The organism is Streptococcus sp. HMSC061E03, assembly GCF_001813505.1.
Taxonomy (GTDB): domain Bacteria; phylum Bacillota; class Bacilli; order Lactobacillales; family Streptococcaceae; genus Streptococcus.
Map to the genome: position 1 here is coordinate 1 of NZ_KV812785.1, position 43,942 is coordinate 43,942.

Annotated in this window: 33 protein-coding genes and 1 pseudogene; 31 read left to right on the forward strand and 3 right to left on the reverse strand. The window is 43.5% G+C overall.

From position 1 onward, the window contains the following. Positions 1 to 133 precede the first annotated feature (133 nt). The 5 genes from HMPREF2917_RS06515 (at position 134) to HMPREF2917_RS06535 (ending at position 4,277) form a co-directional block, all read left to right on the forward strand. Positions 134 to 571: a zinc-dependent MarR family transcriptional regulator gene (locus tag HMPREF2917_RS06515; protein ID WP_070589744.1), complete on the forward strand. Its 438-nt coding sequence runs from the start codon at positions 134 to 136 to the stop codon at positions 569 to 571. Position 572: 1 nt separating this feature from the next. Next, complete coding sequence (locus HMPREF2917_RS06520) at positions 573 to 1,277, forward strand: metal ABC transporter ATP-binding protein (RefSeq protein ID WP_003013743.1); 705 nt, start codon at positions 573 to 575, stop codon at positions 1,275 to 1,277. Next, positions 1,270 to 2,073 carry a metal ABC transporter permease gene (locus HMPREF2917_RS06525; RefSeq protein ID WP_049506201.1) on the forward strand — a complete coding sequence of 268 codons (804 nt, stop codon included), beginning with the start codon at positions 1,270 to 1,272 and terminating at the stop codon, positions 2,071 to 2,073. The genes HMPREF2917_RS06520 and HMPREF2917_RS06525 overlap by 8 nt, the downstream gene beginning before the upstream one ends. Positions 2,074 to 2,075: 2 nt before the next feature. Next, on the forward strand, positions 2,076 to 3,581 hold the full coding sequence (locus HMPREF2917_RS06530) for a zinc ABC transporter substrate-binding protein AdcA (RefSeq protein WP_049472598.1): 1,506 nt from the start codon (positions 2,076 to 2,078) through the stop codon (positions 3,579 to 3,581). A gap of 138 nt (positions 3,582 to 3,719) precedes the next feature. Next, positions 3,720 to 4,277 (forward strand): DUF6287 domain-containing protein, encoded by a 558-nt coding sequence (locus HMPREF2917_RS06535; protein WP_049472597.1) that lies wholly within the window; start codon positions 3,720 to 3,722, stop codon positions 4,275 to 4,277. 190 nt (positions 4,278 to 4,467) lie between these two features. On the opposite strand, the gene HMPREF2917_RS06540 is transcribed toward HMPREF2917_RS06535, so the two are convergent. Continuing rightward, positions 4,468 to 6,543, reverse strand: coding sequence for a GH92 family glycosyl hydrolase (locus HMPREF2917_RS06540; protein WP_070589746.1), 2,076 nt, complete (start codon positions 6,541 to 6,543; stop codon positions 4,468 to 4,470). A 215-nt stretch (positions 6,544 to 6,758) separates the two neighbouring features. Between HMPREF2917_RS06540 and HMPREF2917_RS06545 the strand changes: the two genes are divergently transcribed. From HMPREF2917_RS06545 to HMPREF2917_RS06590, 10 genes are all read left to right on the forward strand, one after another. After that, complete coding sequence (locus HMPREF2917_RS06545; protein ID WP_070589748.1) at positions 6,759 to 8,039, forward strand: glycoside hydrolase family 125 protein; 1,281 nt, start codon at positions 6,759 to 6,761, stop codon at positions 8,037 to 8,039. A 76-nt stretch (positions 8,040 to 8,115) separates the two neighbouring features. Next, a complete protein-coding gene (locus tag HMPREF2917_RS06550) occupies positions 8,116 to 10,761 on the forward strand; it encodes an alpha-mannosidase (protein ID WP_031572543.1) in 2,646 nt (881 codons plus the stop codon). 90 nt (positions 10,762 to 10,851) lie between these two features. Then, on the forward strand, positions 10,852 to 11,721 hold the full coding sequence (locus HMPREF2917_RS06555) for an ROK family protein (RefSeq protein WP_070589750.1): 870 nt from the start codon (positions 10,852 to 10,854) through the stop codon (positions 11,719 to 11,721). Next, positions 11,715 to 13,595, forward strand: a complete 1,881-nt coding sequence (locus HMPREF2917_RS06560) for a beta-N-acetylhexosaminidase (RefSeq protein WP_070589752.1) — start codon at positions 11,715 to 11,717, stop codon at positions 13,593 to 13,595. Before HMPREF2917_RS06555 ends, HMPREF2917_RS06560 begins: the two co-directional genes overlap by 7 nt. A 228-nt stretch (positions 13,596 to 13,823) precedes the next feature. Beyond that, entirely contained in the window at positions 13,824 to 14,753 is a 930-nt protein-coding gene (locus HMPREF2917_RS06565; protein WP_003009701.1) for an ABC transporter permease, read from the forward strand. A 13-nt stretch (positions 14,754 to 14,766) separates the two neighbouring features. After that, positions 14,767 to 15,699, forward strand: coding sequence for a carbohydrate ABC transporter permease (locus HMPREF2917_RS06570; RefSeq protein WP_003004100.1), 933 nt, complete (start codon positions 14,767 to 14,769; stop codon positions 15,697 to 15,699). 79 nt (positions 15,700 to 15,778) lie between these two features. Beyond that, complete coding sequence (locus HMPREF2917_RS06575; RefSeq protein ID WP_070589754.1) at positions 15,779 to 17,260, forward strand: ABC transporter substrate-binding protein; 1,482 nt, start codon at positions 15,779 to 15,781, stop codon at positions 17,258 to 17,260. A 169-nt stretch (positions 17,261 to 17,429) separates the two neighbouring features. Continuing rightward, positions 17,430 to 18,041 carry a YesL family protein gene (locus HMPREF2917_RS06580; RefSeq protein ID WP_045758983.1) on the forward strand — a complete coding sequence of 204 codons (612 nt, stop codon included), beginning with the start codon at positions 17,430 to 17,432 and terminating at the stop codon, positions 18,039 to 18,041. A gap of 2 nt (positions 18,042 to 18,043) precedes the next feature. Then, positions 18,044 to 19,690 (forward strand): sensor histidine kinase, encoded by a 1,647-nt coding sequence (locus tag HMPREF2917_RS06585; RefSeq protein ID WP_070589756.1) that lies wholly within the window; start codon positions 18,044 to 18,046, stop codon positions 19,688 to 19,690. Positions 19,691 to 19,700: 10 nt separating this feature from the next. Then, positions 19,701 to 21,005 carry a response regulator transcription factor gene (locus HMPREF2917_RS06590; RefSeq protein ID WP_045758985.1) on the forward strand — a complete coding sequence of 435 codons (1,305 nt, stop codon included), beginning with the start codon at positions 19,701 to 19,703 and terminating at the stop codon, positions 21,003 to 21,005. Positions 21,006 to 21,039: 34 nt separating this feature from the next. Here HMPREF2917_RS06590 and HMPREF2917_RS06595 read toward each other — a convergent pair whose 3' ends face one another. Then, positions 21,040 to 21,894, reverse strand: a complete 855-nt coding sequence (locus HMPREF2917_RS06595; RefSeq protein ID WP_070589758.1) for a putative RNA methyltransferase — start codon at positions 21,892 to 21,894, stop codon at positions 21,040 to 21,042. 58 nt (positions 21,895 to 21,952) lie between these two features. On the opposite strand from HMPREF2917_RS06595, the pseudogene HMPREF2917_RS10930 reads away from it, so the two are divergent. The 5 genes and pseudogenes from HMPREF2917_RS10930 to HMPREF2917_RS06615 form a co-directional block, all read left to right on the forward strand. After that, positions 21,953 to 22,039 (forward strand): annotated as a pseudogene (locus HMPREF2917_RS10930) (winged helix-turn-helix transcriptional regulator); the annotation flags it as partial. A gap of 124 nt (positions 22,040 to 22,163) precedes the next feature. Then, positions 22,164 to 23,030, forward strand: coding sequence for an ABC transporter ATP-binding protein (locus tag HMPREF2917_RS06600; protein ID WP_045758988.1), 867 nt, complete (start codon positions 22,164 to 22,166; stop codon positions 23,028 to 23,030). Continuing rightward, positions 23,030 to 23,872, forward strand: a complete 843-nt coding sequence (locus tag HMPREF2917_RS06605; protein WP_070589760.1) for an ABC transporter permease — start codon at positions 23,030 to 23,032, stop codon at positions 23,870 to 23,872. The genes HMPREF2917_RS06600 and HMPREF2917_RS06605 overlap by 1 nt, the downstream gene beginning before the upstream one ends. A gap of 18 nt (positions 23,873 to 23,890) precedes the next feature. Continuing rightward, positions 23,891 to 24,346, forward strand: coding sequence for a LytTR family DNA-binding domain-containing protein (locus HMPREF2917_RS06610; RefSeq protein WP_070589762.1), 456 nt, complete (start codon positions 23,891 to 23,893; stop codon positions 24,344 to 24,346). A gap of 9 nt (positions 24,347 to 24,355) precedes the next feature. After that, a complete protein-coding gene (locus tag HMPREF2917_RS06615) occupies positions 24,356 to 24,769 on the forward strand; it encodes a DUF3021 domain-containing protein (RefSeq protein WP_070448823.1) in 414 nt (137 codons plus the stop codon). A 62-nt stretch (positions 24,770 to 24,831) separates the two neighbouring features. Here the strand turns inward: HMPREF2917_RS06615 and tyrS are convergent, their stop codons facing one another. Next, the gene (tyrS, locus tag HMPREF2917_RS06620; RefSeq protein WP_003004779.1) at positions 24,832 to 26,088 is read right to left on the reverse strand and encodes a tyrosine--tRNA ligase; all 1,257 of its coding nucleotides are present in this window, start codon (positions 26,086 to 26,088) and stop codon (positions 24,832 to 24,834) included. 182 nt (positions 26,089 to 26,270) lie between these two features. Between tyrS and pbp1b the strand changes: the two genes are divergently transcribed. From pbp1b to comGB, 11 genes are all read left to right on the forward strand, one after another. Beyond that, the gene (pbp1b, locus tag HMPREF2917_RS06625) at positions 26,271 to 28,727 is read left to right on the forward strand and encodes a penicillin-binding protein PBP1B (protein WP_070589764.1); all 2,457 of its coding nucleotides are present in this window, start codon (positions 26,271 to 26,273) and stop codon (positions 28,725 to 28,727) included. A gap of 351 nt (positions 28,728 to 29,078) precedes the next feature. Beyond that, entirely contained in the window at positions 29,079 to 32,648 is a 3,570-nt protein-coding gene (gene rpoB / locus HMPREF2917_RS06630; RefSeq protein WP_070589765.1) for a DNA-directed RNA polymerase subunit beta, read from the forward strand. Between the two features lie 158 nt (positions 32,649 to 32,806). Beyond that, complete coding sequence (gene rpoC, locus HMPREF2917_RS06635; protein ID WP_049513843.1) at positions 32,807 to 36,460, forward strand: DNA-directed RNA polymerase subunit beta'; 3,654 nt, start codon at positions 32,807 to 32,809, stop codon at positions 36,458 to 36,460. 322 nt (positions 36,461 to 36,782) lie between these two features. Then, complete coding sequence (gene wecB / locus HMPREF2917_RS06640) at positions 36,783 to 37,937, forward strand: non-hydrolyzing UDP-N-acetylglucosamine 2-epimerase (protein ID WP_070589767.1); 1,155 nt, start codon at positions 36,783 to 36,785, stop codon at positions 37,935 to 37,937. Further along, the gene (locus tag HMPREF2917_RS06645) at positions 37,938 to 38,726 is read left to right on the forward strand and encodes an MMPL family transporter (protein ID WP_003009746.1); all 789 of its coding nucleotides are present in this window, start codon (positions 37,938 to 37,940) and stop codon (positions 38,724 to 38,726) included. A 9-nt stretch (positions 38,727 to 38,735) separates the two neighbouring features. Next, positions 38,736 to 38,876: a hypothetical protein gene (locus tag HMPREF2917_RS11525; protein ID WP_003004308.1), complete on the forward strand. Its 141-nt coding sequence runs from the start codon at positions 38,736 to 38,738 to the stop codon at positions 38,874 to 38,876. Next, on the forward strand, positions 38,869 to 40,179 hold the full coding sequence (locus HMPREF2917_RS06650; RefSeq protein ID WP_070589769.1) for a glycosyltransferase family 2 protein: 1,311 nt from the start codon (positions 38,869 to 38,871) through the stop codon (positions 40,177 to 40,179). The genes HMPREF2917_RS11525 and HMPREF2917_RS06650 overlap by 8 nt, the downstream gene beginning before the upstream one ends. A gap of 8 nt (positions 40,180 to 40,187) precedes the next feature. After that, positions 40,188 to 41,291: a family 8 glycosyl hydrolase gene (locus HMPREF2917_RS06655; RefSeq protein WP_070589771.1), complete on the forward strand. Its 1,104-nt coding sequence runs from the start codon at positions 40,188 to 40,190 to the stop codon at positions 41,289 to 41,291. A 223-nt stretch (positions 41,292 to 41,514) separates the two neighbouring features. After that, positions 41,515 to 41,904, forward strand: a complete 390-nt coding sequence (locus HMPREF2917_RS06660) for a DUF1033 family protein (RefSeq protein WP_031572596.1) — start codon at positions 41,515 to 41,517, stop codon at positions 41,902 to 41,904. A gap of 87 nt (positions 41,905 to 41,991) precedes the next feature. Then, complete coding sequence (gene comGA / locus HMPREF2917_RS06665) at positions 41,992 to 42,933, forward strand: competence type IV pilus ATPase ComGA (RefSeq protein WP_070589773.1); 942 nt, start codon at positions 41,992 to 41,994, stop codon at positions 42,931 to 42,933. Beyond that, a complete protein-coding gene (gene comGB / locus HMPREF2917_RS06670) occupies positions 42,866 to 43,897 on the forward strand; it encodes a competence type IV pilus assembly protein ComGB (protein ID WP_176745955.1) in 1,032 nt (343 codons plus the stop codon). The genes comGA and comGB overlap by 68 nt, the downstream gene beginning before the upstream one ends. Positions 43,898 to 43,942 lie beyond the last annotated feature (45 nt).

The window sequence follows — 43,942 nt, forward strand, 5'->3', positions numbered from 1 at the left end:
ACGTGCCGGTTCGACCCCGGCCGCCGGTATAGATTATAAAAGGAGTTTTACTCCTTTTTTTGTTTATTTTTTTTCTTTTTTGTGATATAATTAACCGGTAAAGTTTCTGTTAGTGAATTAGAAGGAGTTTATTTTGTCTGAAGTTGCAAATAAAATCGATCGTTTTTTAAATTCTATTTTATTATTATCTGAGAATCAACATGAGATTTTAGTTGGTTCTTGTACATGTGGTGTTTCATTAACCAACACTCAGGAACATATTTTGATGCTGGTTGCTGATGAATCTCTAACCAATTCTGTCTTAGCTAAGAAATTGAATGTCAGTCAGGCGGCTATCACAAAGGCCGTGAAGCCCTTATTAAGTCAGGGGATGTTAGAGACTTATCGTGATGAGAATGATGCTCGAGTTCTCTATTATCGCTTAACTGAGATTGGTAAGCCAATTGCATTAGAGCATCAGCACCACCATCAGCATACTCTTCACACTTATGAGGATGTTTTGTCGAAGTTTACTAAGAATGAGCAAGGGGTTATTTCGAGGTTTTTAGATTTATTGGAAGAGGAGTTATAGTTTGAGGTATATTACGGTTTCAAATTTATCGTTTTATTATGATCGGGAACCGGTTTTAGAAGGGATCAATTACTACTTAGATAGTGGGGAGTTTGTGACCTTGACCGGGGAAAATGGTGCTGCTAAGTCAACCTTGATTAAGGCTAGCCTTGGGATTTTACAGCCCAAGGTCGGGACAGTTGAGATTTCAAAGACAAATGTAAAGGGAAAGAAGTTAAGGATTGCTTATCTTCCACAACAGATTGCTAGTTTTAATGCAGGGTTTCCAAGTACGGTCTATGAATTTGTGAAATCAGGTCGGTACCCTCGTAAAGGATGGTTTCGAAAGTTGAATGAGCACGATGAAAAACATATTCTGAAGAGTTTAGAATCTGTTGGGATGCTGGAGTTCAAGGATCGGGCGATTGGTTCTTTGTCTGGTGGTCAGAAACAGCGGGCTGTCATTGCTAGGATGTTTGCTTCAGATCCGGATATCTTTGTTTTAGATGAACCTACGACAGGGATGGATGCGACGACAAAGAGTGATTTTTATGAGTTGATGCATCACAGTGCGCATCACCATCAAAAATCTGTTTTGATGATTACGCATGATCCTGAAGAGGTTAACCAATTTGCGGATCGGAATATTCATTTGGTTCGTGACCAAAGCTCTCCTTGGAGATGTTTTAATGTCCATGATACTGAAGGGGAGGGTGACCATGCTTGATTTATTCCAGTATGATTTTATGCAACGGGCCTTGTTGGCTATGGTTGCCATGAGTCTTTTTTCTCCTGTATTAGGGATTTTCTTGATTTTAAGACGGCAGAGTCTTATGAGTGATACGCTAAGTCACGTCTCTCTTGCGGGTGTCGCTTTTGGGCTTTTCCTTGGGATCTCTCCAACGCTCTCGACCATGATCATTGTCATTATTGCTGCGGTTTTTCTTGAGTATTTGCGGACCTTATTTAAGGACTTTATGGAGATCGGGACGGCAATTTTAATGTCCACAGGTCTTGCCCTAGCTTTGGTACTGATGCGTGGTGGTGGGAAGAGCTCGATGAGCTTGGATCAGTATTTGTTTGGTTCTACCCTAACCATTACGGATGAACAGGTGATCGCCTTGTTTGTGATTGCTTTCGTTGTATTAGTGCTGACGGCCTTATTCTTGCGGCCTATGTATATTTTGACCTTTGATGAAGATACGGCCTTTGTGGATGGCCTTCCGGTCCGGACCATGTCCATCTTATTTAATGTGGTAACGGGGGTTGCTATCGCCTTGATGATTCCTGCAGCAGGATCGTTATTGGTTTCAACCATCATGGTCTTACCGGCTAGTATTGCGCTGAAATTAGGGAAGAACTTCCGTGGGGTCATGCTGCTTGCGGTCATTATTGGCTTTATCGGGATGTTTAGTGGGTTGATTTTGTCTTATATTGCAGATACACCAGCGAGTGCCAGCATCACGCTTTTATTTGTGGCCTTGTTCTTGCTTGTGAATCTTGGATCACGTTTGAGGAAGTAAATATGAAATTTAAAAAAATAGGTTTAATGTTGTTGGTGGCTTTTGCCCTTATCTTGACTGCTTGTGGTAAAAGTCAGAGTCAAAATGGAAAATTAAAAGTGATGACCACTTTTTATCCTGTTTATGATTTTACAAAAAATATTGTCGGAGATGAAGGAACGGTAGACCTGCTCATTGGAGCGGGATCAGAGCCTCATGAATATGAATTGTCTGCTAAGGGGCGGGCTATGATTCAAGATTCGGATGTTTTCGTTTATGAGAATGAAAACATGGAAACGTGGGTTCCAAATCTTTTGAAATCCATGAAGGATAAGAAAACCAAAGTGATCGATGCTACCAAGGGTATGGTCTTGCTTCCTGGATTGGAAGAGGAACATGAACACGAAGGGGGCGAAGAACACCATCATGAATATGATCCTCACCTTTGGCTCTCTCCACATCGTGCCATGAAGATGGTAGAGTCGATTCGTGATCAGTTGGTCGCAGCTTATCCAGATAAGAAAAAGACGTTTGAGAAAAATGCCCAAGCCTATCTGAAGAAATTACAGGCTTTGGATCAAGCTTATCAGGATGGATTGAAAGATGCGAAGCAAAAGAATTTCGTGACCCAACACGCGGCTTTCCGTTACTTGGCCTTGGATTATGGCTTAAATCAGGTAGCCATTTCAGGGATTTCACCTGATAGCGAGCCTTCTGCTGCACGATTGCGTGAATTGACAGAGTATATCAAGAAAAATGAGATCAAGGTCATTTACTTTGAGGAAAATGCTTCTAAGTCCTTGGCGAAAACCTTGTCTTCTGAAGCTGGTGTTGAGTTGGCTGTCTTAAATCCTTTGGAAAGCTTGACGGATCAAGAAATGAAAGATGGCGAAGACTACGTGTCTGTTATGAAGGAGAATCTGAAGGCGCTAGAGAAAACAACGTCACAAGCTGGTAAGGATATTCAACCGGAACATGAGGAAGATGCTAAGACGGTTCAAAAGGGCTATTTCGAGGATAGTCAAGTTAAGGATCGTAGCTTAGCAAATTATGTAGGTGATTGGAAATCCGTTTATCCATACTTGCAAGATGGAACCTTGGATCAGGTCTTTGATTATAAGGCAAAATTAAATCCAACTATGACGGCTGCTGAGTATAAGGAATATTATACTAAGGGTTACCAAACAGATATTGATCGGATTAAGATTGATAAGGATTCAATGGAGTTTTATCAAAAAGGATCTTCTAAGAAATATACCTATAAATACGTAGGTAAGCACATTTTGACTTATAAGAAGGGAAATCGTGGTGTTCGTTATCTATTTGAAGCCAAGGAGAGCGATGCGGGAGACTTCAAATATGTTCAATTTAGTGACCATGAAATTACTCCGGTAAAGGCAGCTCACTTCCACATTTTCCATGGAGGAAAGAGTCAAGAAGCGCTTTATGATGAGTTGGAAAATTGGCCAACTTATTATCCTTCGAACTTATCTGGTTTAGAAGTGGCACAGGAAATGCTGGCTCATTAAAAGTTGTATCAAAAGAGAGACTAGGACTGATTATCCCGGTCTCTTTTTGATTAAAAATGGGGAGTGAAGCTTGTCAAATGCTTGAAAATACGTTACAATGAAAGGGCTTTAAATTAAAAAATGTATGGGGAATTTTAAATGAAAAAAGTTGGTGCAATTCTTGTGAGTCTTCTCAGTGTGGTCCTGTTGGTAGCTTGTTCGCAGCAGAGGGTGAGTAAAAAATCACCGGCTTCTTCTAGTCAAACGACGACCTCTTCTGAGGTCAAAAAGACGGCTGCTTCTAGTTCGGAAGTGAAGGAGAAAGAAAAAAAAGAAGAGAAAAAAGAAGTGAAGAAAATGGATCTTGAAGCGATTGCCAATGGAGACTACAGCAGTATTGCTGGTATCTGGCAAGATGATAAGGGAAACAAGCTGGTCTTTAACGACAAAGGGTTGGTCTCACAAGAGTTAGAGGGCTATGGAGCTTCTTTGACGGATTATGGAACAGCATCAGAAGGCATTTATGGTGGTCGTGATGGAGGCTTCTTGTTGGAGTATATTCCTGCAGGAGTGACCATTGGTGATCAGGTCGATGATCAAGGACAAGTCGTCTTTAAAGATACATCAGATGCCTCTAAAAACCGCTTATGGTCTGGTGTTGGTATCGCTAGTTTTGGGGAACAAGGCTCGATCTACTATCATGTAGGAGATGAATAACAGAAAAAAGAGGCTGGGACAAAAGTCCTAGCCTCTCTATTGTTTTTGGATTGTCGAGCAAGACGCAGTGGTTGAGTGGGCTCTACTACGCTGATTTCATCAGCTTATACAGGCCTACTCAACTGTGCGGAGGTGGAACGACGAAATCGAATTCTAACGAATGACCGATTTCTGTCCCACTTTCTTTTTCTTATGCATGTGGGGGGAGCCATGAAAGGTCAAACTGGAGCAATTGGGCTTCAAGGAGATCTTGATGGGAAATCTCTTGTTTCTCTTTGCCATCTAATAGGGCTTTTTGGATGAAATAGGCGCCTGCAGTGTGTGAGTTGGAGCAAATTTTGAGCTCATGATTTGGAAGATGGAGAAGAACTTCTTTAAAGAGAGGGAGGCCCAGATCATAGATTGGTTTTCCTGGGCAGGTTGGGTAGAGTCCAAGGACCGACCAGATGTACCAAGCAGATAGGCTACCGTTGTCCTCATCACCTGGATAGGCTTGGAAATCTTGATGAAAAGCTTGAGAACGGATCTGGTGGATCAGGAGATTGGTGTATTCGGGATGAAGGCTGTGACGGAAGAGGTAGGGAATGTGAAAGCTGGGTTGATTGGAGATGGCGATCTGCCCAAATGGGGCTTGGGCCATTTCACTCATTTCATGGATTTCATAGCCATATCCTCTTACATCAAATTGAGGTTTTTGATTGGCTAGATCCAGCAGTCGTTGGGTAAAGGCTTTTTTACCGCCCATTAGCTCTATCAGGCCGGAGAGGTCGTGTAAGGCTCCAAAAGTAGCCTGGGTTGCAGAACATTCTGCATAATCTCCTCCCCAGCTGGTAGGAGAGAAGGGCTCTTTAAAGTTTCCATTGGTGGATCGCGCTCTCATGAAGCCCGTTTGGGCATCATACAATGTTCGGTAGGAGAGGCTGGAAGTAGCATAGCGAGCGGCTGTTTCTGCATGACTCAATTGCTTGGCAACGGTAGCAATGCAAAAATCACTATAAGCATAATCTAGGCTGTGGCTCACACTTTCGTGAAAATCATCGGGTAGATATCCAAGGGTCTTGTAGCTTTCATTGCCATGGCGACCAAAATGTTGAGTAGGATCTGTTTTTTGGGCCGTTTGGAGCATGGCTGTCAGCATGTTTTCATGTAGGTCTGGTGCGATCCCTTTTGTGACAGCATCCGCAAAGACTCCATCGATGAGGGTACCTGGCATCATTCCTCGTTCATCTGGGGCCAACCATTTTGGTAGAAAACCAGTATCCTTGTAAGTGTTTAAAAATCCTTCGAGAAAGTGACGGTAATAATCGGGGTAGACAAGGCTAAAGAGCGGAAAAGATGTTCGGAAGAGATCCCAGAATCCGATATTGGTATAAGCTTTTCCTGGTTTGATTTCATTATGAGTGACATCCAGGTGCCAGTCATTTCCCTCGGTATCTGTTTCATAAAAGGTTTGAGGGAAAAGGAGGAGTCGGTACAGGCAATGGTCGAAAAAGGCTTGGTCACGCCCTCCGGCATCTTTTACTTCAATTCGTTTTAGCAGCTGATTCCATTGATCGGATGCTTCTTTTTTAGCTTCCTCTAGAGAAAGGTGGGGAAGATGGCTGTGAGCCATGTCTTGGGACAGATAAGAAGTTCCTAATTGGACGGTCACTTCATTGCTAGCAAAGGTCAGAAAAAGATCTTGATCGATGTGAGTGACGCTCTCAATCGGCTGGCTAAATTGCCACTGGAGATAGAAAGAGTATGAAGTATCTGCGGTATGGGCCTGATCCAGAATGTGAAAGTGGCAGGTTTGGTCTGTCAGAGTCAAGTCCTCTAGTTCCTTTGCTGCATGAAAGCAGAGTGTTAGCTTTTCTGGTGCTCGAAAGCGCATGACAGCCCCGTAGCGGCTTGGAACCAGCTCGCTTTGAATCTGATAACGTTCCGAAAAAAAACGGAGGTAGTGAGGCTGGAAAACGGCTTCTTTCATCGAATAACTGCTTTGGCGACGGAAGAGGTCGGAACTTGCAATATCTCCTGTGATGGGCGTGATGAGGCACCAAGCGTAGTCTCCTATCCAAGGACTAGGCTGGTGGGTGAGACGAAATCCCTGAAAAATAGGGAGATTGGGGTTGAAAAACCAAGCTCCTTGTTCGTGTGTCGTCTGGGGAAGGAAGTAGTTCATCCCAAAAGGGACCCCGGTATAAGGGAGGGTATTTCCGTGGGAATAGTGGGGATGATTATCGCTTCCCCAGCGGGTATCGATGGTTTGGCAATGTGTGCGCATCCTGTCTCCTTTTTCTTCATCAACCTTAAATGATCTGTATTTTTTTTTGAACACGCGCTGGTATTTTCTTCATTGTATCAAAGTGTTGTCAAATATGATAGCGTTTTTATCAAATGGAAAATTTTGTAGAAAAAGGGCTATAGTTTGCGTATGTATTTCCCCTTTGAAATCTTTTATACTGAATAGGAAAGAATCGATACGTGTGAGGAAAATAAATGACCTATTCAAAAGAAATTGTGCGAGAATGGTTGGATCAAGTGGCTGAGCGAGCTAAGGAGTACCCTGAGTGGGTGGATGTCTTTGAACGTTGTTATACAGACACTTTGGATAATACAGTTGAAATTTTAGAAGACGGTTCAACCTTTGTGTTAACAGGGGATATCCCAGCTATGTGGTTGCGTGACTCGACGGCTCAATTGAGGCCCTATCTTTATGTGGCAAAAAGAGACCCTCGTTTGCGTCAGACCATTGCTGGTTTGGTCAAACGCCAGATGACCTTGATCCTCAAGGATCCCTATGCCAACTCTTTTAATATTGAGGAGAACTGGAAAGGCCATCACGAGACTGATCACACCGATTTGAATGGCTGGATTTGGGAGCGCAAGTATGAGGTGGATTCACTGTGCTATCCCTTGCAACTGGCTTATCTTCTTTGGAAAGAAACTGGTGAGACTAGCCAATTTGATGAAACCTTTGTTACAGCGACTAAGGAAATCCTTCATCTTTGGACAGTGGAACAAGACCACAAGAATTCCCCTTATCGCTTTGTTCGGGATACAGATCGTAAGGAAGATACGCTGGTAAATGACGGCTTTGGTCCTGACTTTGCTGTGACAGGGATGACCTGGTCAGCCTTTCGTCCAAGTGATGACTGCTGTCAGTATAGTTACTTGATTCCGTCCAATATGTTCGCAGTCGTTGTCTTGGGTTATGTCCAAGAAATCTTTGCAGCATTGAATCTAGTTGATAGTGAGAGTGTCATTGCAGATGCCAAACGCCTCCAAGCGGAGATTCAAGAAGGGATCGAAAACTACGCCTACACTACTAACAGTAAGGGCGAGAAGATCTATGCCTTTGAGGTAGACGGTTTGGGAAATGCTAGCATCATGGATGATCCAAACGTGCCAAGCTTGTTGGCAGCTCCTTATCTTGGCTACTGCGCGATCGACGATGAGGTCTACCAAGCTACTCGTCGGACGATTTTGAGCCCTGAAAATCCATACTTCTATGAAGGGAAGTACGCAAGCGGACTCGGAAGTTCTCATACCTTCTATCGCTATATCTGGCCGATTGCTTTATCCATCCAAGGATTGACAACGACAGATAAAGCTGAGAAGAAATTCTTGCTGGATCAGTTGGTTGCCTGCGATGGTGGAACAGGTGTCATGCACGAAAGTTTCCACGTGGATGATCCAACCAAATATTCGCGTGAATGGTTCTCTTGGGCCAACATGATGTTCTGTGAATTGGTCTTGGATTACTTGGATATTCGCTAATGAGCTGTCGCTTAACAGATTCTGGGAAAGAATCAAAAATATATTTTTAAATTTAAGTTAGAATGAGGTTTTACTCATGGAAAATGTTGTTGTACATATCATCTCTCACAGCCACTGGGATCGTGAGTGGTATCTACCTTTTGAAAGCCACAGGATGCAATTGGTGGAACTGTTTGACAATCTCTTTGATCTTTTTGAAAATGATCCGGAGTTCAAAAGTTTCCACTTAGATGGACAAACCATTGTCCTTGACGACTATTTAGAAATTCGCCCTGAAAACCGCGACAAGGTGCAACGTTATATCGACGAGGGCAAGCTCAAGATTGGTCCTTTCTATATCTTGCAGGATGATTACCTGATCTCCAGTGAAGCCAACGTCCGCAATACCTTGATTGGACAGGCTGAATGCGCTAAATGGGGCAAATCCACTCAGATTGGTTACTTCCCAGATACCTTTGGAAATATGGGGCAAGCACCTCAAATTCTTCAAAAATCAGGTATCCACGTAGCAGCCTTTGGTCGTGGAGTCAAACCAATCGGATTTGACAACCAAGTCCTCGAAGATGAGCAGTTTACCTCTCAATTTTCTGAAATGTACTGGCAAGGGGCGGATGGTAGTCGCGTACTCGGTATTCTTTTTGCCAACTGGTACAGTAATGGGAATGAAATTCCAGTGGATAAAGATGAGGCTTTAGCTTTTTGGAAACAAAAATTGGCAGATGTTCGTGACTATGCCTCCACCAACCAATGGTTGATGATGAACGGTTGTGACCACCAACCCGTTCAACGGAACTTGAGTGAAGCTATTCGCGTGGCCAATGAACTCTTCCCTGACGTGACCTTTATTCATAGCTCTTTTGATGAATATGTTCAAGCAGTGGAAAGTGCGCTTCCTGAGCAATTATCTACGGTTACGGGAGAATTGACCAGTCAGGAAACCGATGGTTGGTACACACTGGCAAATACGTCTTCCTCTCGGATTTATCTCAAGCAAGCCTTCCAAGAAAACAGCAACTTGCTGGAGCAAGTGGTGGAACCTTTGACCATCATTACTGGTGGTCACAACCACAAGGATCAATTGACCTATGCCTGGAAGACACTCTTACAAAATGCGCCACACGATAGTATATGTGGATGTAGCGTAGATGATGTTCACCGTGAGATGGAAGTTCGTTTTGCCAAGGTCAATCAAGTCGGAAACTTTGTCAAGACCAACCTTCTCAACGAATGGAAAGGTAAACTAGCAACTCAAAAAGCCCAGAGTGAGCACCTCTTTACGGTCATCAATACTGGCTTGCATAATAAGGTGGACACCGTCAGCACGATTGTCGATGTTGCGGTTTGTCCATTTAAGGAATTGCATCCGACAGAAGGCTTCAAGAAAATGGCCGCTTTGAGCTTGCCAGACTACCACGTAGAAGATTTAGAGGGGCATCTTGTAGAAGCAGAGATTGAGGACTTGGGAGCAAGCTTTGGCTATACCCTGCCTAAGGATAAATTCCGTCAACCCTATATTGCACGTCAAGTGCGCGTGACGGTTCCAGTTCACCTAGCGCCTCTTTCTTGGACCACCTTCCAGCTCTTAGAAGGCAAAGCACCTCATCATGATGGTCTGTTCCAAAATGGGGTGATCGATACGCCATTTGTAACCCTTAGTATCGATGATGGCTTGACCCTCTATGATAAAACGACCAATGAGGCTTATGAGGATTTCCTTCGCTTTGAAGATCGTGGGGATATCGGAAATGAATATATCTACTTCCAACCAAAAGGAACCGAACCGATCTATGCGGAGTTAACAGCTTATGAGGTCTTGGAAAACAATGCTCGCTATGCCAAAATCTTGCTCAAGCATGACTTGACGATCCCGGTTAGCGCGGATGAACAATTGGATGCGGAGCAAAGAGGCATTATCGAGTTTATGAACCGCAAGGCAAGTCGCTCAGAAGAGCTGACAACGATCCCTCTTGAAACGGAGATGACCATCTTTGTAGATGATCCACAAATTCGCTTCAAGACGCGCTTTACCAATACTGCCAAGGATCACCGCATCCGTCTTCTGGTCAAGACTCACAATACACGTCCAAGCAACGATTCTGAAAGTATCTATGAGGTTGTGACACGGCCAAATAAACCGGCTGCTTCTTGGGAAAATCCTGAAAATCCTCAACACCAGCAAGCTTTCGTCAGCTTGTATGATGACGTCAAAGGGGTAACAGTGGCCAATAAAGGATTGCATGAATACGAAATCCTTGGAGACGATACGATAGCTGTAACACTTCTCCGTGCTTCCGGTGAACTTGGTGACTGGGGCTATTTCCCAACACCAGAAGCACAATGTTTGCGGAACTTTGAGGTTGAATATGCAGTAGAATGCCATCAAGCTCAGGGGCGTTTCTCAGCCTTTCGTCGTGCCAAAGCTTTGCAGACACCGATGACCAGCCTTCAAGTTGAAAAACAAGAAGGAAGTGTAGCAGCGTCTGGTAGCTTACTCAAGCATACAGCCTTGACGCATCCTCAGGTTTGTCCAACAGCCTTTAAGGTAGCAGAAAATGAAGAAGGTTACATCCTTCGCTATTACAACATGAGCCAAGAAAATGTGCGCGTGTCAGAAGGACAACAAACGGTTGTCGATCTTCTGGAACAACCGTATCCGGTCCATACAGGTTTATTGGCACCGCAAGAAATCCGGACAGAATGGATTAAAAAAGAAGAAGTATAGCTGGTTGCAGCTGAAGAAACAATAAAAGGAAAGGAGGAGCGAAAAAGTAAGAACCAACTGCTGACTCGCTCCTTTTTACAGGTAAAAGCAATGACCATTGCAACGATTGATATCGGAGGGACTGGGATTAAGTTTGCTAGTCTCACTCCGGATGGAAAGATTTTAGATAAGGCCAGCACCCCAACTCCAGAAACTCTAGAAGATTTGCTAGCTTGGCTGGACCAGCGATTGTCAGAACGTGACTACCGTGGGATTGCTATGAGTGTGCCAGGGGCTGTTAACCAAGAAACAGGGGTAATTGAAGGGATCAGTGCCATTCCTTATATCCATGGTTTTTCATGGTATGAGGCCCTTTCTCATCACAAGCTACCTGTCCATCTAGAAAATGATGCCAACTGTGTTGGACTGAGTGAATTGCTGGCGCATCCTGAGATTGAAAATGCAGCCTGTGTCGTGATTGGTACCGGAATCGGTGGAGCCATGATTATCAATGGCAAGCTTCACCGTGGACGTCATGGCTTGGGCGGTGAGTTTGGCTACATGACAACTATCGAGCCTGCAGAAAAGCTCAATAACTGGTCACAACTCGCTTCTACAGGAAACATGGTTCGCTATGTGATTGAAAAATCAGGTCAGTCTGACTGGGATGGACGTAAGGTCTACCAAGAGGCTGCAGCCGGCAATGCCCTTTGCCAGGAAGCCATTGAGCGCATGAATCGTAATCTTGCTCAAGGACTGCTCAATATCCAGTATCTCATTGACCCAGATGTGATTAGCCTAGGTGGCTCTATCAGTCAAAACCCAGATTTTATCAAAGGGGTGCAAAAAGCAGTAGACATCTTTGTGGAAAGATATGAAGAATATACAATTGCTCCAGTGATTCAAGCTTGCACCTATCAGGCAGATGCCAATCTCTACGGTGCCCTTGTCAACTGGTTACAGGAGGAAAACCAATGGTAAGTTTTACAGGACTTAGTCCCAAACAAGCCCAAGCTGTTGAAGTATTAAACAATCACATTTCTCTACCAGATGTAGAGGTGGCGGTCGCTCAGTCTGACCAAGCTTCTATCTCTATCAAGGGTGAGAATGGGCAGTATCAACTGACCTACCGCAAACCTCATCAACTCTACCGCGCCTTGTCTGTGCTAGCAACAGCTTTAGCAGAAGGAGACAAAGTAGAGATTGAAGAACAGGCGGCTTATGAAGATTTGGCCTATATGGCCGACTGTTCGCGCAACGCCGTGCTCAATGTCGCATCAGCCAAACAGATGATTGAACTCTTGGCTCTGATGGGTTATTCAACCTTTGAGCTCTATATGGAGGACACCTATCAGATTGAGGGGCAACCTTACTTTGGTTATTTCCGTGGAGCCTACTCAGCTGAAGAGTTACAGGAAATCGAAGACTATGCCCAGCAGTTTGACATGACCTTTGTCCCATGCATCCAGACCTTGGCTCATTTATCAGCCTTTGTTAAATGGGGGGTTAAGGAAGTCCAGCAACTCCGCGATGTAGAGGATATTCTCCTCATCGGTGAAGAAAAAGTCTACGACCTGATTGACGGTATGTTTGCGACGTTATCTAAATTACAAACTCGCAAGGTCAACATCGGGATGGACGAAGCTCACTTGGTCGGTTTGGGTCGTTATCTTATCTTGAACGGTATTGTGGATCGGAGTCTCCTTATGTGCCAACATTTGGAGCGCGTGCTGGATATTGCAGACAAGTATGGTTTCCACTGCCAGATGTGGAGTGATATGTTCTTCAAGCTTATGTCAGCAGATGGCCAGTACGACCGTGAGGTAGAAATTCCAGAAGAAACACGAGTTTATTTAGACCGTCTTAAAGACCGTGTGACCTTGGTTTACTGGGATTATTATCAGGATAGCGAGGAAAAATACAACCGAAACTTCCGTAATCACCATAAGATTAGTCAGGATATTGCCTTTGCTGGTGGTGCCTGGAAGTGGATTGGTTTTACGCCCCACAACCATTTCAGTCGCCTCGTCGCTCTTGAAGCCAATAAAGCCTGCCGTGCTAATCAGATCAAGGAAGTCATTGTGACGGGCTGGGGGGACAATGGTGGTGAAACAGCCCAGTTCTCGATTCTCCCAAGTTTACAAATTTGGGCAGAACTCAGCTATTGCAATGATTTAGAGCGTCTGTCAGCTCACTTTAAGACCAATACAGGCCTATCCGTTGAGGACTTTATGCAGCTGGATCTGGCCAACCTCTTGCCAGACCTACCAGACAATCTCAGTGGGATTAACCCTAACCGCTATGTCTTTTATCAGGATGTTCTTTGCCCAATTCTTGACAAGCACATGACACCTGAACAGGACAAGCCACACTTTGCCCAAGCAGCTGAGATTCTTTCTGACATTAAAGAAAAAGCGGGCGTCTACGCTTATCTCTTTGAAACTCAGGCACAGTTGAATGCTATTTTAAGTAGCAAGGTCGATGTAGGACGACGCATCCGTGAGGCCTATCACGCAGGTGATAAAGAGAGCTTGCAACAAATCGCTCAGGAAGAATTGCCAAAACTCAGAAGCCAGATTGAACACTTCCATGACCTCTTTAGTCACCAATGGTTGAAAGAAAACAAGGTCTTCGGCTTGGATACCGTAGATATCCGTATGGGTGGACTCTTGCAACGCATCAAGCGAGCAGAAAGTCGGATTGAAAACTACCTAGCTGGTTCCATCACATGTATCGATGAACTAGAAGAAGAGATCTTACCATTCAACGATTTCTACGGGGATCAGGACTTCGCAGCCACAACAGCTAATCAATGGCACACCATTGCGACAGCTTCGACCATTTATACAACGTAAAAAATGCCAAGTTGGATGACAGGTATCTCATCCACGGTGGGATAGGAGTAGAAGAGGAACTGTCTTTACGACCACCCTTTTCTACTCTTTTTTAAAGCTATGTCATAAATTTGTAGAATTTTTTCTATAATTAGGAGTTTGAAAATGTAAATGGGCTATCTTATAATAGGTGATGTAAACGCTACCAAAGTAAATAAACACGCTCAAGGCTCAAAGGGGGGGAGTTAAATGAAAAAGTTTGTAAGGACTCTGAGAGAAAATTTCATTTTTCTTTTAATGGTCTTACCTGGTGCAGCGTGGTTAATCTTATTCTTCTATATTCCGGTTTTTGGGAATATCGTAGCATTTAAGGACTATCATATTACGGGAGAGGGCTTCATTGACAGTGTCATGAAGAGTAAGTGGGTTGGCTTTGACAACTTCAAGTTCCTCTTTAGTTCCAAAGATGCCTACATTATTACAAGAAACACGGTATTGTACAACTTAGGATTCATCTTCTTAGGATTGATTGTTTCCGTTGGGATCGCCATCATCTTTAGTGAGTTGAGATCAAAAAGAGTGGTCAAGGTGCTTCAAACCTCCATGCTCTTCCCATACTTCCTATCATGGGTTATCATCAGCTTCTTCACCGATGCCTTCCTTAACGTGGACAAAGGATTGGTCAACCACATCTTAACTTCATTTGGTATGAAAGCCATCAATTTCTACTCGGAATTGTGGATCTGGCCAGCGCTTCTCCTCTTCTTAGGAATCTGGAAAGGCTTTGGTTATAGTAGTGTCATGTACTATGCAACCATCATGGGAATTGACCCAACTTACTATGAAGCAGCGACTGTGGATGGTGCGTCTAAGTGGCAACGCATTCGCAACATCACCATTCCTCAGTTGTCTTCCTTGATTACGGTTTTGACTATTCTTGCAGTCGGAAATATCTTCCGCGCAGATTTCGGTCTTTTCTACCAAATCCCGCATAATGCTGGAGCGCTCTATAGTGTGACCAACGTTATTGATGTTTATGTCTACAACGGTTTGACCAAGTCAGGGGATATCGGGATGACAGCAGCAGCCGGTCTTTACCAATCGGTAGTCGGTTTGGTTCTTGTTTTAATCTCAAATATCATTGCCCGTCGCATTGATAAGAATGCCGCTCTCTTCTAGAAAGGAGGATCGTATGAAAAAATCAACCATTCAAAAAGAAAAAATTGATAATGTCGGGATCCATTCTTTCAGTAAGAAGAGCAACTTCTTCTTTACCTTGTTGTTGACCTTAGTCGGATTGACCTGTGTGCTTCCCTTCATCTTCGTTGTCATGATCTCTTTGACTGACGAACAAAGTTTGGCAGTCCATGGCTTCCAATTCTGGCCAGCAAAATTTGGATTTGATGGTTACCTCTTCTTGGTACAGTTCAAAGACAAAATCTTGCAAGCCCTCTTCATTACCTTGTTTGTGACCATTGTGGGAACAGCATGTAATGTCTTTATCACCACAACCTATGCTTACGCAATCTCACGGAGTACCTTTAAATACCGCAAGTTCTTTACCGTATTTTCACTCCTTAGTATGCTCTTTAGTGCAGGGTTGGTTCCAAGCTACATTGTGACCACTCAACTCTTGCAGTTAGGTGATACCATCGGGGCTTTGATTATCCCAATGTTGCTCAGTCCATTTAACATCATCTTGATGCGGACCTTCTTTAAACGGACCATTCCAGAAGCTATCCTTGAATCCGCTCGGATCGATGGGGCAAGTGAAACACGGATCTTTTTCCAAATCTGCTTGCCATTGTCTCTACCAGGGATTGCGACTATCAGTTTGTTCACTGCTTTAGGGTTCTGGAACGACTGGTTCAATGCCCTCCTCTATATTAAGAGTGACAACCTTTACCCATTGCAATACCTCTTGATGCAAATCCAAAACAATATGGATTACATCGCTAAAAACGTCGGGGTATCCGGCCAATTGGCAGGAGCTGTACAATCCATCCCACGGGAAACAGGACGTATGGCCATGGTGGTTGTGGCAACAGTGCCAATCGCCATTCTCTATCCATTCTTCCAACGCTACTTTGTAAAAGGCTTGACCATCGGTGGTGTGAAAGAATAACATCGTTCATTGAAAATCAGCAGGATTTTCAACTCATAACTTAGTCTAAAAAGAAAATAACATAAAGGAGATTTTTCTTATGAAAAATTGGAAAAAATACGCGTTAGCATCTGCTAGTGTCATCGCTCTTGGAGCTACTCTTGCTGCTTGTGGAAACCTTACAGGGAACAACAAGAAGTCAGCAACAACTGAAGACGGTAAACCAATCATCAAGATGTACCAAATCGGTGATAAACCAGATAACTTGGATGTTCTTCTTAAAAACGCCAACAAGCTCATTGAAAAGAAAGTTGGCGCAAAATTGGATATTCAATATCTTGGTTGGGGTGACTACGCACAAAAAATGAACGTTATCATCTCATCTGGTGAAAACTATGATATTGCCTTTGCTAATAACTACGTGATCAACGCTCAAAAAGGTGCTTATGCTGACTTGACAGAATTGTACAAGAAAGAAGGGAAAGACCTTTACAAAGCACTTGACCCAGCTTACATCAAAGGGAACACTGTAAATGGTAAGATCTATGCTGTTCCAGTAGCAGCTAACGTGGCATCTTCTCAAAACTTTGCCTTCAACGGACCACTTCTTGAAAAATATGGTATCGACGTTTCAAACGTGAAAGACTATGCTTCTCTTGAACCAGTCTTGAAAGCTATCAAAGAAAAAGATCCAAACGTTGTTCCATTTGCAATGAACAAGAGCTACGGTGGACCTTCAGATGACTTCGACTATGTGGCTGTTGATGGACTTCCATTCGTTGTTGACTTGAAAGGTGACACCACTAAGATCGTTGACCGTTACACAATTCCTCGTTATGTAGAAAACTTGAAGACTCTTCACAAATACTACGAAGCAGGATACATTCCAAAAGACGTAGCAACGAGCGACACTGGTTATGATCTTTCTCAAGATACATGGTTGGTTCGTGAAGAAACAGTAGGACCAGCTGACTACGGTAACAGCTTGCTTTCTCGTGTAGCAAACCGTAAGATCGACATCAAACCATTTACTGAACTGTACAAGAAAAACAACACCACTCAAGTAGCTAACTTTGTTATCTCAAACAACTCTAAGAACAAAGAAAAAGCTATGGAAGTGTTGAATCTCTTGAATACTAACCCAGAACTCTTAAACGGTCTTGTTTATGGACCAGAAGGCAAGAACTGGGAAAAAGTTGCCGGCAAAGAAAACCGTGTCAAAGTCTTGGATGGCTACAACGGAAACACTCACATGTCTGGATGGAACACTGGTAACAACTGGATTCTTTACATCAACGAAAACGTAACTGATGAACAAATTGCACAATCTAAGAAAGATTTGGAAACTGCAAAAGAATCTCCAGCACTTGGCTTCATCTTTAACACAGATAAAGTGAAATCAGAAATCACTGCTCTTACAAATACTTTGAACCAATTTGCAGGTGCTATCAATACTGGTACTGTGGATCCTGAAGTAGAAGTTCCTAAGATGCTTGAAAAATTGAAATCAGAAGGTGCTTACCAAAAAGTGCTTGACGAAATGCAAAAACAATACGACGAATTCCTTGCTTCTAAAAAATAAGAACAGGTAGTTCGAAAAAGGCTTTGGAGGAATCTCCAGAGCCTTTTCATGTCTTTATGAAAATAGAACTGTAAATGAAAATCAATATTTCAATTTACCAATGCAAATAAGGGAAAGCGTTTTATTTTTATGGTATAATAGAATCACTAATTGGAAAAGAGGCTGAATGATGGGAAAAATCATCGAGTTCATTTTTACGAGAGTCTATGTTGCTATGCTGGTAACAGGGATTTTTTGGGTCTTGACGATCTGTGGGGGTGTTCTACTAGGAGTAGGACCGGCTAGTGCCACTATCATGAGCCTCTATGCGGAAAATGGCATGACCTACAAGGACTATCATTGGTCACGCGCTTGGGAACTCTTCAAAGAAAATCTACGCCCGGCCAATCAAGTCTTTTATACCTTCTTTGCCATTGAAGGGGTTCTCCTCTATGGCATGTACCTCATGGTCCAGATTCCTCACTTGAATTTCTTCCAAATTTTGGTTCTCTTGTTTAATCTGGTTTTCCTCTTGGTTGCGCCTCTAGCTTACGCCGTTTATTTGAAATTGCAAGTTCATTTTGATCTCTCTTATGCCAACAGTATCAAGCTCAGTTTGATCGGAATGTTGCTGGACATTCGTCCGGTTCTCAAGCTCATCCTTGGAACCGCGCTACTTGGTGTCATTAGCTACTATATGCCAGCCCTTCTCTTTTTCGTCTTGATCGGTGTATGGCATTTCTTTGTCAATGATATCTTTGACCCTGTTTATCAAAACATCCACGAAAAATTGGTATCCTAACGATGAAAAAAATCTGGTTAAGTACGCTTTTAAAATTCTACGCCTATGTCATGGTGGTCATTTTGACCATTATGGGCCTGGTTGTTGCGGGGATCTCTTGGAAAAACCAGCAAGCTGAAGCCGACCGGATCGCCCAACGGGTCTTGACCGAAGTGGTGACGGATCTTGAGACCTCTTATCAGCGGGTCACACAAGAAGGGCGTAGCCTCGTTGAAAACCCTGCAAAATTAGAAGGAGTTTATCGCTATTTTACCTTGTCACCATCGGAGTATGAGACTTGGCGATTGAATGCCCAATTTCCTTCGTATATCCAATTGTCCCTACATAAGAATATTGACAGCCTCTATTTGAGCAATAAAAACATCGAGGGTATCGATGTCACCTTGTCTGATTACAAGACGGTATTTGTCTCTACCCGGCAATCACAGGGAGGCAAGCAAGTCTCAGCGGACCATTACAAGGCTCCTGCGACAGCCATTCCGGTTCCTTTGACAGATCCGACTACGGGTGCTGGAGTTGGGATAGCTTATATGACGCTGGACCAAGAAATTTTGACGGCAACGATTGATAATGCCAGAGGCGATCTTCCGATCGCTGTGCGGATTTTCACTCCCTTTGGGAAAGAGATGTACCATGAAGGGGATAAGGGGCAATCAAAAGATGTTAAATGGCAAACCCGTAGCACGATCTATGGCTACAAGGTGGATGTAGCTGTTTCTGAAAGTTATCTGGTCAAAAAGGGTCTAGCTAACCTGACCACTTTCCTCTCCATTGCTTTCCTAATTTTCTTGATCCTTTACTTGTTATTACGGCAGATTTTCAAAAATTACCGGCGTCAAGTCCTCGATTTGGTCGATACCATGAATCAGATCAGTCAAGGCGATAGTGAACGACGGATTGATACCTCGACCAAGGACCAAGAACTGCTGGTTATTGGTAATATGATCAATACCATGTTAGACAATATGGATAAGAATATTCGGGATATCTACCAGCTGCAGCTCAGCCAAAAAGATGCCAATATGCGGGCCCTACAAGCCCAGATCAATCCCCACTTCATGTACAATACACTGGAATTTATCCGGATGTATGCCGTCATGCAAGAGCAGGATGAATTGGGTGATATTATCTATGAGTTTAGTAGTCTCTTGCGCAATAATATCTCAGACGAGCGAGTGACGACAGTTGAAAATGAGCTCGAATTTTGTCGCAAATACAGCTACCTCTGTATGGTGCGTTATCCAAAATCGATTGCCTATGGCTTTAAGATCGATCCAGGTTTGGAAAAGATGAAGATTCCCAAATTCACCATCCAGCCTTTGGTCGAGAACTATTTTGCGCATGGAGTGGATCATAAACGCAAGGACAATGTGATTAGTGTCAAAGTCTTGCAAGGAGAAGGGCAAGTCATGATCCTAGTTACTGATAATGGGCGTGGGATGGAAGAAGAACAGCTAGAAAAAATTCAAGAGATACTGGCCAATCGCAATCCACGCTCAGAAATCGAAGAAAAGAGTGGTCGGCAGTCTATCGGAATTGTCAATGTCCATGAACGCATGCTACTCTATTTTGGAGATCGCTACCATATCCAAGTCTTCTCCCAACCTCACCATGGAGTGACCTATACGATAACCATTCAAGATGAATAAAGGAGACAGAATGTACAAAGTCTTATTAGTAGACGATGAGTATATGATTACAGAAGGGTTAAAAAAATTAATCCCCTTTGACCACTGGAATATGGAAGTGGTCGCAACTGCAGAAGATGCAGACCAGGCCCTTGATTATGTGCGAGAGCATCCGGTGGATGTGGTGATCACGGATGTCAATATGCCTGGAAAGACCGGACTTCAGATGATTGCAGAGATGAAGGATTTGATGCCAGATGCTGCTTTTATCATTATGTCAGGCTATCAGGATTTTGAATATGTCAAGACAGCTCTCAATTTGCGCGTGGCAGACTACCTGCTCAAACCTGTCAATAAGGTGGAGATGGGCAATATCCTAGAAAAAATTCAGCACCAAATCCAGCAACCAAGCCAAGAGTTGGCCAACCGCTTGATTCACGATGATATCTCTGAGGAAGAGTTTTGTCGGTATATCGCAGGACGAAATTCACTGTGGATTGGGGTTGCTAAGGAGAAAAAAGGCTTTATCAGCTCGTCTTACCAAGTTCTCGGGCAAAATCTTCAACTCTTTATCTCAGATCAAGAAGAAGAAGCCATGATTGAGAAGGCCTTCGAGCCACCTTATAAGGAGCACTTTCATCAATTTAAGGACCTAGTGGAGCGGAGTCTCTTTTATGGAGCGACCCCTCTCAATCAAGATGAGGAAGTCTTTAACTACTACGAGCCGGCCTACCGGGTGATCATGCAAGGAAATATCCAACAGATCTTAGAAGAACTGGACTGGTTGGAAAAAATGATCCTTGAGAAGACACCTAAGGTTTCGCTGACCAAGCAACTCTTTATCCAATTTTTGATGGATGTCTTTCATTTGTTTGAATACCTGCAAGGAGATGATTTGGCCGATGTGGTCAAGAAAGTCCATGATGCTGCTACCTTTAGTGAGATGATTAGCTTCATCCAGGAAGAGTTATCCCGTTTCTTATCCCACTATCGAATGAACGAAAATGTAGCGAGTGTCCTCCAAGTGATTAGCCGTGATTACCAAAAAGAGCTGTCACTCAAGGACATTAGTCAGGCTCTCTTTATCAATCCAGTCTATTTAGGCCAATTGATTAAACGAGAAACCAATGCAACGTTCGCAGAACTCCTCAACAAACAGCGGATTAAGGCTGCCCAGCAGCTCCTCTTATCTACCAATGACAGCATTGAAGATATCTGCTATAAAGTCGGTTACAGCAATGTGGGCTATTTCTATAAGGTTTTCCGTAAACTCTGTGGAAAATCGCCTAAAACCTATCGCTTACAAGTCATGACAGAGCATGCAGAAGATGAGTAAAAAGGCTGAGACAAATCGTCTCAGCCTTTTTACTTTAAGTCCTTTGTATCTTGATTTTCCCAACTAGCAGCTCCGCTTCAACGGTGATTTCTGTGAGTTGATTCCAGTCGATTTTTTCTTGGTCAACGTGAAATAGAAGGGGGGTCATGGCGAGGAGCGCCTGGCGTTCTTCAGGAGTTAAACTCTTGGTGAGGCTGACCGTTTCGGATGAGAGGATCTGGCAGTGGTCTTCAAAGTGCTCCAAAATCTCCTGGTTGGAGTAGGATTGCTTGGTCAATTGATCTTGGGCCAACTGACGAATTTCTTTCAGATGAGAAGAGGTTGGGACAACCTTAATGATCACCCCTTCATCCTTTAAGACACGCTCAAATTCAGCATAATTAGCCGGGGAGAAGATGTCCAAAATGACCTCCATACTCTTGGATTGAATGGGTAAATGAGCCAAGTCTCCGACAAACCAATTGACCTTCCAGCTAGTGTCACTCTTGGCAGCTAGTTGCACAGATTCCTTGGAAAGATCAAAGGCATAGAAAGTAGCTTCGGGATAGGCTTCTTGTAGTTTTCGGGAGTAATAACCTTCTCCGCAACCGATATCTAGAATTCTGGCATCACTGGTCGGAATATTTTGTCCGATCGCTGTTAGAATCGGCTCATAAAAACCTGCTTCTAGGATTAGCTGGCGATTCTGGAAATTTTCTTTGTCATAGTCCTTTGATTGTTTGATCTGGGGAGCCAGGTTGACATAGCCAAATTTCGCTAAATCAAAAGAATGGCCCTTGGGACATTTAAAACTGGTCTCCACAAGTTCTAGGTCCAGTTGACAGATGGGACAGGCAAAAGCAGTGGCTGTTTGAAATCGTTGTAATTTTGGTTTAATCGGTGTATTCATATTAGTAGTGTAACAAAAGAGCCTCTAGATAGCAACCGATGCTCTAATAGAGTACCAAACAGAATATGAGCTGATAGAAAAAGGCAATTCATTGATGCCGATTTTAAAGGACTTGAATCAATGGGGAAAAGAATGGCTGCAATAAATTTTTTCCTCATTTTAATCTCTTCTATCTCGCCACTCATCTCTTCATTTTGACCACTTATCCCCAAAAGCCATTTTTTAAGCGGCTTTTTTGTTAGACTGGTTCTATCAAAAGGAGAGAGAACATGATATTACAAGCTAAAAACATCAGTAAACGATATGGAAATCATTTAGCCGTAAACAATATTCACTTACAGTTTGAAAAGGGAACCTTTAATGCGATTCTAGGACCAAATGGGGCGGGGAAATCAACGACGATTTCCATGTTGATTGGTTTGAAACAACCAACGCAAGGTGAAATCATCTATAAACCAGGTACTAAAATTGGTGTGGTCTTCCAAACCAGTGTTTTAGATGAGATGCTAACGGTTAGAGAAAATCTGACCATTCGTGCGAGACAGTACAAAGACCTAAAATCAAATCGTGTGTCTGATCTTATTGATCGGCTAGGCCTATCAGCTTTCCAAAAGCAGAAATACGGAACGCTTTCAGGTGGCCAAAAGCGTCGGGTTGACATTGCGCGTGCCCTGCTCTCACAACCAGATATTCTGTTCTTAGACGAACCAACGACAGGTTTGGATATCCAAACTCGGAAGTCTATCTGGGATTTGCTCTATCAATTGCAGAGAGAAGAGGGAATGACTGTTGTATTGACCACGCATTATCTTGACGAAGCAGATGAAGCTGATCAAATTTATATTGTGGACCATGGGGAAGTGATTGCTCAAGGATCGGCGCTAGATATTAAGAGTCAATATGCAAAAAACATCTTGAAGATTCGTTTCAAGGAGAGACAGCAGATAGAAAGTCTCAAATCTTTGGGAATGTCAGTAGAGCAACAAAGTCAATTGGAGTATATTTTTCAACCCAAGAGTGAAAGGGAAGCCATTGATTACCTGGCGCAAGTTAGAGATAGAATAGCCCATTTTGAGTTTCGTCCAGGGACCATGGATGATGCCTTTATTGCACTTACAGGAAGGGAGGTCCGCTAATGCTAGCCTTACTAAAGCGAAATTTTTTATTGTACTTCAGAAATCGTTCAGGAGTTTTCTTCTCCCTGTTGGGAGCCTTGATTTCCTTTGTTCTCTATATTATTTTTCTTCAAAAAAATCTAACAGATGCTTGGGCTCAGCTCCCCAATAGAGGTCCTGTGTTAAATAATTGGTTAATGAGTGGGACGCTGGCTGTGACAGGGATTACGACAAGTCTGGCTGCCCTGACTCAGTCGGTAAAGGACCGTGAACATCAAGTAGATCAGGATCTTTATTTATCGGATCAAGGGAAGTGGCGGTTACCATCTTCATATTTAGCAAGTGCAATCATCATCTCTTTTTTCATGCAAGTCCTTATGTATGTGCTGATGTGTGGCTATTTTAGAGAAGTTCCAGCACTGTCTTTATTACCTGAAGTGCTCCTCATCATGCTGCTTAGTAGCCTGCTTTCTAGTTTAGTGAATGCCATTTTTGTTTATTTTTTCCATTCCGTAGACAGTCTTGGGAAGTTTTCGACCATAGTGGGTACAGCTTCTGGTTTTTTGGTAGGGACTTATGTACCTTTAGGTGTTCTACCTGATTTTGCACAACTACTAATGAAATGTACTCCAGCAACTTATATTGCTGCACTTTATCGGCAAGTACTCATGAAAGAAGCAGTGAGCGAAGCCTTTAAGGGGCGAGATGATCTTCTTCGAGAATTTCAAGAAAAAATGGGCGTTCAGCTCAAATGGCAAGCCTTATTGACAAAGGAACAAACATACCTTATAGTGTTAGGTGGTATTCTTCTAGCTTTGGGGATTTGGGTTTCCTTAGCAAAAAGATCGAATAAAAGAAAGTAAGTGAGAATTGGAGTAGGAATGAAGATTCGTTTTGAGGAAAAACAGGATATCCCAGAAAACAACCCCCGTGTAGTCATTCAAGCTAAGCAATTATCCGATCAAGCACGAGAGGTGATGGACTATCTCGAACAGTTTTCGACAGTGAATCAAGTAGTGATTCCTATCAAAACAGATGATCATTTGATCATGGTGAAAATTGATGACATTATTTTAGCCGAGATTGATAAGAATCAGCTAACCATTTATACGACAGACAAAACGTTTACCGTAAGAGATACTTTGACAAATTTTCAACATCGGATTAATCGTCGTAATTTTTTACAGATATCCCGCCACGCGGTGATGAATATCGACCATTTGGAATCGCTATCGGATAGTTTTTCAGGCAATATGATGGCTAAACTGACACGTGGAGTAAAATCAAGTGTCAGTCGGAAATATGTCAAATCCTTGATGGATTATTTAGGGGTATAGGAGAAAGTGATGAAACGAGTTATAGCTTATTTTGTATCTGGTATGAGGACAGGATCCTTCTTTTATTTGTGTTTGGTGTTATTATCCCATGTCTATCCCAACATCGTCTATCCCGCTGTAAATGTCCGCAACATCCTAGCGATCTTTTTGATGAGTGGGACAATGGGGGTCTTGACGTTCATTCTTGAGGAAGAAGAGTTTTTGACCTATAGTTTGCGTGTAGCCTTGCATTTAGTTGTGACAGCTACCATCTTAGCATTGACCTACTTATTTTTTGGCTGGGGGGCAGCCTTACGGAGTCCTATTCCTTGGTTGATCTTTCTAGCCATTTACGGTCTGATCTGGCTTTACCAGATTTGGCAACTCCATAAAAAAACTCAACGAATCAACCAAGCTTTGTTGCATCGCAGAAAAGGGAAATAGTCCCAGAAAAAAGTGTATAAGAAAACCACGAAGTTCATACCAAACTTCGTGGTTTTACTTTCTTAATAAGTCAAAACAAAGTATTTTTTCTTACCGCGACGGATAACGGTCAATTCATTTTCTAATTTATCGCTATCGCTCAAGACATAGTCAAGGTCTTGGATGCGTTCGCCGTTAACGTAGATAGCACCATTTTGAACATCTTCGCGGGCTTGGCGTTTAGAATTGACCACACCAGCTGTGACCAAGAGTTCAACAATGTTGAGGTTGTCTTCTGCTTGGACCTGGTAGTTTGGCACACCACGAAGGCCTTGTTTGAGTTCTTTGACAGAAAGGTTTTTGATGTTTCCTGCAAAGAGTTGTTCGGTGATGTTGAGGGCTTCCTTGTAGGCTTCTTCGCCGTGGACAAGGGTAACCACTTCACGCGCCAAGATCTTTTGAGCCAAGCGTTCATGAGGAGCGGCCTCAAACTGTTTGCGGATCTCTTCAATCTCATCAAGTGACAAGAAAGTGAAGATCTTCAAGAAGCGCACAGCATCCGCATCCATCACATTCATCCAGAATTGGTACATTTCGTATGGAGATGTTTTGTCTGCATTGAGCCAGACCGCATTGCCTTCTGATTTACCGAATTTCTTACCAGTTGCATCTGTGATCAAAGGCACGGTCATAACATGACCAGTTTTATCTGCTTTACGACGCATCAACTCAGTACCAGCTGTCATGTTTCCCCATTGGTCAGATCCACCGATTTGAAGGGTTACATTGTGTTCTTGGTTGAGGACGTAGAAGTCATAGCCTTGCATGATTTGGTAGGCAAACTCTGTGTAAGAAATCCCTGTTTCAATCCGTTTTTTAACAGATTCTTTACTCATCATAGCATTGACTGTAAAGTATTTTCCGACATCACGAAGGAAGTCAATAAAGCTAATGCTTCCAAACCAATCGTAGTTGTTGACCATTTCGGCTTTATTGTCACCATTTTCAAAATCGAGGAAACGAGACAATTGCCCTTGAATGGAGCGAACCCATTCTTGTACAGTTTCTTTTGTTTGGAGACTACGTTCAGCATCTTTGAAGGACGGATCTCCAATGAGACCAGTCGCACCGCCAACGAGCGCATAAGGTTTGTGGCCGGCTAGTTGAAGACGACGGCTCGTCAAGATGGCAACCAAGTGACCAAGGTGAAGGCTGTCAGCAGTTGGATCATAACCAGTATAATAAGAAACCTGACCTTCTTCCAGTGCTTTGCGCAAGGCTTCTTCATCCGTCGTTTGAAATACCAAACCACGCTCTTTTAGCTCATCAAAAATGTGCATGTGTCTTTTCTCCTTTATAAGTTTATTCATTTCTCTATTCTACCATAAACCACGGAAATGGCAATGGTTTCCATCATTTTCTTGACCTTACTCAAGAAGATTGAGTGACGATTTCTACGCTCTTGTGATTGAAAACAAAGGGCCTAATCTGCTATAATATAGGGAACAAGGAGAAAGAATCAGTGAATCAATTAAAAGAGAAGCTGCAAGAATTTTGGACGAAGATTCAAAAATTCTTTGCAAATATGTATACAGAAACTCCGAATAAGGAAAAAAATGAGGAAAGTAGCTGGTCTGTCGGTGATATTTTTGCGACCTTTTTACGAACCCTCAAACTCTTGTGGGATGTCATGATCGCCCTGTTCGTGTGCCTCTTTTTATTTGGCGCAGGGATCGGGATTGGTTATGCGGCGAGCCTCTTTAGTAACGTCAAGGTTCCAAAGACAGAAGAATTGGTCCAGCAGGTCCGAAACGTCAGCAGTGTTTCAAAACTGACTTATTCCGATAAGAGCTTGATTGCAGAAGTGGACAGTGATTTGATCCGTACGCCAGTAGCAGGAGACGCCATTTCGGATAATGTCAAGAAGGCTGTGATCGCTACTGAGGATGAGAATTTTGAAAGCCACAAGGGGGTTGTACCTAAAGCCGTTCTTCGGGCAACACTTGGATCTGTAGCCGGCGTGGGTTCCTCAAGTGGGGGATCAACCCTGACCCAGCAGTTGATCAAACAGCAAGTCGTGGGAGACGCTCCAACCTTTACTCGTAAGGCGACAGAGATTGTCGATGCCTTGGCTTTAGAGCGGGGAATGGATAAAAATGAAATCCTAACCACCTACTTAAATGTTTCGCCTTTTGGACGAAACAATCGGGGACAAAATATTGCGGGTGTGGAAGCTGCAGCTCAAGGAATCTTTGGCGTCTCTGCCAAAGACTTGACCGTTCCACAAGCGGCCTTTATCGCTGGCTTGCCACAAAGTCCGATTGTCTACTCTCCTTATGCTGCAGACGGTAGCCTAAAGAGCAAGGAAAACCTCGAGTTAGGTTTGGCGCGTGCCAAAGACGTTTTGTTCAATATGTACCGGACGGGAGCCTTGTCGAAAAAAGACTACGAGACCTATGCTCAGTACGACTTGACCAAAGACTTCATGGCTCCAGATGGCATCGAGAAAACACCGCATGACTACCTCTACTTCCAAGCCATGGAAGAAGCAAAAGAGGCTATGTATGATTACTTGATCAAGCGAGACAATGTCACCAAGCAAGACTTGAAAAATAATGAAACCGTCAAGGCTTACCAAGAATTAGCTGAGAGCGAGTTGCGCGAAGGTGGCTACACCATTCAAACCACGATTAACAAACCGGTTCACAATGCGATGCAGGCTGCGGTAGCGAATTTTGGAAGCGTCTTGGATGATGGGACGGGTCTTGTAGAAGTTGGGAATGTCCTTATGGACAACCGAACGGGTGCCGTTTTAGGATTTATCGGTGGACGGAATTTTGACGGCAACCAAAACAACCATGCCTTTGATACAGAGCGTTCCCCAGGGTCTACTATCAAGCCGCTGTTGGCCTATGGGATTGGCATCGACCAAGGCTTGATGGGAAGCAATAGCATCCTTTCTAACTATCCGACTAATTTCTCAAGTGGTGAGCCGATCATGCACGTGGATAGCCGAGGAACAGCGATGATGGATCTCCGTGAGGCCCTCAATACCTCATGGAATATTCCAGCTTACTGGACTTACCGGACCCTTCGTGAAAAGGGTGTGGATGTCCCATCCTACATGAAGAAAATGGGCTATGATATCCCTGAATATGGCATTGAAAGCCTGCCGATGGGGGGAGGAATTGAGGTCACTGTTGCCCAACATACCAATGGTTTCCAAACCATTGCTAACAATGGGAACTACCTCAAACGCTACATGGTAGAGCAAATCATTGATCGAGATGGAGATGTAGTTTACAAGCACGAGGCAGATCCTGTTCGTGTTTACTCTCCAGCAACGGCAACGATTATGCAGGATCTCTTGCGCGGGGTTATTACGTCTGGTGCAACAACGACCTTTAAGTCACGGATTAGCCAAGTCAACCCAACGCTGGCAGGTGCAGACTGGATTGGAAAAACCGGTACCACTAACTCAAATGGAGATATGTGGCTCATGTTGTCCACCCCTAATGTTTCTTTAGGAGGTTGGATTGGCCATGACAACAATGCTTCCATGCAGACCTTGACTGGATACAACAACAATGCCCAATACATGGCGCAGTTGGCGAATGCGATCTACCAAGCAGATCCAAGTCTCTTCGGAATTCAGGATAAATTCACTCTCGATAAGAGTGTGATCCGTTCTGAAGTGCTCAAATCGACGGGTGAAAGACCGGGTCGCGTCAATGTCAATGGCCGGGATATCGATGTGAGCGGTCAAACGGTGACGAGTCTTTGGGCCAAAAACGGAGCGCCAACTACTCAATACCACTTTGCCATCGGGGGATCGGATAGCGATTATCAAAGTGCTTGGGCGGCCATTCTCGGTAATAGCAGTGGAAATCAGTCGAATAATAAGAACAATTCGACAACCAATAGTTCATCCAGCAATAGTTCAAATCGGAACAGCTCAAATCGTGGCAATCGACGCTAGTCTGATCCAGTAAAAAACCTAGAGAAAGCCTTGATTTTTGGAGCAAAAAACGGTATAATAGTGATAACTAATTTGTCGTGTGCTTTATTTGAAATATTGTCCAAATAAGAGCTTACAGCAGTTAAATCTTACTTGAATAAGTCGATTTAGCTGCTCTTTTTGTGCCTATTTTTCAGAAAAATCCTAGTTTGTTACACAAATTTAATTTTTCTAAAAATTACAAAAAGCGGCGAATGAGGTGAAGAGACAGCTCTTCACGTGATGCAAATCACACAATTGTAGTTAAAACCGGATAGGTGGTGAAAGTCATTTTACCAAGCTATCCTAGTATGGAAAAAGGAGCTAAAAACTTTGGCAGGACATGACGTTCAATACGGGAAACATCGGACCCGTCGTAGTTTTTCAAGAATCAAAGAGGTTCTTGATTTACCAAACTTGATTGAAATCCAGACAGACTCATTCAAAGATTTCTTGGATCATGGCTTGAAGGAAGTATTTGAAGATGTGCTTCCCATCTCAAACTTCACGGATACAATGGAATTGGAATTTGTGGGTTATGAAATCCGCGAACCTAAGTATTCGCTTGAAGAAGCGCGCATCCACGATGCCAGCTACTCAGCACCAATCTTTGTGACCTTCCGTTTGGTCAACAAAGAAACAGGTGAAATCAAGACCCAAGAAGTTTTCTTTGGTGATTTCCCAATCATGACTGAAATGGGAACTTTCATCATCAATGGTGGAGAACGGATTATCGTATCTCAGTTGGTCCGCTCACCAGGTGTCTACTTCAATGATAAGGTGGACAAGAATGGTAAGGTTGGTTATGGATCAACTGTTATCCCTAACCGTGGGGCTTGGTTAGAGCTTGAAACTGACTCAAAAGACATTGCTTACACACGTATCGACCGCACACGTAAGATTCCATTTACAACTCTTGTGCGTGCTCTTGGATTCTCTGGAGATGATGAAATCATCGATATCTTTGGGGACAGCGAATTGGTTCGCAATACCATTGAAAAAGATATCCACAAAAATCCAATGGATTCACGGACAGATGAAGCCCTCAAAGAAATCTACGAGCGTCTTCGTCCAGGTGAACCAAAAACAGCGGAAAGCTCACGTAGCTTGTTGGTAGCTCGTTTCTTTGATCCACGTCGTTATGACTTGGCACCAGTTGGTCGCTACAAGATCAACAAGAAACTCAATATCAAGAATCGCTTGTTGAACCAAACAATCGCAGAACCATTGGTAGATGCTGAAACAGGGGAAATCCTTGTAGAAGCTGGTACTGTCATGACGCGCGATGTGATCGACAGCATCTCAGAACAATTGGATAACGGTTTGAACAAAATCACCTACATTCCAAATGATGCTGCTGTTTTGACAGAGCCAGTAGAATTGCAAAAATTCAAAGTTGTCGCTCCGACAGATCCAGACCGTGTTGTCACCATCATCGGAAATGCTAACCCATCTGACAAAGTACGGATTGTGACTCCAGCTGACATCTTGGCAGAAATGAGCTATTTCTTGAACCTTGCAGAAGGTATTGGCCGCGTGGATGATATCGACCACCTTGGAAACCGTCGGATTCGTGCCGTTGGTGAATTGCTTGCCAACCAAGTGCGTCTTGGACTTTCACGGATGGAACGAAACGTTCGCGAACGGATGTCTGTACAAGATAACGATGTCTTGACACCACAACAAATCATCAACATCCGCCCAGTAACTGCAGCAATTAAAGAATTCTTTGGTTCTTCCCAATTGTCACAGTTCATGGACCAACACAACCCGCTTTCTGAGTTGTCTCACAAACGTCGTTTGTCTGCCTTAGGGCCTGGTGGTTTGACACGTGACCGTGCCGGATATGAAGTGCGTGACGTGCACTATACCCACTATGGTCGTATGTGTCCAATTGAAACACCTGAAGGACCAAACATCGGTTTGATCAACAACTTGTCATCTTATGGACACTTGAACAAATATGGTTTCATCCAAACGCCATACCGTAAAGTGGACCGTGAAAAAGGTGTGGTGACCAACGAAATCGTTTGGTTGACAGCCGATGAAGAAGATGAGTACATCGTCGCTCAGGCCAACTCTAAGTTGAACGAAAAAGGTGGCTTTGCTGAGCCGATCGTTATGGGACGTCATCGTGGTAACAACCAAGAGTTCCCATCTGATCAAGTCGACTACATGGACGTATCTCCAAAACAAGTAGTTGCCGTTGCGACAGCATGTATTCCTTTCTTGGAAAACGATGACTCCAACCGTGCCCTCATGGGTGCCAACATGCAACGTCAGGCTGTTCCATTGATTGATCCAAAAGCCCCTTATGTGGGTACTGGTATGGAATATCAAGCAGCCCATGATTCAGGAGCTGCAGTCATTGCTCAACATGATGGTAAAGTTACCTATGCAGATGCGGACAAGGTAGAAGTTCGTCGGGAAGATGGATCTCTTGATGTTTACCATATCCAAAAATTCCGTCGTTCAAACTCAGGTACCGCCTACAACCAACGTACTCTGGTTAAAGTTGGTGAAACCGTTGAAAAAGGTGACTTTATCGCTGACGGTCCATCGATGGAAAAAGGGGAAATGGCCCTTGGTCAAAACCCAATCGTCGCTTACATGACTTGGGAAGGGTATAACTTCGAGGATGCTGTTATCATGAGCGAACGCTTGGTGAAAGAAGATGTCTACACATCTGTTCACTTGGAAGAATTCGAATCAGAAACACGCGATACCAAGTTAGGCCCTGAAGAAATTACCCGTGAAATTCCGAACGTCGGTGAAGATGCTCTTCGTGACTTGGATGAAACAGGTATTATCCGTATTGGTGCTGAGGTTAAAGAAGGCGATATCCTTGTCGGTAAGGTAACACCGAAAGGTGAAAAAGACCTTTCTGCTGAAGAACGTCTCCTTCACGCTATCTTTGGGGATAAATCTCGTGAAGTGCGTGATACATCACTCCGTGTACCTCACGGTGGAGATGGAGTCGTTCGCGATGTTAAGATCTTTACCCGTGCAAACGGTGATGAATTACAATCGGGTGTCAACATGTTGGTTCGTGTTTACATTGCACAAAAACGTAAGATCCGCGTCGGAGATAAGATGGCCGGTCGTCACGGAAACAAAGGGGTTGTGTCTCGTATTGTTCCAGTTGAAGATATGCCTTACCTTCCAGACGGTACACCAGTTGATATCATGTTGAACCCTCTTGGGGTGCCATCACGTATGAATATCGGTCAGGTTATGGAACTTCACCTTGGTATGGCAGCTCGTAACTTGGGTATTCACATTGCAACACCAGTCTTTGATGGAGCAAGCTCAGAAGACCTCTGGGATACTGTGAAAGAAGCTGGTATGGATAGCGATGCCAAGACCATTCTTTACGATGGACGTACTGGTGAACCGTTTGACAACCGTGTCTCTGTCGGTGTCATGTACATGATCAAGCTTCACCACATGGTTGATGATAAACTCCATGCCCGTTCAGTCGGACCATACTCAATGGTTACCCAACAACCACTCGGAGGGAAAGCTCAGTTTGGTGGACAACGTTTCGGGGAAATGGAAGTGTGGGCCCTTGAGGCTTATGGTGCATCAAATGTCCTTCAAGAAATCTTGACTTACAAGTCAGATGATGTCAACGGACGTCTGAAAGCCTATGAAGCGATTACCAAAGGTAAACCAATTCCAAAACCAGGTGTACCAGAATCCTTCCGCGTTCTTGTCAAAGAATTGCAATCACTTGGTCTTGACATGCGTGTCTTGGATGAAGATGATCAAGAAGTGGAACTTCGTGACCTTGATGAAGGCGAAGACGATGATGTGATTCATGTGGATGACCTTGAAAAAGCACGTGAAAAAGTAGCAAAGGAAGCAAAAGCAGCCTTTGATGCCGAAGAATCAGAAAAATAATCAGTAAAAATGATTGTCCTGTGAGCAACCAATGCTTCTAGCAGGATGATTCGATAACAAGATACAGACACAAGGAGGTGGCAGAAAGTTTCCTTTCTTCCTCCACCTAAGCTGTATCCAAATAAAACAAGTATGAAAACAAGGAAAGGTAAGAAATAGTGGTTGATGTAAATCGTTTTAAAAGTATGCAAATCACCCTAGCTTCTCCAAGCAAGGTCCGTTCATGGTCTTATGGAGAGGTCAAGAAACCTGAAACAATCAACTACCGTACATTGAAACCAGAACGCGAAGGTCTCTTTGATGAAGTCATCTTTGGACCTACAAAAGACTGGGAATGTGCGTGTGGGAAATACAAACGAATCCGTTACAAAGGGATCGTTTGTGACCGCTGTGGGGTTGAAGTAACACGTGCGAAAGTTCGTCGTGAACGCATGGGGCATATCGAGTTGAAAGCACCTGTATCACACATCTGGTACTTCAAAGGAATCCCTTCTCGTATGGGATTGACCTTGGATATGAGTCCTCGTGCCCTTGAAGAAGTCATCTACTTCGCAGCTTATGTGGTGATCGATCCAAAAGATACTCCACTTGAGCACAAATCCATCATGACGGAACGTGAATACCGTGAACGCTTGCGTGAATACGGACCAGGTTCCTTTGTAGCTAAGATGGGGGCAGAAGCCATCCAAGACCTCTTGAAACAAGTGGATTTGGAAGCTGAAATTGCTCTCTTGAAAGAAGAATTGAAGACTGCAACTGGTCAAAAACGTGTGAAGGCTGTGCGTCGTTTGGATGTCTTGGACGCCTTCTACAAATCTGGCAACAAGCCAGAATGGATGGTCCTCAACATCCTTCCCGTTATTCCACCAGATCTTCGTCCGATGGTCCAATTGGATGGTGGCCGTTTTGCTGCCTCTGACTTGAATGACCTTTATCGCCGGGTAATTAACCGGAACAACCGTTTGGCTCGTTTGTTAGAATTGAATGCCCCTGGTATCATCGTGCAAAACGAAAAACGGATGCTCCAAGAAGCGGTTGACGCTTTGATCGACAACGGTCGTCGTGGTCGTCCAATCACAGGACCAGGTAGCCGTCCACTGAAATCATTGAGCCACATGCTCAAAGGGAAACAAGGACGCTTCCGTCAAAACTTGCTCGGTAAACGGGTGGACTTCTCAGGACGTTCCGTTATCGCCGTTGGTCCAACTCTGAAAATGTACCAATGTGGTGTGCCACGTGAAATGGCCATCGAGCTCTTCAAACCATTTGTCATGCGTGAAATCGTTGCACGCGATATCGTACAAAATGTTAAAGCTGCAAAACGCTTGGTCGAACGCGGAGATGAACGTATCTGGGATATCTTGGAAGAAGTGATCAAAGAACACCCAGTTCTCTTGAACCGCGCACCGACCCTTCACCGTTTGGGGATCCAAGCCTTTGAACCTGTCTTGATTGACGGGAAAGCCCTCCGCTTGCACCCCCTTGTCTGTGAAGCCTACAATGCCGACTTCGATGGAGACCAAATGGCCATCCACGTACCGCTTTCAGAAGAAGCTCAAGCAGAAGCTCGTATCTTGATGTTGGCTGCTGAGCACATCTTGAATCCAAAAGACGGTAAACCAGTTGTTACGCCATCTCAGGATATGGTATTGGGGAACTACTACCTCACGATGGAAGAAGCTGGTCGTGAAGGTGAAGGAATGGTCTTTAAAGACCGTGATGAAGCCGTGATGGCCCTTCGCAATGGCTATGTTCACTTGCATACACGTGTCGGAATTGCGACGGATAGCTTGAACAAACCTTGGACAGAAGCACAACAACACAAGATTCTCTTGACAACTGTTGGTAAGATTCTCTTTAACGATATCATGCCTGCAGAGCTTCCATACCTTCAAGAGCCTAATAATGCCAACTTGACAGAAGGTGTTCCAGCTAAGTATTTCTTGGAGCCTGGTCAAGATGTCAAATCAGCGATTGAGAAATTGGAATTAAACGTTCCATTCAAGAAGAAAAATCTTGGAAATATCATCGCAGAAATCTTCAAACGTTTCCGTACAACTGAAACGTCTGCTTTCTTGGACCGTTTGAAAGACTTAGGTTACCATCATTCAACCCTTGCTGGTTTGACAGTGGGGATTGCCGATATTCCGGTCGTTGAAGACAAGGCAGAAATCATTGAAGAATCTCACAAACGTGTGGAACAAATCACCAAACAATTCCGTCGTGGTTTGATCACAGATGATGAACGCTACAATGCCGTTACAGCTGAATGGCGTGCAGCCCGTGAGAAGTTGGAAAAACGCTTGGTGGATAACCAAGATCCGAAGAACCCAATCGTTATGATGATGGACTCTGGAGCCCGTGGTAACATCTCAAACTTCTCGCAGCTTGCCGGTATGCGTGGTTTGATGGCCGCTCCAAACGGACGGATCATGGAATTGCCAATCCTTTCAAACTTCCGCGAAGGTTTGTCAGTACTCGAAATGTTCTTCTCAACTCACGGTGCCCGTAAAGGGATGACCGATACGGCCCTTAAGACAGCCGACTCAGGTTACTTGACTCGTCGTTTGGTTGACGTGGCCCAAGACGTCATTATCCGTGAAGATGACTGTGGAACAGACCGTGGACTTGTGATCCGTGCCATTACTGATGGTAAGGAAATGATCGAGCCACTCGAAGAACGCTTGACAGGTCGTTATACCAAGAAATCTGTTAAACATCCTGAAACAGGTGAAGTCATCGTTGGTCCAGATACCTTGATTTCAGAAGACCTAGCACGTGAAATTGTTAATGCTGGTGTGGAAGAAGTCACTATCCGCTCTGTCTTTACATGTAACACCCGCCATGGTGTCTGCCGTCACTGTTATGGTATCAACTTGGCGACTGGTGATGCGGTTGAAGTGGGTGAAGCAGTCGGAACCATCGCTGCCCAATCTATCGGGGAACCTGGTACACAGTTGACCATGCGTACCTTCCACACGGGTGGGGTTGCCTCAAATACCGATATCACTCAAGGTCTTCCTCGTGTCCAAGAAATCTTTGAAGCCCGCAATCCAAAAGGGGAAGCGGTCATCACTGAGGTCAAAGGGGAAGTCACAGCGATCGAAGAAGATGCTTCTACACGGACCAAGAAAGTCTTTGTTAGCGGAGCAACTGGTGAAGGTGAATACGTTGTCCCTTACACTGCCCGCATGAAAGTCGAAGTAGGAGATCAAGTCTCTCGTGGTGCGGCTCTGACAGAAGGGTCTATCCAACCAAAACGTCTCCTTGCCGTTCGTGATGTCTTGTCGGTTGAAACTTACCTTCTTGCAGAAGTACAAAAAGTATACCGTAGCCAAGGGGTAGAAATCGGCGACAAACACATCGAGGTAATGGTTCGTCAAATGATCCGTAAAGTACGTGTCATGGATCCAGGAGATACAGACCTTCTCATGGGTACGCTTATGGACATTACAGACTTTACAGATGCTAATAAGGATGTCCTTATCTCTGGTGGAGTTCCTGCGACTGCTCGTCCAGTCCTTATGGGAATCACCAAAGCCTCTCTTGAAACCAACAGTTTCTTGTCAGCTGCTTCCTTCCAAGAAACCACTCGTGTTCTTACTGACGCAGCGATCCGTGGTAAGAAAGACCATCTCCTTGGACTGAAGGAAAATGTTATCATTGGTAAGATTATTCCTGCAGGTACAGGGATGGCTCGTTACCGTAACTTGGAACCACAAGCGATTAATGAAGTTGAAATCATCGAAGAAGTGCCAGTAACAGATGGAACAGTCGATGAAGTTCAAACAGCTGAAGTCGTAGAAGAATAAGAAAATTAGTCGGAACTACATGTTCCGGCTTTTTTTGAAAAAATTATAAAAATTTATTATTTGAAAAATAATTGTATAATTATTGAATTATTTTTTTACCAAAAATATTAGCCCGGTAGAAGTCGTGCTGTAAATACTTACAATTAGTGATTATATGGATATGTATTCTAAACACCAAAATAATAAAATGACTAACTATTAGTAATTTCTTTATAAAACCCAAAAATCGGTTTGACATTTAAAGTCATTGGCGGTAGAATGAAAAAAGATGTACACAAATTAAAAAAATGTCGAATTACATGTATGTCGACGGGGGAAGTTTATGGAAAAATTGAAAATTATGGTTGTGTTTGGGACGCGACCGGAGGCCATTAAAATGGCCCCATTGGTGTTGGAGTTGCAAAAACAAAAGGAGGTTATTGAGACCATCACAGTGGTTACTGCCCAGCATCGTCAAATGCTGGACCAGGTCTTAGAAACCTTTAACATCGTACCTGATTACGATTTGGATATTATGGGGAAAAGCCAGACCTTATTGGACATTACTTCTAAAATCCTGAATCAATTAGATCCAGTTATCAAAAAAGAAAAGCCGGATATGGTGCTCGTCCATGGAGATACAACAACCACCTTTGCGGCGAGTCTGGTTGCCTTTTACAATCAAGTCCGCATTGGTCACGTCGAAGCTGGTTTGAGAACCTTTGATAAATATTCTCCATATCCAGAAGAGATGAACCGTCAAATGACGGATGATTTAGCGGATCTGTATTTTGCACCGACAGGCGAAAGTAAGGCCAATCTCTTAAAAGAAAATCATCCGGAATCCTCTATTGTGGTGACAGGAAATACTGCCATTGATGCACTGAAACTCACGGTTCAAGAGGACTATCATCACGAAGTGTTAGATCAATTAGATCCAGTTAAAAAAGTCATCCTGGTGACCATGCATCGAAGAGAAAATCAAGGCCAACCCATGCGAGCGGTCTTTGGAGCTCTGAGAGAAATGGTGGATCAAGAACCGACTATTGAAGTGGTTTACCCAGTGCATCTTAGTCCAGCGGTCCAAGAGGCGGCAAACGATCTATTAGGAGATCATGATCGGATCCACCTCATTGAGCCTCTAGATGTGCTGGATTTCCACAACTTAGCTTCTAGAAGTTACTTTATCATGTCGGATTCAGGTGGGGTGCAAGAGGAGGCACCATCATTAGGAAAACCGGTATTGGTATTGCGTGATACAACGGAACGCCCAGAAGGGGTCAAAGCAGGGACTTTGAAATTAGTTGGAACGGATCCTGCCGTCGTCAAAACGACGATGACAGAGCTCTTAACCAACGAAAGCCTGTATCTTCAAATGGCAAATGCCCGAAATCCTTATGGGGATGGAAGAGCTTCTGAGCGAATCGTACAAGCCATTAAACATTACTTTGGCCAGGGAGAGGCTGCCGAAGAATTTCATGAGGGAGAGAAAGAATAAATGAAAAAAACGGAAAAGTTAAGTAGATGGTTGCTGATTTTGATTGTTTTCGAAGTACTTCTTTTACTTTACTGCTTGTTTTTTGCAAGAGAGATTCTGATTGAGGAAGGATTGTTCTTTGTTTTAGGATTATTTTCTGCTATTGTCTTATCGGATTTATTGTTGACATGGACCATCCTGTTGTCATTTGCCCTTGGGATTGTCTTTTTAGTGGCGGGTGTCGTCTATATCCCATTTCATCAAGCCTTGCTCTTGCTCTTTAGTTTTCCGATCCTGATTGGAATCTTGACCCGAATTCGCTATCACCTCTTTAAAGAGATTGCAAAAGTGAAGGATCAAGAGCCAGAAGCTTACGCAGATTACCGCAACCGCATCGCTTCTTATGGCGGACAAACCAATGATACGATTCAGGCCTTACTCATTCACTGGTCGCACGAGGAATTGTTCTTCCAATTGCAACCGAGAGAGTACAATCGGACCTTGAACCAAATCAACTATTTGTTAACGCATCATCTGAAGCCAAATGAAAGCTTGTATTATGTATCAGATGGTAATTTCTTGATCTTATCTTCTGATAGCGAGCGGGATCTGAAGAGCGATTATATGACGGTCTTAAAACCACAGTTGGAAAGTTTGGTGTTCCAAGGAGAAGATGGGGTTCAGGGCATCCAATTTCAGTCAGGATTTCTTGTAGTGGATCAATCCAATCGAACCAAATACCATCGCTATAAAGAAATGATTCGTTACTTAAAACGTCAACTTGAAACAGATATTATTGTGGAATATTAGGAGGAAAACATGTCTCTTACAAATATATTTTTTAATATAGCTGTAGGCATTAGTGTATTTTTTGCCTTGTGCTTTATTGTATTATTTGTAGCTTATACGGTGATTTACCGCCGTGTCAATAAAAACTTTAAGGCGGTGGACCATGATTAGTCAAATTGTGATGATTATTGCCTTGATTTCGATTTGGCTGTCCTTAGCCTGGGGCTTAGTAATCCTCTTTTCAGCCGTTCATTTTTGGTTTAAACACAGTGATTTTCGTATCAATACGGATCCGCTTCCTTATTATCCAAAAGTGACGATCGTCGTACCTGCCCATAATGAGGATGTGGTTATTGCACAGACAGCCAAAGCGATCCTTGATTTGAACTACCCACATGATCGTGTAGAATTACTACTGTTTGCGGATAATTGTTCCGATCGCACTTATGAAGAGTGTTTGGCAGTTAAAGCATTGCCAGAGTATGCAGGACGTGATTTGACCATTATCAATCGCAGTGGGACAGGTGGGAAAGCCGGTGTGTTAAATGACGCTTTGGCCATGGCGACCGGAGACTATATCTGCGTCTATGATGCAGATGCCATGCCTGAAAAGAATGCTCTTTATTTCCTTGTCAAAGAAGTGCTCAAAGATCCAGAGCGTCATGTGGCTTCTTTTGGTCGCAATAAAACGCGGAATGCCGGTCAAAACTTCTTGACCCGCTGTATCAACCAAGAAATTGTCGTTACCCAACGGGTTCATCATGTGGGCATGTGGCATCTCTTTAAGATTGGACGGATTCCAGGAACTAACTTCATTATTCAAACCGAATTTGTCAAGAGTATTGGAGGATGGAAAAACGGTGCCTTGACTGAGGATACGGATATTTCCTTCAAGATTATGCAAAGTGGGAAGTTGATTGCGCTAGCCTATAATTCAGAAGCCTTTCAACAAGAGCCAGAAACTCTGAAGAGTTACTATATGCAACGGAAACGTTGGGCCAAAGGGAATTATGAAGTGGTTCTTTCCAACTTCAAGCATTTATTTGGTAAGGGAAATTGGCGCGTGAAGTTAGAAGTGACCAACTATTCCTGTGTCTTCTTCTGGTTTAACGCAGCCATCGTCTTATCGGACTTGATCTTTTTTGCCAATATTCTGGCCATGTGTATCCATACAGTGGTGCCAGGTGTGCAAATTCCATTTGCCTTTGATTCAGAAAATATCTATATTGCGCAATTGATGTTGTTCAATTGGGTCTTGATGATTGGACTTTATCTGCTTCAGATTAATGTGGCTCTTGCCTCACAATTTGGTCAAGCCACTACCAAGCAAATTTGGTTGGCCTTGGCTGCCTATTTCACCTATTCTCAACTGTTTATCATTGTGTCGATTGATGCCATCTCTTCGATTGTGATGGATAAACTATTGCACCGGAAAGAAACCAAATGGGTTAAAACAAAACGATTCGCAGGATAGGAGAGATTATGAATACGAAAAAGATGAGATATGTATGGTTTCTAGTCATCCTTTGCATTTTCTGTTTGACCTTGTTTTTAGCGAGAACGAGAAGTAAAGTGGAGATGCGAAATCGAATTTATCATCAGTGGAATGAGCATTTTGTTGTTTCAAAAGGGAAAGAATCCTATGTTCGAACCACCAATGATAGCAATCAAACAGTAGTGTTATCCGAGGCGCAAAGTTATGGAATGCTCATTACTGTTGCAGCTGCCGAAAAAGGACAAGCCCAACAAGCAGACTTTGACCGACTCTATCACTATTATCTAAATCATCGCTTAGAAGGTACCCAATTGATGTCTTGGAAACAAACCATCAGCAATGGAAAAGCAAAGGATGAGGATCATAACGCCACAGATGGGGATCTCTACATCGCCTATGCTCTTCTAAAAGCTGCTCAGCAATGGCCAAAGCAAGCCAAAGACTACCAGGCTCAAGCCAAAGCGATTTTAGAAGATATTCTCGCACACAACTACAATGAAGAAACTGGTGTGTTAACGGTGGGGAATTGGGCCAATCAGGACTCGGAGTTTTATCATTTGATGCGGACGTCTGATACACTGCCAGCGCAATTCCAGATCTTTTATGAAGTGACAAAAGATTCGAAGTGGTTGGATATCAAAGAAAAGATGTTGCAGCAACTCCAAACGATCAGTTCCCAAACCAAAACAGGTTTACTACCTGATTTCATCTGGGTAGATGAGCAAGGAACGCGCGTAGCGGATCCCAAGACGATTGAATCCAAGTATGATGGTGCCTACTCGTATAATGCTTGTCGCCTTCCATACAACCTTGTTCAAAGTAAGGACAAAACCAGTCAACAATTGGTGAAAAAGATGCTTAACTTTTTCAAGAGTCAACGAAACCTGTATGCAGGTTATGACTTGAAAGGGAAGGCCTTGAACAATCATCAGGCAGCAAGCTTTTTGGCACCGATTGTCTATGCCTCTGAACATGAAAAAGGCTATTTGAAGTTGGTGCAACAGAACAAGTATATCTTTACACAAGATCTACCTCTGAACAACTATTACGATGCAACCATGACAACCATGATTGCACTTGAATTGTTCTAAATACTTGAGAAGAGAGAGTTCCCCAGGATGGTCTGTCCATTTTGTTGGGACTCTCTTCTTTTGATTCTCGAAAAAAGGAACCAATAGCAATTAGGCAGTCTATTTTTGAAAAATAATTGTGAAAATCACCTGAAAACTACCTGAAAAATCATGCTCTGAGCAGAAAACTTTTATTCTCAAAGGATTTTCTATATAATAGAGGATACAAAGGATGGAAGAGTTTATGTATCGAGTGATTGAAATGTACGGGGACTGTGAACCCTGGTGGTTTTTAGAAGGTTGGGAAGAAGATATCGTGAGTAGTCGGAAGTTTGAAGACTATTACCAGGCTTTGAAATACTACAAGCAGAAGTGGTTGGAGTTAAATGAGCACTTTCCAAGTTATAAGAGTCGGAGTGACCTCATGACGATCTTTTGGGATACCAAGGAGCAAGAGTGGTGTGAGGACTGCAGTGAAGATGTGCAGTTTTTCCATTCGATTGTCCTCCTAGAAGACGAGCATAAGATCCCTAAAAGCAAGCTCCGCCCAGGCTACGAAAAGGAAAGAGGCAGTCGCAAACACCGTTCTTGTCAATATACACTCGATTCAAAAAAGGGGACGACCCTGTCATAAGAGAAATGCGGAAGATTTTTTAGAGCGATCTAGAAAGTCTTCTTTTTTTGTCTTCTTTTTCGAATAGTATAAGTGAGAGGAGGAACTATGGTTCAAGAAATTGCAAAAAAATTGATCCGCATGGGAAAAAAGGAAGAAGCTCAGGATCTTTACTTCATTCCTCGGAAGGAGGAGTACCAGGTTTTTATGAGGGTGGGAGATGAGAGGCGCTTTGTGCAATCCTTCCCTTTTGAGGACATGACGGCTATTATCAGCCACTTTAAGTTCGTGGCAGGGATGAATGTGGGAGAAAAAAGGCGCAGCCAGCTAGGGTCGTGTGATTACCCATTAGAGGATGGAGTGGTTTCGATTCGCTTGTCGACGGTGGGGGATTATCGTGGTTATGAAAGCTTGGTCATTCGGCTCTTGCATGATGAGGAACGTGAATTGCGGTTTTGGTTTGATCAGTTGCCGGACTTGAAGAAGAAATTGACTGGTCGTGGCCTCTATCTCTTTGCAGGTCCTGTTGGTTCGGGAAAGACCACTCTCATGCATGCGTTGGCGCAAGAGCGCTTTGCGGACCAGCAAGTCATGTCTATTGAAGACCCTGTCGAGATCAAGCAGGACAATATGCTTCAACTTCAGCTGAATGACCAGATCGGCATGACCTATGACAACCTGATCAAACTCTCCTTACGCCATCGGCCGGACCTTCTCATTATTGGAGAGATCCGAGATAGGGAAACAGCTCGTGCGGTCGTACGAGCTAGTTTGACAGGAGTCACCGTCTTCTCTACTATTCATGCGAAAAGCGTTCGAGGTGTTTATGAGAGGCTCTTAGAACTTGGAGTGAGTGAGGAAGAGCTCAAGATTGTTTTACAGGGTATTTGCTACCAACGATTAATTGCAGGAGGAGGTGTGGTCGATTTTGCGACGGAAAACTACCAAGAGCACTCAGCCAGCCGCTGGAACCAACAAATGGATCTCTTGGCTCAATCGGGATATATCCAGCTGGCTCAGGCGCAAGCCGAAAAAATTATCTACAGCTAAACAAAAGCAAATCATTGAATTGTTTTTGAATCTTTATTCAAGTGGTTTTCATCTAGCTGAGATTGTCGATTTTCTGGATCGCTCTCACCTAGTGGAGAGTCGGTTGGTCTCCCAGATGCGAGAGGACCTCTCTCGGGGGCGGAGTTTTTCAGAGATGATGGCAGGGATCGGTTTTTCAGATGCGGTCACGACGCAACTGTCTCTCGCTGAGCTCCATGGCAATCTTGCATTGAGCTTGGAGAAAATCAGTGCTTATTTAGAAAACATGCGCAAGGTCAAGAAAAAGCTGATTGAGGTGAGCACTTATCCTCTTATCTTACTTGGGTTTTTAGTTTTGATTATGCTAGGCCTGCGTAATTATTTGCTCCCTCAAATGGATGCTCAAAATATTGGGACACAATTGATCAGTTCCTTCCCCCAACTCTTTTTGGCCTTAGGAGCGGGACTGGTGACCTTCTTCTTACTCGGCTTTCTCTATTATCGGAAGTCGGGCAAGATCAAGGTTTTTAGAACCTTGTCTCATCTGCCTTTCGGGAAAGGCATGATTCAAGCTTATTTGACAGCCTATTATGCCAGAGAATGGGGCAATCTGATTGGGCAAGGATTGGAATTGTCTCAGATTTTTTCCATGATGCAGGAGCAAAAATCCCAGCTTTTTCAAGAAATTGGGAGGGACTTAGCTCTTTCTTTAGATCGTGGCCAGTCCTTTTCAGAAACGGTCAGGGGGTATCCTTTTTTCAAAAAAGAATTGCCCCTTATGATTGAATATGGTGAAGTCAAATCAAAGCTCGGAAGTGAGCTAGAGATCTACGCTGAAAAAACATGGGAAGATTTCTTTCGTCGGGTTCACAAGGCCATGAATGTGATACAACCCTTGGTGTTTGTCTTTGTGGCTCTTGTGATTGTCTTACTCTATGCAGCCATGTTGCTGCCGATTTATCAAAATATGGAGGTTCATTTATGAAAACATTAAAAACCTATAAGGTTAAGGCTTTTACACTTATTGAAA

Coding starts and splice junctions, on each gene's coding strand:
- HMPREF2917_RS06525 (WP_049506201.1), top strand. CDS start 1,270: ATGCTTGATTTATTCCAGTATGATTTTATGCAACGGGCCTTGTTGGCT.
- HMPREF2917_RS06530 (WP_049472598.1), top strand. CDS start 2,076: ATGAAATTTAAAAAAATAGGTTTAATGTTGTTGGTGGCTTTTGCCCTT.
- HMPREF2917_RS06535 (WP_049472597.1), top strand. CDS start 3,720: ATGAAAAAAGTTGGTGCAATTCTTGTGAGTCTTCTCAGTGTGGTCCTG.
- HMPREF2917_RS06540 (WP_070589746.1), bottom strand. CDS start 6,543: ATGCGCACACATTGCCAAACCATCGATACCCGCTGGGGAAGCGATAAT.
- HMPREF2917_RS06545 (WP_070589748.1), top strand. CDS start 6,759: ATGACCTATTCAAAAGAAATTGTGCGAGAATGGTTGGATCAAGTGGCT.
- HMPREF2917_RS06550 (WP_031572543.1), top strand. CDS start 8,116: ATGGAAAATGTTGTTGTACATATCATCTCTCACAGCCACTGGGATCGT.
- HMPREF2917_RS06555 (WP_070589750.1), top strand. CDS start 10,852: ATGACCATTGCAACGATTGATATCGGAGGGACTGGGATTAAGTTTGCT.
- HMPREF2917_RS06560 (WP_070589752.1), top strand. CDS start 11,715: ATGGTAAGTTTTACAGGACTTAGTCCCAAACAAGCCCAAGCTGTTGAA.
- HMPREF2917_RS06565 (WP_003009701.1), top strand. CDS start 13,824: ATGAAAAAGTTTGTAAGGACTCTGAGAGAAAATTTCATTTTTCTTTTA.
- HMPREF2917_RS06570 (WP_003004100.1), top strand. CDS start 14,767: ATGAAAAAATCAACCATTCAAAAAGAAAAAATTGATAATGTCGGGATC.
- HMPREF2917_RS06575 (WP_070589754.1), top strand. CDS start 15,779: ATGAAAAATTGGAAAAAATACGCGTTAGCATCTGCTAGTGTCATCGCT.
- HMPREF2917_RS06580 (WP_045758983.1), top strand. CDS start 17,430: ATGGGAAAAATCATCGAGTTCATTTTTACGAGAGTCTATGTTGCTATG.
- HMPREF2917_RS06585 (WP_070589756.1), top strand. CDS start 18,044: ATGAAAAAAATCTGGTTAAGTACGCTTTTAAAATTCTACGCCTATGTC.
- HMPREF2917_RS06590 (WP_045758985.1), top strand. CDS start 19,701: ATGTACAAAGTCTTATTAGTAGACGATGAGTATATGATTACAGAAGGG.
- HMPREF2917_RS06595 (WP_070589758.1), bottom strand. CDS start 21,894: ATGAATACACCGATTAAACCAAAATTACAACGATTTCAAACAGCCACT.
- HMPREF2917_RS06600 (WP_045758988.1), top strand. CDS start 22,164: ATGATATTACAAGCTAAAAACATCAGTAAACGATATGGAAATCATTTA.
- HMPREF2917_RS06605 (WP_070589760.1), top strand. CDS start 23,030: ATGCTAGCCTTACTAAAGCGAAATTTTTTATTGTACTTCAGAAATCGT.
- HMPREF2917_RS06610 (WP_070589762.1), top strand. CDS start 23,891: ATGAAGATTCGTTTTGAGGAAAAACAGGATATCCCAGAAAACAACCCC.
- HMPREF2917_RS06615 (WP_070448823.1), top strand. CDS start 24,356: ATGAAACGAGTTATAGCTTATTTTGTATCTGGTATGAGGACAGGATCC.
- tyrS (WP_003004779.1), bottom strand. CDS start 26,088: ATGCACATTTTTGATGAGCTAAAAGAGCGTGGTTTGGTATTTCAAACG.
- wecB (WP_070589767.1), top strand. CDS start 36,783: ATGGAAAAATTGAAAATTATGGTTGTGTTTGGGACGCGACCGGAGGCC.
- HMPREF2917_RS06645 (WP_003009746.1), top strand. CDS start 37,938: ATGAAAAAAACGGAAAAGTTAAGTAGATGGTTGCTGATTTTGATTGTT.
- HMPREF2917_RS11525 (WP_003004308.1), top strand. CDS start 38,736: ATGTCTCTTACAAATATATTTTTTAATATAGCTGTAGGCATTAGTGTA.
- HMPREF2917_RS06650 (WP_070589769.1), top strand. CDS start 38,869: ATGATTAGTCAAATTGTGATGATTATTGCCTTGATTTCGATTTGGCTG.
- HMPREF2917_RS06655 (WP_070589771.1), top strand. CDS start 40,188: ATGAATACGAAAAAGATGAGATATGTATGGTTTCTAGTCATCCTTTGC.
- HMPREF2917_RS06660 (WP_031572596.1), top strand. CDS start 41,515: ATGTATCGAGTGATTGAAATGTACGGGGACTGTGAACCCTGGTGGTTT.
- comGA (WP_070589773.1), top strand. CDS start 41,992: ATGGTTCAAGAAATTGCAAAAAAATTGATCCGCATGGGAAAAAAGGAA.